Origin of the sequence: Kitasatospora sp. NPDC048296 (assembly GCF_043201815.1) — a bacterium.
Taxonomy (GTDB): domain Bacteria; phylum Actinomycetota; class Actinomycetes; order Streptomycetales; family Streptomycetaceae; genus Kitasatospora.
Genome location: NZ_JBICZB010000021.1, coordinates 1 through 55223, shown reverse-complemented (window position 1 = coordinate 55223; position 55223 = coordinate 1). Strand labels below are relative to the sequence as shown.

The following is a 55223-nucleotide window of genomic DNA, read 5'->3' as shown; positions in this document are numbered from 1 at the left end:
GTGGCTCGGGCGGCGCGGCCAGTACGCGATCACCATGCTGGACGACGAGTGGGGCGAGCGGGCCGCTCCGGTGCTGGCCGAGGCCGGGTACGAGTCGGGCGCCATCGTGCTCCTGACACGCGAGACGGAGGGCTGTGAACTGCCCGAACCGGCCGCGCTCCCGGCCGAGTTGGGCGAGCTGCGGGCGCCGGTCCTGCGTCAGCAGTCGGAGTGGTACGAGGACGCGGAACTCGCCCGTCAGCTCACCGAGCGCCGGGCCGCCCGGCTGCGCGGCGCCGAGCAGGTGCACTTCCTGGCCGCCCGGACACCGGACGGGCGGATCGCGGCCTGGAGCGACCTCTACCTCGACCGGGCTGCCGGGCTGGCCCAGCTGGAGGACCTGGTCACCGGTACCCGGCATCGCGGCGCGGGCCACGGCGACACCCTGCTCGCCACCGGCCTGGCGCTGGCCGCCGCCGCCGGCATCCCCCGGCTCTTCCTCGCCGCGGAGGCCGCCGACTGGCCGCGGGAGTGGTACGGACGGCGGGGCTTCACCGAGATCGGCCGCATCCACTCCTTCCACTCGCGCTGAGCGGTGGAAGGGGCGGCGGCCGGCGGTCGACCCCGCTCGGTCAGGACGGAGACTTGAACCCTCCCCCAGCTGAAGCAGGGGATTCCTGGCTCAGGAAGCCCCACAGGTCAGCGACCCGCAAGGTCTTACTCCCTCAGCACCAGCCGGGACGGAACCTGCCCGGTTTTGTACGGCAAAGCAGAGGTGGCCCGTGCTTGGTTCTCGCAACGTGCCGTCGTGCCAGCTTGGTTCTCGCTCAGCACATCGTGCAACCTACCCGATCACGTGGGGTATCTGCGGAGCCTGCTGGACGTCCTGCCGGAGGACTTCGCCGAGCTGCCGGGCGCCGTCCCGGGGGAGGAGGGCCTGCGGCGGGCCCTGGACGGTGGCGCACCGTCGGTCAGGGAGTGGCGACGGTCGGAGGGCTAGCGGGTGTCGCGTCCCGCCCGCAGTGGGCCGCGACGGTGTCGGCGAAGGCCCGGGCCAGCGGGCCCAGGGTGTCCCAGTCGCGCAGCGCCCAGCCGACGGTGAGGCCGGGCAGGTCGGGCAGGGGCAGCAGCCGCAGGCCCGGGTGGCCGGGGCCCTGCCACTCGGGGAGTGCGGGTACGACGGCCTGACCGAGGCCGAGTTCGGCCAGCAGGATGGCGGTGTCCCAGTCCGTGACGCTGGTGTCGAAGACCGGCCGGATGCCCGACTTGCCCAGCCAGTCGTCGAGTTGAGAGCGGGACACCGAGTTCTGCGGCAGCCCGATGAGCCGGGCGTCCTGGAGGTCGGCGGGTTCGACGCGGTCCCGGGCGGCGAGCGGGTCGTTGGCCGCGACGGCGAGGACCCAGGGCAGGTCCACCACGGGCCGCTGGTCGACGCCGCGGACGGGGGTGCCGAGGGTGATCCAGGCCAGGTCGACGTGCCCGGCGGTGAGCGCCTCCAGGCAGTTGCGGCTGGAGACCCCGGTCTGGAACTCCAGGCTGACCTGCGGGAAGCGCTTTCGGAAGTCCACCACGGCCGCGGACATGAAGTGCCGGATACTGGTGGCGCCGGTGGTGATCCGTACCGATCCGCCTTCCCCGCGCGCGAGTTCGGCGATGGTGCGCAGCGCGTGGTCGATCCCGCCCAGGCCGGTGGCCACGGCCGTCTGCAGATGGCGTCCGGCCTTGGTGGGGACGACGCCGCGCGGGTGGCGCTCGATCAGGGTGAGGCCGAGTTCGCGCTCCAGCCGCTTCACGTGCTGGCTGACGGCGGACTGGCTGCACGCCAGGTCGCGGGCCACGGCGCTGAGCGAGCCGGCCCGGCAGACGGCGGCGAAGACACGGAGGTCGTCAAGAGTCACGGTGATCCAAGGTAATGCTTGGAAGTGTCCCAGCAAACCGGTGGATTGACTTGGATGTCCGGCAGGATCGATCATCGATCGCAGGGCCCGCGAGAAGGGCGGCAACCCGCCCGCTGCCTTCGCGGCGTTCCGGACGCCGAGGCGGGGGTACGGCGGGTGTCGACCCGTAGGAGTTCGCTGGATCGGCTGCATCAGGTACGTGAGCGACATCAGGTACGGAGGGGGAGCGGCATGCGGTACGCCGACGGTCCGGGCACGCAGTGCGAGGTGATCGTCGGGGCTGAGGTGGAGCGGGTCTGGGGGTTGGTGACCGACATCGCCCTGCCCGCCCGGCTCAGCCCGGAGCTCCAGCAGGTCGCCTGGCTGGACGGCGCGGACGGCCCCGCGATGGGCGCGCGCTTCGAGGGGCACAACCGCCGGGTGAACATGCGCGACTGGCGGACGGTCTCCGAGGTGATCGAACTGACGGAGTGCCGCGCCTTCGCCTGGGCCGTCATGGACGTAGACGGCCGGTACGGCGACCCGGTGTCGGAGGTGCCCGGTGCGCTGGCCCGGTGGCGCTTCGACCTGACTCCCGAGGACGGTGGCACCCGGGTGCGCCAGTCGGTGGTCATCGGCCCCGGCCGCAGCGGCGTCACCCTGGCCATCGAGGCCAGGCCGGAGCTGGAGGAGAAGATCGTCGCCTTTCGGCTGGATGAGTTGCGCGGCGGCATGACGGCGACCCTGGAGGGCGTCAAGTCGCTGGCCGAGGCGGGGCGTTAGATCGACGTGGAGACGGAGTTCGCGGGCCTGCTGGAGGCGGTCCGGGCCTCGGCGGAGCGGCTCGGCGCGAGTGTCGGGACGCTGACCGACCGGGAGGCCCGGGAACCGTCGCCGCTGCCCGGTTGGAGTCGGGGGCACGTCCTCACCCACCTCGCCCGCAGCGCCGACGCGTACCGGTGGATGCTCGCCGTGGCCCGTACCGACACGCCGGCCGGGCCGCGCGCCGACTCCGCCGAGCTGGAACGGCGGTTGCGCGAGGGCGCGGAGCGGGGCGCCGGCGCGCTGGTCACGGACCTGCGGGGCAGTCTGGACGGGCTGCTCGCGGACGCGGCGGCGCTGCCCGCCGAGCGCAGGGCGGTGCTGGTCGCCGCGCTGGCGGGGTGGCGGCACCCGGCCTGGTACCTCCTGTGGCGGGCCTGGCGCGAGCTTGAGGTGCACCATGTGGACCTGAACCTCGGCTACTCGGCGCGGAGTTGGCCGGAGGCCTTCGTCCGGCGGGCGCTGGAGGAGAGCGTGGCGGCGCTGGCCGCGCGGCGGGTCGCGGTCGCCCGGATCGAGGCCGAGGACCTCGGCCGTACCTGGACCCTCGGCGAGCAGGGCCCGGTGGTGCGCGGCCCGGGGCACGCGCTGCTCGCCTGGTTCGCCGGGCGCGGTCCGGCGGCGGACCTGTGCTCGGACGGTCCGCCGCCGGTGCTGCCGCCGTGGCCGCTGCCGCCGGTGCCCGGCTGGGGGTGAGGGGTCAGACATCCCATGCCGTAGCGATGTCAAGCTGCGGCTGGAAGGGTTGCGTGGTGTGACCAGGCGGTGGCCTCGTCGTAGAGGGTTCTGGTTTTGAGGCATCCATGGAGGATGCCGACGAGACGGTTGCCGAGCTGGCGCAGGGCGGGGTTGTAGTCCAGGTCCCGGGCTCGCTGTTTGTCGTAGTAGCGGCGGGCGCCGGGTGACCTCTGCAGCGAGCAGAAGGCTTGGCGTTGCAGGGCGTCGGCGAGGCGGTTGTTGCGGACGTAGCGGGCCTGGACGGTGTGGCTCTTGCCGGAGGCGCGGGTGACGGGGCTGGTGCCGGCGTAGTTCTTGCGGGCCTTGGCGGACGTGTAGCGGGTGGGGTCGTCCCCGAACTCGGCGAGCACCCGGGCGCCGGTGATCTCGCCGATGCCGGGCATCGACAGGTAGATCTCAGCGTCCGGGTGCGCGAGAAAATGCGCGCTCACCTGCTGTTCCAGCGCCTGTATCTGCTCGTTCAGTGCAATCAGCAGCCTCGCGTGCGCGACCGCCGCCGCGCCGTAGGCGGCGGTGACCGGCGCGGGCAGGCCGAGCCGGGGCGCACGGAGTGCGGCCTGGATCGCGGCGGCCTTCTGGTCCCGGTCACGGCGCCGGTGTCTGGCCAGGACCGCGGTGATCTGCGGGTTCGTCAGCTTCGCCGCCTCCTGGGGTGTGGGGGCCTTGATCAGCAGTTCCATCGCGTCGGTACTGGTCAGTTCAAGGCCGGCGTAGGCAGCCAGCGCGCCGGGGAAGTACTCGCGCAGCGTGCTCCGCAGCCGCTGAAAGGTGCGGGTGCGCTCCCAGACCAGCGTCTGGTGGGCGCGAGCGACCACGCGGACGGCCTGGGCCTTGTCACTGTCCCCGGCGATCGGCCGCAACTGGTCGCGGTCGATGCGGACCATGTCCGCGAGTGCGTGGGCGTCGCCCTTGTCGCTCTTGGCCCCGGAGGTGCCGTACCGCTCCTTGAACCGGGCAGCCTGTCGGGGATTGACCGCGTAGACCCGGTATCCGGCTGCGACCAGGGCCTGCACCCAGGGCCCCCGGTCGGTCTCGATGCCGACCGACACCTGCCCCGGTTCCGGCTCGTCGCCACTGTGCCGGGCGATGAGGGCGTGCAGCTTCGCGATGCCCTCCACGCCTTCCGGCAGCCGGACGGTGGCGAGCTTGCGGCCCGTCTCGTCCTGCACTTCGACATCGTGGTGGTCTTCGGCCCAGTCGTCGCCGATGAACAGCACCAGCACCCCAGCCCTTCGCTCTCGTCGGATCCTTGCCTGCAGCCTGCGGAAGGCACGGCTCGCGCCCTAATGGATCCAGTGCTCACGCCCGACCTGCAGGCGGGCACGCCATCCCATCAGCGGTCATGGCCTCCCGGCCGACCAGCGAGGGCACGGTCTGACCCCAGAGCTCACACTGGCTCCGGGCTTGGTAGTGCTCACTCGCTGGCGGCTACGGACCGTAGTTTCCCCTACGGTCCGACGAGTCCCATTAGGGGTTGAGCGTCCGGCCCTCCGCGGCGAGCAGGGCGGCCGCGATCTCCGGGAAGCCCCGCCGCTCGGCGTGGGTGCGGGCCGTGGTGCCGTCGGCGTCCGGGAGGAGCGGGTCGGCGCCGTGGGCCAGGAGGATGTCGACGATCTCCCGATGGGCGGGGCCGCCGTCGCCGAGCTGGACCGCCTCCAGCAGGGCCGTCCAGCCGAGGTCGTTGACGTGGTCGACGTCGATGGCGGTCTCGGTGAGCACCGCGCGGACGTAGGCGACGTGGCCGCGTTCGGCGGCCGGGATGACCGAGACGCCGCCGTAGCGGTTGCGGCGGGTGAGGTCGGGGCCACCCGGGAGCAGCGCGTGCAGCATCGGGACGCTGCCGGTGATGCCGGTGACCAGCCAGGGGCTGTTCAGCTGAGGGTCCTGGGCGTTGACGTCGGCGCCGGCCTCGACCAGCAGCCGGGCGACGGCGACCCGGTCGGCGAAGGCGGCCCGCAGCAGCGGGGTGCGGCCCTCGTCGTCCCGCGCCTCGACGCTCGCGCCCGCGGCCAGGGCCGCGCGGACGGCGTCGAGTCCGCCGCGCTCGGCGGCGTCCAGCAGGGACCGGTCGGCGGGGGACAGCGGACGGTCGGTCATGGCGGGGCTCCTCCACGGGTTGGTGCGCGATTCCGGTCCGTCACCAGCTTGAGGGCTCCGGGCGGCCGGTGGTGTCGGCGGGGCGGGCGGGATCGTGGGGCTGAACGGTGGACGGCCGGGTCAACCGATCGGATGACCCGGCCGTCCACCGCTTCCAGGAGAGTGGTCGGCCGCGACCGGTCAGGAGAGCGCGTCGGCGCGGTGGGTGGGCCGCCCGTCCACGACGGTGAGCAGGACGGGGAGGCCGGCGAGTTCGGTGGCGCGGGTGGTGAGCGGGTCGGCGGCCAGGACGGTCAGGTCGGCGGGGCGGCGCGCTCGACCAGTTCGCAGGCAGCGTCCTCCAGTAGCAGGCCGGTGGGGCGGCCGGCGGCGTCGCAGACCACCTCGGCGGCCTGGTCGAAGGTGCGCGGGCCGTCGACGCCGGCCAGCTCCAGGGCGCGCGGGCTGGCGATCATGGAGTGGGCGTCGAAGAGCAGGAGCAGCGCCGGAACGAATCCCCCGGCAGCCCCTTCTGGTACCGCGCCGGCGTCAACCCCGCCGGTGTCCTGGCCCTGGCCGCGGGCTTCACCACCTCGGCGCTGTGCGTCGACACCCTGTACACCGGCCCGGTGGCGGCCCTGACGGGCGTGGACCTGGCACTGCCGGTGGGCATGCTCGTGGCCGCTGCGGTCTACGCCCCCCCTGATGCGTCGAGCCGTAGGGCGGCGCAGCGCCTGACGGCCGGGGCCGGTCGCTCGGGAAGTCGGCGGGTCCGACTTCCCGAGCGGGCGGTTGGGGCTGCTGACTAGGGTGACCGGGTGGACATAGCGGCAGTGGCGATCGCAGTGACCGGTGTGGCGGGGACCCTCGGGGCCGCGCTGCTCACCCAGCGGGGCGCCGAACGGGCCAAGCGGCGCGAGTTGGAGCTCGGCCAGGCCTTCCAGGACACCCGCGAGAACCTCGCCCTGCGGCGCGGCTGCTACACCCGGCTGTACCGTGACGCACGGCAGTTCGCGACCGCGCTCCACCGGCACCTGCGCGTCCTGCGCGACCGGACGCCCGAGGAGGGCGACATCCGGGCGCTGGAGGAGGCCAAGGACGCGCACCGCAACCACTGGTCCGAGACGCTGATGATCGCTCCCGATGCCGTGATCGCCCCGGGCGACACGGCGAACCAGGCGCTCACCCGCGTCTACGGGATGGTCAAGCGCCTGGAACAAGGCGATGCGAGGCCCGGTGAGAGCCTGCGATCCGCCGCCGAGGCGCAGGACGAGCTGTGGGCGCTGATCAAGATCATGCGGCATGCGATGCGGCAGGACCTGGGGGTGGCCGGGGAGTTCTAGCCACACGGGTTCGCCGGGGTGCTCGATCGGGCGGCGAGGGCGGCTCCGCAGTGCGCCTCGGTTCGGGTCGGCCCCGGAGGCGTCGGCCGGGGCGGAGCACCGCGGACAGTGGAGCACCGCGGACAGCCCTCCGTCGGGCGGCGACTGCGGCTGAACGGCGGCGCACCGCAGGTGAGTTCACCTGCCGCACCAACCTCTGCCCGCCTGTCGGTGCTGCATGTCGGTGGTGTCGGCTAGGGTGCGTCCGGCTGCGCCTGTCCATCGCGGGCCGGCGTGAAGGGGAGGGACGTCATGGGCGACGGTGCACGCGGGGGCGAGGGGCGGGGCGGTGGCGGCACCCTGCGGGACGGCACCCCGCCGAACGGCACCCGGCGGGACGACATCCAGTGGCTGGCGGACGTCGGTGCCGAGGTCGACGGGGTGGTGTTCGCCCGGGGCATCCCGCCCGAGGAACTCGCCCGCCGGATGGGGGCCGACCCGGCGGCCGTCACCGGGCCGATCAGCGGGACGGGGATCTGGGACCTGGACATCGAGGGCTACCGCCCCGGTGGCGACGGCGACGGCGTGATCCGGGTCGGCGAGGCGGGCGGCTGGTCCTTCGCGATCGAGTACGGCGACTCGACCGGTGGCGAGTTGCTCACCGAGATAGCCCGACACGGCGCCGAGGTGGTGCACTTCCGCCCGATGCCGGAGCAGCCGCCGGCCCTGCTCGACTACGCCCGGGACGGCGCCGTGCTGTGCGGCTTCGGCCTGGGCGAGGAGCGCTGGCGCTGGGGGCAGGAGCCCGATCTGCTGGTGCCCGAGCTGGTCGCCGCGCAGGTCCTGGAGGCCGACGGCATCACCCCCTGCGCTCCCGGGGGCGAGCGCGCCGGGGCCGTCCGGCGCCGGGCCCTCGGCGTGGTCGGGCGGCGGTTCGGGCTGCTCCTGCCCCGGGCGGTGCTGGGCGAGCTGCGGTTGCCCGCCTACGTGGTGCGCGGCACGCCGGGTCTGGGGCCGCGGTGAGGTTCCGGAGCGGGTCCTCACCGCGAACGGGAGAGGCCGCTCCGACGGCGGACGCCGCCCGGGCGGCGTGACTGCGGGTGCCGCTGTGATGCCGGTCGCGCACGGATCCGGCCAAGTTGCCGAGGACGTCGCCTTCGGACGGTAAGGTTCGCGATCATGGATGCCGCTGAATTCGACCGTCGAGCCCGCGGTACGCACGTGGACTGGATACCCTCCGACCTGGTCGCCCGGCTCATCGAGCACGGCCACCTCGACCGGGTGCGACAGGAGGCGTCGTCCGGCGACTGGCACTGCGCCCGGGCGTGGGTGGAGCAGTTGGCCGCCGAGGACCGGCAGGACGACGCCCTGGCCGTGCTCGCCCCGTACATCGAGGCGGGCTCCTGGGACGCGGCCCGTGCGCACGCCGAGTTGCTGGAACGGTGGGGCTACGAGGAGGAGGCGATCGCCTTCGCCCAGGTGCTCTCCGAGCTGGGCGTCGGCGAGGGCGCGGCGTTCGAGCACCTCGCCCGGCTGCTCGCGCGGCACGGGCGGGGGGAGGAGGCGTTCGAGCTGCTCCGGCCGCACATCGAGGAGGCGGAGTTCGCGGCGGCGCTGGTCGACGTGACCGAGGGGCTCGGCCGGGACGAGGAGGTCGCGGAGCTGCTCGCGGCCAGGATCGAGGCACCGGCCAAGCGCTGGCCGAACGCGGAGCTCGGCGTCCCCGAGCCCGACAACGCCGTCGACCTGCTGGCCGTCGTCCGCGAGCGGCAGGGCCGGGTGGACGAGGCGATCGCCCTGCTGCGCGCCCGGGAGACCACCTCCGGCAACGGCCGTGGCCGGCTGGCCGATCTGCTGGCGCGGCACGACCGCGTCGAGGAGCTGCGGGCCTACGCGGCGGAGGACTCGCTCGGGAACGCCTCGACCGCCCTGGCCGAACTGCTGGAGCTGCGCGGCGACATCGAGGGCGCGGTCGAGGTCCACCGGGCGCGCGCGGCGCAGTCGCCGAACCAGGCGGCGCGGCTCGCCCGACTCCTGGCCCGGCACGGGCGGGGGACAGGCGATCGAGGTGCTGCGCGCCCTGCCGTGGGAGAGGGGCGGCGATGAGGACTGGATCGTCTCCACCCTGTGCGAGCTGTACGTCGACCAGCGGCGTGCCGAGGAGGGGCTGGCGTACCTGGACGGTGTGCTCGCCCGGTTCGGTGCGCCGGAGTGGGAGTACGTCCGGCTCCGGCCCCGACTGCTCGCCGCCTGCGGCCGCCTGGACCAGGCGATCGAGGAGCTGCGGGCCGATCCCGATGCCCCGTACGCGGCCGAGGAGTTGGCGTCGCTGCTCGCTGACGCCGGCCGCCTGGAGGAGGCTGCCGCGGTTCCCGCTGTTGCGGCGGACCGCCTGTTGCTCGCGCCGCTGCTGCTGAAGCTCGGACGGATCGACGAGGCCATGGCCGCCCTCCGGCCGTCCGCCTGACGCGCGTAGCCCGCGTCGCCGCCCTCGGGCGGCGACGGCCGCCGTGCGCGGCCGCGCCGCCACCCGCTCCTCCCGCCGCGTCCACTGCCGGGACAGCGGTGTCGCCGCTCGATGCGCCTGCCCTCCGTGCCCGCGGCTGCGGCCCTGGCGCGGGTGGCCGGCGGTGAGGCTGCCACGCGGTGGGCCGGTTGCACCCTCACCCGGTCGGCCGGTGGCAGTCCGGACGGCGCACGCCCCCCGTCCGGGGCTTCCGGCGAGCATTGCCGCGCCGTGGCCCCTAGGGTCTGTGGTGCGTCGACGGTGCCGCGCGCCGGGGCGTACGCCGCCCGCCGCGCGCCGGTGCGCGGCGGGCCCGAGACCGCGCCGCGAGGCAGACCCCGAGAGGTGGACCGCTCCATGCACACCGTCGTCCGCGGCGCCGGCGCGCTCGGCCTGGCCGCACTGCTGCTGGCCCCCGCCGCCGGCTGCCGGAGCGAGAGCAGCTCCGCCGCCGAGCCCGCGCCGATCTCCCCGGCCACCGGCGCCACCGCCACCGGCCTGGCCGCCCAGCAACTGGTCTGGCGCCCCTGCCCGGCCCCGAGCGCCGCCCAGGGCGGCGGCGCCGCGCCAGGGAACGACTGGCAGTGCGCCACTCTCAAGGCCCCGCTGGACCACGCCAAGCCGGACGGCGGGACCGTCGACCTCGCGCTGATCCGCAGCAAGGCCAAGGACGAACAGCACCGGATCGGCTCGCTGTTCTTCAACTTCGGCGGCCCCGGCGCCTCCGGCGTGGCCACCCTGCCCGCCTTCGCCAGCGCCTACGCCTCCCTCAACACCCGCTACGACCTGGTCAGTTTCGACCCGCGCGGGGTCGGCGACAGCGCCGGGGTGAAGTGCCTGGGCGACCGGGCGATGGACGTCAACGTGGCCGTCGACAGCACCCCCGACACCCCGGCGGGGGTCAAGGCGCTGGATGACGCCAACGCGCAGTTCGCCGCCGCCTGCGAGCGCAACTCCGGCCCGGTGCTGCCCTACGTGGACACCGAGAGCGCCGCCCGCGACCTCGACCTGATGCGGCAGGTGCTCGGCGACCAGAAGCTCTTCTACTTCGGCATCAGCTACGGCACCCAGCTCGGCGGCGTCTACGCGCACCTGTTCCCGAAGGAGGTCGGCCGGCTCGTCCTGGACTCGGTGGTCGACCCGACCAAGGACCCGCAGCAGGACGCGCTCGGCCAGGCCCAGGGCTTTCAACTCGCCCTCGGCAACTTCATGAAGGCCTGCGCCACCCAGGCCGCGATCGCCTGCCCGACCGGCAACGGCGGCGCCGAGGGCACGGCGAAGATCACCGGCCTGCTGCAGAAGCTCGCGCAGTCGCCGCTGCCCACCGACAGCGGGCGCAAGCTCACCGAGAGCCTGGCCATCACCGGCATCGCGGCCGCGCTGTACAGCCAGCAGACCTGGCCCGTGCTGGCCTCCGGGCTCACCGAGGCGATGCAGCAGGGCACCGGCAACACGCTGCTCCAGCTGGCCGACTCGCTGCTCGGGCGCGACTCGCAGGGGCGCTACAACAACCTGAACGCGGCCAACCGGGCGATCTCCTGCGTGGACGCCCGGCAGCGCTACTCCGACCAGGACGTCGAGCAGCAGCTGCCGCAGTTCCGCACCGCCTCCCCGGTGTTCGGCCCCTTCACCGCCTGGGGCCTGACCGGCTGCACCGGCTGGCCCGTCCCCGGAAAGACCGACCACCCGGAGGTCTCGGCCGAGGGCGCCGCCCCGATCGTGGTGGTCGGCACCACCGGCGACCCGGCCACCCCGGTCGAGGGTGCCCGTACGATGGCGCAGCAGCTGGGAGCGGGCGTCGGCGTCACGGTGACACTGAAGGGCGAGGGCCACGGCGGGTACAACACCGGCAACCCCTGCCTGAAGCGGACCGTGGACGCCTACCTGCTGGACGGCACGGTGCCGGCGGACGGGACCACCTGCAGCTGAGAAGTGGCCCATGGTAGTGGGCGGTGATTGGCCCTGGGGAGTGGTCCAATCGGGCCCTAGGATCGTCGATGTGAACGAGAACGCCACCAAAGTCGACTTCTACTTCGATCCCGTCTGCCCCTTCGCCTGGATCACCTCCCGGTGGATCCTGGAGGTCGAGAAGCAGCGCGAGCTGGACCTCAGCTTCCGGGTGATGAGCCTGTCCGTCCTCAACGAGGGCCGCACCGACCTGCCCGAGCGCTACCAGCGTCTGATGACCACGGGCTGGGGCCCCGTCCGGGTCTGCATCGCCGCCGCCGAGAAGCACGGCGAGCACGTCCTGCGCGACCTCTACACCGAGCTCGGCACCCGTCTGCACGACCAGGACCGCGCCGCCGACGACACCCTCATCCGCGAGGCCCTGGTCGCGGCCGGCCTGCCCGAGGAGCTCGCCGAGGCGGCCGACAGCACCGCGTACGACATCGCGCTGCGCAAGAGCCACCACGAGGGCATGGACCCGGTCGGCGAGGAGGTCGGCACCCCGACCATCCACGTGGACGGCGTCGCCTTCTTCGGCCCGGTGCTGAGCGCGATCCCGCGCGGGGAGGACGCCGTACGGGTCTTCGACGGGGTCCGGCTGCTGGCCGGGTACCCGAAGTTCTTCGAGCTCAAGCGGACTCGGACGGGGTCGCTGGACTTCTCCTGACCGGCGGGCCGCCGAGGCAGGGGCGTCCCTTCAGCGGCGGCGCTGCTTGATCTTGATCAGCCCCGACCGGGGATGGCCGACGACGGTCACGGTCGGGGCTCCCGGCTCCGCCACCTCGGTGGCCTTGTTGACGATGTGGCCGGTGTTGGTGCTCGACCCGTCCACCCGCACGCCCCAGCCTGCCGGGACGACCAGTCGGATGTGGCCCGCACCGCACGCCGCCTCGACGGTGACCTCGCGGTGCGGGCAGACGGCCTCGGTGAAGTCGATCTCGATGTGCATCATCCGGCACTCGGCGACGATCCGCGAGGGCACCGTCCAGCGGCCGCTCTGCCGGATGTTGCCCAACGTGGGCTTGAGGACCAGCGCGTCGGCCCCGGATCCGGCGGCGGACGGGTGGCTGCCCAGATCCGCCACCAGGGCGTCGAGTTCGCGGTAGGTCCGGGCCGCGTAGGCGCGGTCGAGTCGCTCCGTCAGCTCCCCGAGGTCGATGCGGCCCTCGCCCGCCGCGATGCGCAGCCGCTCGGCCACCGCCTCCCGGTCGGCGTCCCCGGCGCGGGGATCCACCTGGGTCTCCGGGGTCGTTCGTATCGGCAGCTGCTCCGGGTTGCTCATGGGAGGACTGTGATCGCCGGCGCCGCGGCCGGTCGACGGCGGATCAGTTTCCGGTCTGGCGAAGATCCCTGAGGGCCGCGGCGAGCGGCCAGGCGAGCAGGACCAGCAGGATCCCGGCGGTCAGCGCGGTGGCCGGGTGGCCTGCCGTCGAGGTGGCCAGCAGGGTGGAGCCGGCCAGCACCCCGGTGGTGGCGAGGGCGCCGAGGCCAAGCCTCAGCCGGAACGGGGACGGCGTGGCCAGCGCGGCCCGGCCCGCCGGGCCCGCCACCGTGCGGCAGGTCTGCAGGGCGCCGACGGCCAGCACCGTCCACCAGCAGGCGACGGCGGCGAGGCGGTAGTCGCCGGCCGCGAGGGCCGAGCCGAGCGCGGAGTGCGCGAGCGCCACCAGGCCCGCGCCCGCCAGGGCCGGGACGGTGAGGCGGCGGGCGGCGGTGGCGAGCAGGGCGCGCAGTGCGGCGGGGTCGCGGTGGGGGAGCGGGGTGACCAGTGCCAGCCCGACCAGCAGCAGCGCCTGGCCGAGCGGCGCCGCCCAGGCTCCGCCGGGTGCGGCGGCCTGGCGGGCGCCCTGTTCGGCGGCCAGGGCGCCGACGAACCCGGTCGCCAGCGCGACGGCGAGGGCCAGGACGGCGGTTCGGTCGCGTCGTTGGGTGCGGTGGTCGGCGGGCCAGATCGCCGGGTGCAGCCACAGGTCCGCGATCGCGGCCAGCAGCCCGGGCCAGGTACGCCAGTCGGCCGACCGCACCTCCTCGGCCAGTTCCTCGCCCCAGCGCTCGCGCATCGGCGCCGGGTAGAGCCGGAACAGGTCGACGGGCCGCCGCGGACGCCCGCCGCTCACGCGGGATTCCCCCTGAGGCCGGCCAGCCCGGCGGCGGCCACCTTCGCCATCGACCGCAGCTCCTGCTCCAGCAGCTGCCGCCCCTGCGGGGTCAGTCGTACCGGACGCTGGCGCGGCTGCGACCCGGCGTCGTCGGCGGGTTCGATCAGCTGCTTGGCCTCCAGGCGGGTCAGCGCCCCGTAGAGGCTGCCGGGGCCGAGCTTCTGACCGACCAGCCGCTCGATGGCGGCGTTGACGGCGTAGCCGTGCAGCGGCCCCTCGGCCAGTGCGCAGAGCACCAGCGTCTGTGCGTCGTACGCCTGCATGGGCGCTCACTCCCTCGGATGCGACTCTCCGGGCCACGATACTACGTGACAAGTACTACGCGGCGTGTACTATTCCGGCGTGGTCGAGGCGCAGCCGCCGGCGACCGAACATGCCGTGGAGGTGGGGGAGTTGACGCGCAGATGGGGATCGGTGCGGGGATGGGGATGGCTGCCGGTCGCGGCGGCACTGGCCGTGGTCGCGCTGGTGGCCGTACGGATGCCGACCGGGGTGATGGGCACGCTCGGCCGGATCCTCCCGGCGGAGCACGAGCTCGCGCGGCACGTGGCGCCGGGGTTGCCCTGGCTGCCGGACCTGCTGGTGCGCGGCGGGAAGGGCGACGGGAAGGACGGTGGGCCGCGGTGAGCGGGACGCAGCGGCGCGCGCTGTGGGGCGCCCTCGCCCTGGCGTTGGCGTTCACCGGCTTCGCCTACTCGACGACCCAGGTGCGGCTGCTGCGGGCGGCGAGCCCCTGGCAGGCGGATCCGTACGACGCGGTGGTGTCCTTCACGCTCTTCCTGGTCCCCGCGCTCACCGCCCTGACGGCCGTACGGGCCTCGCTCTGCCGGGGCGGCGGGCCGCAGCCCGGCTACCGGGTGGACCAACTGCTGAGGGCGGCCCGGCTGGGTGTCGCGCTCGTCGCGGTGACCGTCGCCACCGATGCGACCGCCGCGGCCCTGCGGGCGGAGCGCGAGCTGTGGGACGGGCGGACGGCCTGGCTGATCGCCGCTCTGCTGCCGCTGGCGGCGGGCGCCGGCTGGTGCCTGGTCCTGCTGCGGCGGGCCGGGCGGGAGGTGCCGCCCGAGGAGCGGCGGCGCCCGGGCGGCGACTGGCTGGACGATCTCGCCCTGCTCGCCGCGCCACTGGCCGACCTCGGGGCCATCGCCCGTTTCCTGCGAGGCCACATCGTGGCTGCCGCGGCCGGGCTGAGCCTGCTGGCCGGCGCGCTGGTGGTCACCGGACAGGCGGGCGGCGAAGGCTGGCCCGGCCGGCAGCTGGCACTGGCCGAACTCACCGTCTTCTTCAGCGGGTTCTTCGCCTTCTGCCTGCTCTGCGACGCCCTCCTGCGGATCGCCGTGACGCCGCGCAAGCCCGGTGCGGGGCGGGCCGCCGCCTTCGCCGCCGCGCTGGCGGTGCCGGTGAGCGGCGGCTTGCGGGACGCGCTGTGGTCGCTGGTCGGGTTGCCGGGTGCGGCGGACTCGGCGGTCAGGCTGTTGGGGCTGATGGCCGGGTGTGCGGTGCTCGTGGGCGCGGCGACCCTGGCCGCGGTGCGGGTGCGGGTGGCGAGATCGCCCGGTACGGCCGGCTGACCCTGCCCGGGCCGGCGGAGGCCGTGGGGCGGTGGCCGAACGCGTCGGACGGGCGGCCCGCGTTCGGCCGGAACCGGAACCTGTTCGGCCTCCCGTCCGGGCCCGGAGCGTCCGACCATGGAGAGGAAGGCCCCCGAGAGGGACTCCGGGTAGCGGCACCGAGAGGCGGTGAGCGTGGATGATCGTACGAACGCGGCTGCGCGCTGCCCGCCACCCCGCGACCCCGCCCGGCACGGGACCCGGCTCCGGCCCCGGCGACCCCGGCAAGGGCCCGGGTCCATGGCAGCGGCCGGGCCCCGGCCCCGGTGGCACCCCGCCCAAGCCCCCCGCGCCCTCGTGGCGCCGCTGGCTGCTGCCCGTCGCCGTCCTCGCCACCCTGCTCCTGCTCGCCCTGTTCTCCAAGTCCGCCCCGACCGGCGCCCGCTACGGCTACACCGACTTCCTGAACCGGGTCGACGCCGGCCAGGTACAGACCGTGGACGTCAGCGACACCGGCGGGGTGAGCGGCACGCTCAAGGACGGCACCCGCTTCACCAGCCAGATCCCCACCGCCCTGGACACCTCCCAGCTCAGCCACGCGCTCTCCGACCAGCACGTGAACATCACCGCCAGCCACTCCGGCAACGGCAGCTCGCTCTGGTCCACCCTGCTGCTGTTCCTGCCGCTGCTGATCTTCGGCGGGCTGTTCCTCTGGTCGGGCCGGATGGCCGCACGAACGCTCGGCGGCGGGCTGAGCGCGATCGGCCGCTCCCGGGCGAAGATCATCGAGGCCGAGCGGCCCGCCACCGGCTTCGCCGATGTGGCCGGGTACGAGGGGGTGAAGCAGGAGGTCAGCGAGGTGGTCGACTTCCTGCGCAGCCCGGAGCGGTACGCCGCCGCCGGAGCCAAGGGGCCACGCGGGGTGATCATGGTCGGCCCGCCGGGCACCGGCAAGACGCTGCTCGCCCGGGCGGTCGCCGGGGAGGCCTCGGTGCCGTTCCTCTCGGTGACCGGCTCCGGTTTCGTGGAGATGTTCGTCGGTGTCGGCGCCTCCCGGGTCCGCGACCTGTTCGAGGAGGCCCGCAAGCGCGCGCCGTCCATCATCTTCATCGACGAGATCGACGCGGTCGGCGGCCGCCGTGCGGGCGGCTCGCGGATCGGCGGCAACGACGAGCGCGAGCAGACCCTCAACCAGCTCCTGTCCGAGATGGACGGCTTCGACCAGAGCACCGGGATCGTCGTCATCGCCGCCACCAACCGGCCGGACGCCCTCGACCCGGCCCTGCTGCGCCCCGGCCGGTTCGACCGGCAGGTCACCGTGCCGCTGCCCAACCAGGCCGAGCGGGCGGCCATCCTCGCCGTGCACACCCGGGGCAAGACCCTCGCCCCGGATACCGACCTGGACCGGATCGCCCGCGGCACCCCCGGCTTCTCCGGCGCCGACCTCGCCAACCTGGTCAACGAGGCCGCGATCAACGCGGTCCGCGCCGAACGCGCCACCATCACCGCGACCGACCTCGACGACGCCCGCGACCGGGTGCTGCTCGGGCGCCGGGAGTCCTCCAACGCGCTGCTGCCCGAGGAGCGGCAAGCCGTCGCCGTGCACGAGTCCGGGCACGCGCTGATGGCCGCGCTGTGCGAGCACGCCGACCCCGTCGCCAAGGTGACCATCCTCCCGGCGGGCGTCGCGCTCGGCGCCACCCAGCAACTCCCCGAGGCCGAGCGGCACCTGTACAGCGAGAGCTATCTGAACGATCTTCTCACCGTCCAACTCGGCGGGCGGGCAGCTGAGTTGGTGGTTTTCGGTGAGGGCTCGACGGGCGCCGCCAACGACCTCGCCAACGCCACCTCGGTGGCCACCCGGATGGTTCGCGAGTTCGGTCTCTCCCCGGACCTCGGCCCGGTCGGCTACTCCAGCGGTTCCCCGCAGTACCTCGGCGAGCACCCCGAGGACCTGCTGCGCCGCCCGTACTCCGAGCAGACCCAGCGCGCGGTGGACGAGGCGGTGGCCGCGCTGCTGCGCGGTGCCGAGCGCCGGGCCGTCGGTCTGCTGCACGAACACCGGCACCACCTGGACGAGTTGGCGGAGCTGCTGGTCGCCCAGGAGACCGTGGACGGCCGCGTGGTGCTGGACATCCTCCGGCACCCCGCGCCCGAGGCCGCGCCTGGGGCCGAGGCCGGGGCCGAGGCCGCGACCGAGGCCGAGGTCTAAGTGGTCGGCTCCGGAAATCCTTCGAGGGTTGACGTCGGAGTCCAAGCAGTGCTGGGGCGGCCGTCAGGGGATCAACCGGCATCGTCTCAACTGGCGGCTGACCCAGGTCTGACGTCTCGGTGAGGTTGGACTCGGTGCAGGGGGCACGCCTCAGAATGTTGCAGGTACGCTCCGCTGGTGTCGAAGAAGCAGAAGAAGAGGTTCCGCTCTGCGGCCCGCGCCGCTGGCGCGGGCATCGTGTTCGAGAAGGCGTCACGGGCGGCGGTTCCGGCCGAGACAGCCCGTCGTCGCCTGCACGTGGGTGCTGCAGTTCTCGGCGGGGCCGTAGGGGGCGCCATCGTTGTACCTGCGCTCCTGGAGCGATTCGGGGTAATGCGGTCCGGTGCGTGGGTGCCCGGCATGTTCGCGGGGTTGGCTTTGGCGCTGGGGTTTCCGCTCCTGTACACAACGTTTCGCTCGGAACGTCACGGTCCTGGTTGGCAGCTTCTCACTGCTCGGACTGTTACGGGCGACCGCACGGTCGATCTGAGCAAGCTGACGCAGATACGTCGAGTTCGTGTCCCCAGCAAGGCCGGCTGGTTGGACGAGTTCTGGATCAAGGACTGCCGAGGCGTCGTCCTCCTTGTGGACAAGGAGGTACTCATGGGTCCCCCAGGGCACGCAGTGGTTCACAGTTCGGAGATCTCAGGCTCGCTGGGAATCGTGAAGATCTCTCGGCATGCGGCCGTCGGACTTGGCCTCAACGAGCCCTCAACTGCATACCGGGCAACCCGCGCATGTGCAGATGCACTTCTCGGGATCCTGACCCCCGGGGCAGTTGCCGCTCTTGGAATCCTGGCCAGCTGGCTCACCAGAACAGCGTGAGACACGGCCAAAGAGATCGGAGAGGGTGTCGATCATCCCGAACGCCTCTCCCGAGATTGGCCGTTGCCTCCTATGCCCCTGGGCCGCGCCGTGTGCCTTACCCTGACCGCCGCCGAGCGCCACCGGCTGAAGAAGATGGCCTACGGCCACAAGACCGGACACCAGGCCCGGCAACGGGCAACCGTCGTTCTGCTGGCAGCACGCGGCCGGGGCAACGCCCGGATCGCCGCCGAAACCCGTCTGCACGTCGATACCGTGCGGACCTGGCGGAACCGGTTCGCCCAGGGCGGGCTGCCGGCCCTGGCCGACCGCAAGCGCAGCGGGCGACCGGCCCGCTTCACCCCCGTGCAGGTAGCCGAGGCCAAGGCCCTGGCCTGCCAGCCCCGACTGAGACCGGGGTGCCGTTGTCGCGCTGGTCGTGCCCGGAACTGGCCGCCGAGCTGACCGTGCGCGGGATCACCGACAGCATCTCGGCGTCCACGGTGCGCCGCTGGCTGCGCGAGGATGCGCTCAAGCCCTGGCAGTACCGGTCCTGGATCTTCATCCGGGACCTGGACTTCCGCGCCAAGGCCCAGCGCGTCCTTGACCTGTACGCCCGAACATACGAGGGCGAACCCCTCCGCCCTGACGAGTACGTGCTCTCCAGCGACGAGAAAACCTCGATCCAGGCCCGCTGCCGCTGCCACCCGACCCTGGCCCCGGGCCAGGCCAGGGCGATGCGCGTCAACCACGAGTACGGCCGCGGTGGCGCCGTGGCCTACCTGGCCGCCTACGACGTCCACCAAGCGAAAGTCTTCGGCCGCTGCGAGGCCACCACCGGCATCGTGCCGTTCATGGCTCTGGTCGAACAGGTCATGACGCAGGAGCCCTACGCCAGTGCGAAGCGCGTCTTCTGGATCGTCGACAACGGCTCCTCGCACCGCGGCAAGAAGGCCATCGACCGCCTTGCCGCCAGGTTCCCGAACGCCACCCTGGTCCACACCCCGGTCCACGCCTCCTGGGTGAACCAGATAGAGATCTTCTTCTCCATCGTGCAACGCAAGGTCGTCTCGCCCAACGACTTCACCGACCTCGACCAGGTCAGGGATCGTCTCCGAGGATTCGAAGACCGCTACAACGCCACGGCACAGCCGTTCCAGTGGAAGTTCACCACCTCCGACCTGGACGATCTGCTGGCCCGGCTCGACCGGCACACGCTCGCCGACCGACACCAAGAATCCTCCGTCGCACTGGCCGCCTGATCAACCCCCGAAGGACTTCCAGCGTCGACCACTAAGGCTTGGGCGGGCGCTCGAAGAAGGTCTCCAGCACCACTGTGGCCTGGGTGCCGTTCACGCCCTCGATCGCGTAGAGGCGGCGCAGCACGTCCTGGAGCTGCTCGGTGGTGGCCGTGCGCACCTTGACCAGCACCGAGGCGCTGCCCGCGATGATGTGCGCCTCCTCGATCTCCGGTACGGCGGCGAAGGCGGCGGCCGAATCGCCCATCCAGGCGGAGGAGTCCACCAGTACGAAGGAGAGCACGCCGAGCCCCAGGCTCCGCGGGTCCACCTCCACCGTGGTGCGGCGGAGCACCCCGCGCTCGCGCAGCTTGCGCACCCGCTCGTGCGCGGCCGCGGCGGAGAGGCCCACGGCCCGCCCGAGGGCCGCGTACGGCTGGCCGGCGTCCTGCTGGAGCAGGGCGAGCAGGGCGCGGTCGGTCTCGTCCAGGTTTTCGATCACCATGGTGGAACCATATCCCGTTCTGTCATACTCCCGAGTCTCAGAACTACATTCGGCAGATGGCATCGGGGAGTGGATTGTGTCTGGCCATATCAGCTTCGGACTGTACGAGATTCTGGACGACCGGTTCCGGCGGTGCGCCAACGGCGACACCAGGCTGGAGAAGCTCTACGGCGACTGCCGCTGGGCCGAGGGGCCGCTCTACCTGCCGGCCTGGCGGCAGGTGATCTGGAGCGACATCCCCAACGACCGTCTGCTGCGCTGGGACGAGGCCACCGGCACCGTCGGGGTCTTCCGCTCCCCGGCCGGCCACCCCAACGGCAACACCCTCGACCGCGAGGGCCGTCTGATCAGCTGCGAACAGGGCAACCGCCGGGTCACCCGCACCGAACACGACGGCAGGATCACCGTCCTCGCCGACCGTTACCGGGGCAAGCGGCTCAACTCGCCCAACGACGCCGTCGTCGGCTCCGACGGCGCGATCTGGTTCTCCGACCCGGACTTCGGCATCACCAGCGACTACGAGGGCCACCGCGCCGAGCCCGAGATCGGCGCCCGCAACGTCTACCGGATCGACCCGCACAGCGGTGAGGTCCGGCTCGCCGCCGACGGCTTCGAGGGGCCGAACGGACTGGTCCTCTCCCGCGACGAACGGCGGCTCTACGTCAACGACAGCCGGGCCGGGCACATCCGGGTCTTCGACGTCGGCGCGGACGGCACCCTCGGCGGCGACCGGATCTTCGTCGGCGGCGACGGCCGCCGGTTCGACAACATCCGCTTCGACCTCGACGGCCGGCTCTGGGCGGCCGCCTTCGAGGACGGCGTCCACTGCTACGCGCCCGACGGCACCCTCATCGGCCGTATCCTCGTCCCCGAGCCCGTCTCCAACATCACCTTCGGCGGCCCGAAGAACAACCGCCTGTTCATCACCGCCACCACCTCGCTGTACTCGCTGGTGACGACGATGACGGGCACCCACCGTGTGACCTTCCCCAAGGAGTCGGCATGACCGTGACCCCGCCCGCGGACCTCCAGCGGCAGATCGCCCTCGCCCTCGGAGTGGCGCCCGTCCCCGACCCCGCGAAGGAGGCCGAGCGGCGGGTGGCCTTCCTGGCCGAGCAGCTGCGGGCCTCGGGTGCGCGCACCCTGGTGCTGGGCATCAGCGGCGGCGTCGACTCCACCACCACCGGCCGGCTCTGCCAGCTCGCCGTCGAGCGGTTGCGGGCCGAGGGGCGCCGGGCCGGCTTCACCGCGATGCGGCTGCCCTACGGCGTCCAGGCGGACGAGGCGGACGCCCAGCGCGCGCTCGACTTCATCCGTGCCGACGAGGTGCTGACCGTCGACATCAAGCCCGCGACCGACGCCGCCCTGGACGCGCTGCTGGCGGCCGGGCTGGCTTTCACCGACCACGCCCACGAGGACTTCGTGCGCGGCAACGTCAAGGCCCGCCAGCGGATGGTGGTCCAGTACGCGGCCGCCGGCGCCTCCGGCGGCCTGGTCGTCGGCACCGACCACGCGGCCGAGGCCGCCGTCGGCTTCTTCACCAAGTACGGCGACGGCGCGGCCGACGTCATGCCGCTCTCCGGGCTCACCAAGCGCCAGGTGCGCTCGATCGCCGCGGTGCTGGGCGCGCCCGCCGAACTGGTCGGCAAGATCCCCACCGCGGACCTGGAGAACCTCGCCCCCGGCCGCCCCGACGAGGAGGCCCTCGGTGTCGAGTACGACGCCGTGGACGACTTCCTGGAGGGCCTGCCGGTCAGCGAGGAGGTGTTCGACACCGTCCTCGGTCACTACCGCCGCACCGAGCACAAGCGCGGCCTGCCGATCACCCCGGGCCAGGCCTGACCGGCCGGGCGGCCCGCGCGGCCGGGGCCGTCCCCGGAGCGGCGGCGGACGACGCCCCCGGCGCCCCCGCGGGTTCGGTCCGGCCGGGTGCCGCGGGTGCCCGAACCGCCGGACCCGGTGCGGCGGCCGGCGGGCCGGTGACCCCCTTGATCGTCGGGGCGTGAGCCCGGTTACGGTACCGGGTGAACGATCGTTAGCTCGAAGGGGGAGTCGGCGTGGAAGAAATGACGGTGCGTCCGGTGGGGTGGGTGGTCGGCGGACGGGAGGACGTCCGGGACGACGGCTGGGGGAGCGTCGGGGCGGTGATCCGGCTGGACGGCGGGCAGTTCGGGGAGGAGGCGCTGTACGGGCTGGCGGACTTCTCGCACCTGGAGGTGGTGTACCACTTCGACCGCGTCCCGGTGGGGAAGGTCGAGACCGGCGCCCGCCACCCGCGCGGCAACACCGACTGGCCGCTGGTCGGCATCTTCGCCCAGCGCGGCAAGAACCGCCCCAACCGGTTCGGGGTCTCGCGCTGCGCGCTGGTCCGGGTGGACGGACTGGAGCTGCACGTCACCGGCTTGGACGCGGTGGCCGGTACGCCGGTGCTCGACATCAAGCCGTACATGGGCGAGTTCGGCCCGCGCGGGGAGGTCCGCCAGCCCGCGTGGTCGACGGAACTGATGCGCGCCTACTACGACGGCGAGGCCTGACCGGTGGCCCAGGGGCGACTCGCGGTGGTGTCCGGCGGCGGGACCGGGATCGGGCGGGCGATCGCCGCCCGGCTGGCCGGGGACGGGAACCGGGTGGTGATCCTCGGCCGCCGGGCGGCCGTGCTGGAGCAGGCCCGGGAGGAGATCGAGCGGGGCGCCGGGGCGGGCACGGTCGTGCCGCTGGCGGGCGACCTGACCGACCCGGCGGCGGTCGGGGCGGTGGCCGCCCGGATCGCCGGACTCGGGCCGGTGGACGTGCTGGTGAACAACGCGGGCGCGATCATCACCCCGCCCGAGGACGACAGCCTGGCCGCCCTGGCCGCGTCCTGGCGGCGGGACCTGGACACCAACCTGCTCACCGCCGTGCTGCTGACCACCGCCCTCCAGGGCGCGCTGCGCCGCCCCGGCGGCCGGCTGGTGGTGATCAGCTCGGCGGCCGCCCAACGCGGCGGTGCGGGCCCGCACTCGGCCGGTTCGTACGCCGCCGCGAAGGCCGCCCTGCACGGCTGGGCCTTCGGCCTGGCGCGGCAGTTGGGGCCGGACGGGATCACGGTGAACGTGCTGGCGCCCGGCTACGTCGAGGACACCGAGATCTTCGGAGCCGACCGGGACGAGGAGTTCCACGCCCGGAAGATCGCCGACACCCTGGTCGGCCGGGCCGGCACCCCCGAGGACGTGGCCGAGGCGGTCGCCTACCTCGCCTCCCCGGCGGCCGGCTACCTCACCGGGCAGGTGATCGGCCTGAACGGCGGTGCGGTACTGGGCAGATGAGCCGTTCATCGGTCGTCTACCGCCCCTGCCTACGGTGAGTCGCAGAACGAGCAGAACGCACCGGGCCCGAACGCAGGAGTTTCCGATGTCCAGGATCATCACCACCGCCCTGCCCGCGCACGGGCACGTCAGCCCGTTGCTGGCGATCTCCGCCGACCTCGCCACGCGCGGCCACGAGGTGGTCTTCCTCGGCGGTTCGCGCTTCGCGGGCGCCGCCGAAAGGGCGGGGGTGCGCTTCGTCGCGCTGCCCGCCGAGGCGGACTGGGACGACCGCGACCTCGACGCGTCCTTCCCCGGCCGGGCGAGCCTGCCGCCCGGGCCGGAGCGGATCGCCTTCGACGTCCAGCACGTGTTCCTCGACCCGATCCCGCACCAGTACCGGGCGCTGCTCGCGCTGCTGGAGGAGTTCCCGGCCGATGCGGTGATCGCCGACGCCTTCATCCAGGGCGCCCTGCCGCTGGCCCTCAGCCGGCCGCGGGCGGAGCGCCCGGCCCTGATCGGCATCGGCCTCACCCCGTCGATGCTGCCGAGCGTGGACACCGCGCCGTTCGGGCTGGCGCTGCCGCCGCTGCCGGGGGAGGAGGGCCGGGCCCGCAACCGGCCCCTGCAGGAGGAGATGGACCGGCGCGGCGAGCCGCTGCGGCGCCACGCCGAGAAGGTGTTCGCGGGGGTGGGCGTCCGGCTGCCGGAGGGCCCGCGCGGGCAGGCGCAGGTGACGGTGCCGGACGAGTACCTGCAGCTCACCGTGCCGGGCTTCGAGTACCCGCGCAGCGACGCGCCCGCCACGTACCGGCTGATCGGCGCGCTGCCGGGCCTCGTCGGCGACGAGCGGCCGCTGCCCGGGTGGTGGGACGAGGTGACCGACGAGCGGCGGGTCGTGGTGGTCACCCAGGGCACGCTGGCCAACACCGACCTCGGCGAGCTGGTCGCCCCGACCGTCCGCGCCCTGGCGGACCGGGACGACCTGCTGGTGGTGGCCGCCACCGCCCGCCCGGACGGGCCGCAGCGGCTGGCCGAGCTGCTCGGCGGCAGCCTGCCGGGCAATGTCCGCGTCGCCGGGTACGTCCCGTTCGACCGGCTGCTGCCGCACACCGACGTGCTGGTGAGCAACGGCGGCTACGGCGGGGTGCAGACGGCGCTGCGGTACGGGGTGCCGCTGGTGGTGGCCGGGGCGAGCGAGGACAAGCCGGAGGTGGCGGCCCGGGTGGAGTGGGCGGGCGTGGGGCTGGACCTGCGGACCGACCGCCCGGCGCCGGAGGCGGTCGGCCGGGCGGTGGACCGGGTGCTCGGCGAGGGCCGGTTCCGCGAGCGGGCCCGCGCGCTGGGCGCGGAGTTCGCGGAGTACCGGCCGTTCGACACCATTGCCGAGCTGGTGGAGTCGCTGTAGCCCCGAGAGGCGCCGTGGCACTGAGAGGCGCCGTGGCCCCAGAAGCGGCGCCGTGACCCCGAATGCGCCGGGGAAACGATTCGTCAGTCGCCGTCCGCGTCCGGCTCCGGGGTGGGCGCGGCGGCGGGCTTGAGGCCGACCTTGGCCTCGGCCGTGGTCCAGTCGGTGGCGATCGCGCTCTGGGCCGCGGCCAGGGTGACCTGCCCCTTGCAGATCGCGGTGTGCAGATGGGTCTCCACCGAGTCCTTGGGGTTGTTCGGACCCTTGCCCGGGACGTGGCCGGGGGAGGGCGGCTGGACCCACAGGTTGCGCGGGTCGTTGGGGTCGCCGCCGAGCTGCAGGCTGATCAGGTGGTCGTACTCGGCGTCGCCCATCGGGCCGGTGTAGCCGTAGGACTTGGCGTTCTCGGCCTTCTCCTTGCCGGTGATGTTCGCCGGCGGGCGGATGGTCGAGGTGTAGCCGCCCGGCTTGCAGATGGTGTCGTTGATGTTGCCCTGGTTGACCGCCGGGCTGATCGCGCCGGGGGTGCAGTTCGGGTCGGGCAGCGGCTGCTTGTCCGCGGTGTAGCGGAAGTGGCAGCTGCCCGCCGCGGGCTGCGGCTGGACGTCGTACGAGGGCTTCGGGCCGGGCCCGGTCACGATCGCGGCCGGGGCGGGCTGGGCGGCGTCGCCGCCGGCCGCCGGGGCGGAGCTGTGGGCGCTCGCCTTGCCGTGGCCGGTGTCCTTGGCGGTGTGGCCGCCGCTGGACGAGCAGCCTGCGGCTGCTGCGAGCAGGACGGCCGCGGCTATGGCGAGGGCGCCTCGGGCGGGAGCCGGCACGGAGTTCCTCCAGGTCGTTGCGGGTGCGCGTGCGGCCGGTCGGCGATGTGCCGATGGCCGCGCCAGCGGACACTACCGTGTGGAGGGGGCCGAACGGGTGACGCCACGTCCGGGCGCGGGAGGAGTGTCGCGGGCGCGCGGAATCGTTTCCGCATTCCTGACGTGACGCCAGGGCCGCTCCCGCGACCCGACCTCGGCACGGGGCGCTCGACTCCGAACCGGGGGAGTTCAACGGCAGGCGATTATTCGGAGTCGGCGACGGTGCGGTCAATACACGGCGAAGGGAGAGGAGTTCCGTCCGCGCGTGGTGAACGCGCCGCCGCCGAAGCGGAATTCAGGATTCAGTCAGTGCCGCGGACGCTCAGCGGTAGGCCTCCGGCGCGGCCGGCCGGCCCGCGTCCTGCACCTCGACCAGGTAGCGCCAGCAGTCCGGGCGGCTGCCGTCCCGGTCGGTGAAGCCGTACTCCCGGGCCAGCTGTCCGCTGGAGAGGGACCGGCCGTTCCAGCGGGCGACCTCCGGGTCGGCGGCCAGCGCGGCGACCGCCCGGCCGACGTAGTACGGGGTCTCCGAGATGCCGAAGTGCGGCTCCCGGGCCACGGCCTCGCGCCAGTTCTCCTCGGTCACGCCGAAGTGCTCCAGCATGATCTCGGAGCGCATCCACCCCGGGGTCAGGGCCACGGCGGTGGCGCCGCGCGAGCCGAGCTCGTGGCCCAGGGAGAAGGCCATCCGCAGGACGGAGGCCTTGGCCAGGTCGTAGAAGAAGGAGTTGCGGTAGGTGGCGCGGTTGTACTCCTCCGTGCCGTCCGTCATCTCCACCAGCAGGCCGCCCGGGTCCTTCAGCAGCAGCGGCAGGGCGTGGTGGCTGGTGATCGCGTGGGTCTCCACCGCCAGGCGCAGCAGCCGCAGGCCGTCGTCCAGGCTGTGCTCCCAGACCGGGGTGTTCCAGCCGAACAGCTTCTCGCCGCCCCAGATGTCGTTCACCAGGACGTCCAGCCGGCCCTGCTCGGCCTCGATCCGCTCCACCAGGGCGGCCACCTCGGCCGGGACCAGGTGGTCCGTCGGCACCGCGATGCCCCGGCCGCCCGCCGCGGTGACCAGCTCGGCGGTGTCCTCGATCGTCTCGGGCCGGTCGTACTCCGAGCGCTGCTGCCGGGTGGTGCGCCCGGTCACGTACACCGTCGCGCCCGCCGCGCCGAGCTCCACCGCGATGCCCCGCCCGGCGCCCCGCGTCGCTCCCGCGACCAGGGCGATCCGACCGTTCAGTGTCGCCGCCATCTGCCTGCCCTCCCGAGTGGATGAACTCATGGCCGTGCCGGCGCCCGTCCGTGGACGAACGCCGGCACCATCCAAGCGCGGGGGTCTGACAAACGGCGCCGGGGCGCGCGTCAGCGGATCAGCGGGCCTGGGACTCCTTGGCGGCCTTCGCGGCGGCCTCGGCGGCCTCCTTCTCGTGCTTGGCCTTGATCCGGGCGTTCTCCTTGCGGACGTCCACCTGGTTGGCGCGCTCGTGCTGGAGCCAGAGCGGGTTCTCGGCCTTGACGGCCTCGATCTGCTCGGTGGTGAGCGCCTCGGTCACGCCGCCGCGGGCCAGGCCGGAGATCGAGATGCCGAGCTTGGCGGCGATCACCGGGCGGGGGTGCGGGCCGTTCTTGCGCAGCTCCTGGAGCCACTGCGGCGGCTCGGCCTGCAGCGCGTTCAGCTCCTCGCGGGAGACCACGCCCTCCTGGAAGTCGGTCGGCGCCGCGGCGAGGTAGATCCCCAGCTTCTTGGCCGCCGTCTCCGGCTTCATGGTCTGGCTGGTCTTCTGCTTGAGCGATGTCATGAAGACAAGGGTAAGGGAGTGCGCGGGCGCTTCCGGTCACGGTCGGTAGCCTTGCCCTGTGACAGACATGCAGGTGAACCCGTCCTTCCGGCTCGCGTACGTTCCGGGCGTGACCCCCGGCAAATGGGCCCGGGTCTGGGTCGAGCGGCTTCCGGACGTCCCGCTCGACCTCGTCGCGGTCCCCTCCGAGGAGGGCGAGCGGACCGTGCGGGAGGGCTCGGCGGACGCCGGGCTGATCCGCCTGCCGGTCGACAAGGACGTGCTCAGCGCGATCCCGCTGTACACCGAGACCACCGTCGTGGTCTTCCCCAAGGACCACTGGCTCGCCGCCGCCGAGGAGGTCACCCTCGACGACCTCGCCGAGGACGTGGTCTTCCACCCGCTCGACGACACCCTCGGCTGGGCCGCCGACGCCCTGCCCGGCCGCCCGGCCGTCGAGCGCCCGGCGACCACGGCGGACGCCATCGAGCTGGTGGCGGCCAACGTCGGCGTGCTGCTGGTGCCGCAGTCGCTGGCCCGGCTGCACCACCGGCGGGACCTCACCTACCGGCCGGTGGTGGAGGCGCCGCAGTCCCAGGTCGCGCTGTCCTGGCTGCAGGAGCGGACGACGGACCTGGTGGAGGAGTTCATCGGGATCGTCCGGGGGCGGACGGTCAACAGCTCGCGCGGGCGGGGCACCGGACAGGCCTCGGCCGCCCCGGCCGCTCAGCCGAAGAAGGCGGCGGCGCCGCGGAAGCCGCAGCAGCAGAAGGCGGGCGGGCAGCAGCGGGCCGGCGGGCAGAAGACGGGCGGCCAGAAGTCCGGGGCCCGGGGCGGTGCGGCGGCGGCCCGGCGCGGCAAGCCGAAGCGGCGCTCGTAAGGCCGAAGCGGCGCCCGGCGCGGGCGCGTGGCGTAGCGTCGGCCCCGTTCCGGACAGTGGCGGTGGGAGGAGCGGGGCCGTGTGGCATGACCTGGTGGTCGTCCGGATTTTGATCGTGGAGAAGGTCCTCCGGACGATCGCCGGCATGGCGGCCGGAGGCCGGCCGCCCCGCTGACGGCGGCGGGGTCGTTGCCCCGCTACTGCCCCGCGTTCCGCTCCCGCGTCTTGCGCTGCATCTCGTCCAGGATGGCCAAGGTCTCGGGGTGGACCGGGGCCTTGCTCTCTTCGACATCCTGCGGATTCTGCTGTGCTTGCGGGAGGAGTTCGTCGTAGCGGGGGTCCCCCGGCTCGAACTTGTGCCACCCGTCGTAGAAGTACCCCTCCGGGGCCCTTCCGCCGTACCGCTGCCAGATGGTGACGCCATTGGCGTCGAGCATCGGGTTCCCGGTGACGTGGTAGCTCTCAGAATGCTCGCTCAAAATTCTCCTCCAGGAGCTGCGCCGCCTCGCGGTCGCGGGTGACGGGGTTTCAGTACGACCCAGCGACATCGGTCACATTCGCGAGGGCTGATCACCCCTTCGGGCCCGCGGCGGCGGGTGCGTCCGTGCGGTGGCGGGTGGTGGCGGCCGTGGCGGCGGCGAGGGCGAAGCCGAGGGCGGCGGCGAGGAGGTGGCCGACGGTGGTGAACTCGGGGAGTGGGCCGGGCCATGCGTGGTCGCCGCCGAGCGGCCAGGCGAGGACGAAGGCGGCCCAGGGCAGCCGGGCCCAGCGGGGCAGGGCGAGGACCGCGAACGCGAGGGCGGCCTGGGCGCCGTAGCTGATGCCGTAGTCCGATGCCGCCCGGACGCTCTCCGGGTACCAGTCCTGCCGCAGCGCGAGCAGGATGACCAGGGCGGTGATCAGGGTGGCGCCGACGTGCCCGGCGAGGAACACCGCGGCGGCGCGCAGCGTCCCGTAGCGGCGTTCGGCCCAGGCCAGGCTGACGACGATGCCGAGGCCGAGGGTGATCAGGGTGCCGCCGAAGCCGGTCGAGGTGACGTCGGTGAGCGTGCCGTCGTACAGCAGCGCGCTGCCGAACAGGGCCCTGACCGGGTGGTCGTGCAGGTTGTCCAGGTTGGTGCTGATGTAGTCCCGCAGGTCGTCGGCCCCCGCGTCGGAGAGCCCGTACTCGACCCAGGCGTGGCCGAGCAGGAGCAGGCCGACGTAACCGAACGTCAGCGGTGAGCGGCGCGGGTACGTCCGGACGGCGCGCAGCAGCCCGGTCAGGAGCCCCAACGGGGATCGAGCGTTCATGGTGTGATGGTGTCCCGGTCGAACGGCAGGTCCGGCCGGCGCACCTGTGGCCGGCCCCGCCGGGACAGTACCGAACTCCGATCACCGTGTGACCCGCGCGCCCCTCATCGCGCCCGGCGGGTCAGCGTCGCCGTGAAGGGGCGGGGGGACATCGAGGAGCCGCGGGCGGGGCGGACCGGGCGGCCGGGGGTGGGGGTGACGGTCCAGCGGGCGGCGACGGTGGCGATGGCGAGGGCGGCCTCGGCGGTGGCGAAGGCCTCGCCGATGCAGCGGCGGGCGCCGAGGCCGAAGGGGACGTAGGTGCCGGGGGCGGGCCGGGCGGTGGTGAGCCAGCGGTCGGGGTCGAAGCGGTCGGGGCAGGGGAACAGGTCGGCCCGGCGGTGCAGCAGGTAGGGGCTGAACAGGATGGTGGCGCCGGCCGGGATGCGGTGGCCGCCGAGCTCGGCGTCGGCGGCGACGGTGCGGCTGAGCACCCAGGACACCGGGAAGAGCCGCAGCGTCTCGCTGACGATCCGGGCGGTGAGCGGCAGCGCGGGCAGGTCCTCGTAGCGGGCGGGGCGCCCGTCGAGGACGGTGTCGAGTTCGGCGTGCAGGCGGTCGCGGATGGCCGGGTTGGCGGCGAGCAGGGTCCAGGCCCAGGAGAGGGTGGCGGCGGTGGTCTCCGTGCCGGCCAGCAGGAGGGTGACCACCTGGTCGTGGACCTCGGTGTCGGACAGGCCGGTGCCGTTCTCGTCGAGGGCGCCGAGCAGCATGGAGAGCAGGTCGTCGCGGTCGGTGCCGGCGGCGCGGTAGTCGGAGATCAGCCGCTTGGTGATCTCGCGCAGGTTCCGCTCGGCGCGGCGGAAGCGACGGTTTCCGGGGGTGGGGATCCGGTCGGCGCCGGGGATCGGCAGCATGATCCGCCGGGCGACGCCCCGGGTGACCACGTACGTGCACTCGTGCACGGGCAGCGAGCCGGTCCGTTCGTGGGCGGCGAACAGGCAGCGGGCCGTGACGGCGGTGGTGAGGCGGTACATCGCGGCGGGTACGTCGATCACGTGGCCGTCACGCCAGTGGGCGGTGGTGCCGGCGATCTCCTCGGCCATCATGGCGGCGTAGCCGGGCAGCCGGTCGCGGTGGAACGCGGGTTGCAGCATGCGGCGTTGGCGCCGGTGGTCGGCGGCGGGGCAGGTGGCGAGGCCGTTGCCGAAGGCCTCGCGGGCCTTGTCGATGACGACCCCGCCCTTGTGGTACGTGTGGTCCTCGGTGAGCAGCCGGTGCACCAGGTCGGGGTGGCAGGCGACGTACGCGTCGAGCGGGCCGAGCCGGAGCCTGACCAGGTCGCCGTGGGCGGCCAGGCCGGCGATGAAGCCGTAGGGGCGGCGGACGAAGGCGGGGGCGTGGCCGAGCAGGGGGAGCGCGCCGGGGGCGGTGGCCGAGGTGTATCGGGCGGTCGGGTGGTACTGGGTGGTCAAGGGCGTCACCTCGGGTGGGGGATGGCCGGATCGATGGGCGATCTGGATCTTTCCCGGGGCCCGCTGGTGAAACGGTTCGTGACCGGCGGGTGGGGTGAACGCGGGGGCGCATGCCGAACGCCCGTGCGCCGTCCGGTGTTTGACGGATCGTGGTCCGGCTGCCGGAGGCGAGCCCCGGTGCCGGGGCTATCGGGCGGTGGTGTCGCGTGCCTACACTGCGAACTCCTGTGAGACTACCGGTCAGTACTACCGGGCAGTAGAAGGCCCGGCGGGGAATGGGGAGTTGAATGACCGACGAGCGGGCCCACGCGTTCACCGACGACGCCCTCGGCGCGCACGACGCGGTGGCGCTGGCCGCCCTGGTGCGGGCCGGCGAGGTCAACCCCCGCGAGCTGGTCGCCGCGGCCGTCGCCCGTGCCGGGCGGATCGACGGCGCGCTGCTGCCCGTCGCCCACGCCTCGTACGAACGGCCCCGGATCAGCCGGGAGGGCATCGGCGGTCCGCTCTGGGGCGTGCCGACCTACCTCAAGGACAACGTGGACCTGCGCGGCCTGCCGACCGCCATGGGCAGCGAAGCCTTCCGCGCCCGCCCGGCCCGCCGCAACGCGCGCTTCACCGACCAGTTCCTGGCCACCGGCCTGGCCGTGCTCGGCAAGACCCGGCTGCCCGAGTTCGGCCTCAACGCCTCCACCGAGTTCGCCGCCGCCCAGCCGGTGCGCAATCCCTGGAAGCCCTCGCACTCGGCGGGCGCCTCCTCGGGCGGCTCCGCCGCGCTGGTCGCCGCCGGCGTCGTGCCGATCGCGCACGCCAACGACGGTGGCGGGTCGATCCGGATCCCGGCGGCCTGCTGCGGCCTGATCGGCCTCAAGCCCACCCGGGGCCGGCTGGTGACCAACGCCCAGGGCGGCAAGCTGCCGATCGACCTGGTCACCGACGGGGTGGTGACCCGCTCGGTGCGCGACACCGCCGCGTTCTTCGCCGCCGCCGAACGCCACCACCACAACCCGAAGCTGCCCCCGCTCGGCCTGGTCGAGGGCCCGGGCCGGCGCCCGCTGCGGATCGGCCTGGTGGTGGACTCGCCGATCGCCAAGACCGACGAGCCGACCCGCCGGGCGGTCGAGGAGACCGCCGCCCGGCTGGAGGCGATGGGCCACCGGGTCGAGCCGACCACCCTGCCCTTCGGCGAGGAGTTCTCCCGCGACTTCCTCTCGTACTGGGGCTACATCGCCTGGGTGATCGCGGTCACCGGCCGGCTGGTGCTCGACCCGAGCTTCCGCAGCGGTCGGCTGGACGGCCTGACCACCGGCCTGCGCCGCCGCTTCCAGACCGAGTTCCCGCGCACCCCGGGCGTGCTGCGCCGGCTGCGCCGGGCCGAGGCGGTGTACGCGGGGATCTTCCGCGACCACGACGCGATCCTCTCCCCGGTGCTCGCCCACACCGCCCCGCCGATCGGCCACCTGAGCCCGAACGTGGCCTTCGACGAGCTGGTCGAGCGGCTGCTGCGCTACGTCGCCTTCACCCCGGTCAACAATGTGACCGGCGGCCCGGGCATCGCACTGCCCACCGGGGCGGCGCCCGGCGGCCTGCCGATCGGGGTGCACCTGTCGGCCGCGCACGGGCAGGAGCGGCTGCTGCTGGAGCTGGCCTTCGCGCTGGAGGCGGACCGGCCCTGGCGGCGCATCCAGGACTGACCCGCGAGACGCCGCGACCGACCTCGCCGCGACCGGGGGTCACGGCGCCGCGACCGACCTCGCCGCGTGCACCTCGTGGAGCAGCCGGGCCAGCGCGCAGTCCGGCGCCACCGCCTCCGGGTCGGCCGGGGGCAGCGGTGCGCCGGTGCGCAGCGCCTCGGCCAGGTCGGACAGCTCCTGGGTGGCGGCGCCGACCTCCGCCGGGGTGGGCACGGGCGCGCCGTGCTCGACCCGTACCCGGGTGGCGGTGGTGGTGTCCACGATCCGCTCCACCGCGATCACCAGCGGCCACCAGGCCTCCGCCCGGGCGCCGACCGGCGGCGGCTCGGTGAGCGCCCGCTGGAACTCGCTGCGTACGGTGGAAAGGTCCCGGTAGAGCCTCCGCCGGTAGCGGGCCCGGGCCGGTTCGTCGCGGCCGGGCGCGGTGGTGAAGGCCAGCGACACGTAGGAGGCGGTGTCCTGGACGGCGTCGGCCAGCCGGTCGCCGATCCGGGTGTGCCAGGACTCCGGCCACAGCAGGTAGCCGGCCAGCAGTGAGATGCCGCAGCCGATCAGCGAGTCGTAGAGCCGGGGCAGCACCAGGTGGAAGCCCTGGTGGTTGAGCAGGTCGGAGAGCAGCAGGATCACCGGGGTGATCGCCGCGGTCTGGAAGGCGTACCCCTTGACCGACAGCGCCGGGATCAGGGTGGCCAGCGCCGCCATCACCGGCACGTCCCACCAGCCGTGCGGCACCTCGGCCAGCACCGGAATGGCGATCAGCAGCCCGGCGGCCGTGCCGAGCGCGCGCAGCACCGCGCGGGAGAACACCGAGCCGAAGTCGGGCTTCATCACGAAGGTCACGGTCAGCGTCACCCAGTACGAGCGGGGCACCGCGATCACCGACACCAGCACCTGGGCCAGCCCGATGCACAGTGCCAGGCGCAGTCCGTACCGCCAGGACGCCCTGGACAGCAGCAGCGCCCGCGCGGCCCGCCGGGCCCGGACCTCCAGAGCGGCGGGCCGGCCGAGCCGGTCGTCGGAGGCGTACGGGTCCGGCTCGGCCTCGTGCACCACGGTGGCGGCGTGCCGGATCGCCTCGGCCAGCGCGCGGGTGGACGGGCCGCGCGGTTCGGGCAGGTCGGGCCGGGGCGCGGGGCCGGTGCGGCCCAGCTCGACGGCCGCGGCCAACTCGCGGACGGCGGCCGGGTAGCCGGGCGCCAGCGGGCCGAACTCGGGCGGGCGCAGGTGGACCGCCGAGGCGCCCTCGACCACCGGGACCACGGCGTTGAGCTGGGCGAGCAGCCGGACCAGGGTGGGGGAGCGGCCGTGCCGGCGGGCGCGGCGGGCCAGCAGCAGGTCGTAGGACTGGTTGAGCGCATGGGTGAGATCACGCCGCTTGGCGTCGTAGCCGGGCGAGCCGGCGGCCTCCAGCATTTCGGCGACCGCCCGGTAGGTGTCCGCGACGATCCCGCGCTCGGGCGTGCCGCCGCGCAGCGGCCAGGCCAGCAGGGTGAGGGCGAGCACCACCAGGCCGCCGAGCAGCAGCAGGGCGGGCGGCAGCCACCAGGGGGAGGGCATCGGCAGGCCGGCCCCGATCACGGTGTTGAGCAGCAGGAGCAGTCCGGAGGCGGAGGCGACCGCGCCGATCGAGGAGATCATGCCGGAGACCAGCGCGACGACGGTCAGCACCACGACGGTCGTCCAGCCGGAGCCGTGCACCTGGGTGCCGACCAGCACCCCGAGGGCGCCGATCAGCTGCGGCACGGCGATGTTGAACACCCGCATCCGGTAGGCGTCGGCGGTGTCCCCGATGACGCCGGACAGCGCGCCCAGCGACACCAGCGCGCCGTAGCCGGGCCGCCCGGTGGCGGTGCCCACCGCGAGCGGGGCGGCGAGCGCGACCGAGGAACGGGCCACCGCGGCCCAGGGGATCGGCGTGTCCCGGGGCCGCAGGCCCTCGGTCAGCCAGCCGGGCGGGGCCAGCCGGGTGGGTGCCAACCGGGTTCGTGCCACAGTCCCAAGCTACGGCGAGCGGGCGGGCGGCGCGGGCCCGGCGCAACGGTGCGCGGGGTGCCGGGGTGCCGGGGTGCCGGGGTGCCGGGGTGCACCGCTCCCGGTTATGTCAATTCCCGAAACATACCCGCCCTTATGTCGGTCTCCGAAACATAAAGCGAACCGCGAGAGGCGCTGTGAACTGCGCCGATTTCCCAATCGGCAACCCGAGGGAAAGGGTTGACACCATTAGTTGGTCTAGTCCAACGTATGGGGAGTGCGGTTCGGCAGGGGCTGATGCGGAGTGAGAGGCCCGGCCGGACGGGCGAGTTGGCCCTCCTGACGTGGCGCTGTCCCGTACTCGCGGACCGAGGCGGGAAGGAGCGCACGCGCACGGGCGTCCGGTCCGCGCACCGAATTCCCCTTCCGGCCGAACGACCGGCCGTCGGCTCGCCGTGCCCCTACTTCAGCGCCGACACCGAGAGCTACCTCACCCGCACCGCCCTGCGCGAACTGCGCAAGGAGCGCCCGCTGCGGGTGCTCTCCGTGCAGGACCACGCGCACTGGCAGACCTACGGCTACGTCGTGGTGGAGCAGGCGATCCCGGCCGAGGTCGCCGAGTGCCTGCTCGACTTCGCCTGGGACTTCCAGGGCCTGTCGCCCGACCGCCCCGAGGAGTGGTACCTCGAGCGCGACCACCGAGACGAACTCGACCGGCACCTGCACATCTACGGCTTCGTCGAGGCCTACCACCACCAACTCATCTGGGACAGCCGCCAGTCGCAGCGCGTCTACGACGCGTTCGTGGACGTGTGGGACTGCGAGGAGCTCTGGGTCACCCTCGACCGGCTCAACCTCAACCGTTCTTAGCGTTGTTGGCCAGTGTTGGCCGAACTGCCGCAAACCGGGCCGGTGATGGCCCGGTGACCTCGCGAACGGTCTTCGAGGTCGGGGAGCAGCGCGAGTTGGTCACCGTGGCGCGGTCGAGTCTTGTCGCCCCGGTGGGGCGTGCTCGCTGTCCTGGGTGGGCTCGCGGTCCCACGTGCTCTCGGGGTGGATGGGGCCTGGCCGGTAGCTCTCCCGGCACGATCCTCCGGTCGTGTGCGGGTCACACCTGGCCGACGCCGGATCCGGTGTCCGAGGGCGCGTCGTGCGATGGCCACCGCAGCACCGTGGTGCCGGGTGACCGTGAGAGTGGTCTGAGGTCGGAGCGGGGCCTTCCAGTACTTCTCGCCCCAGCGGGAGGTGTAGGCCGGGTCGACGGCGATCACGAGGAGACCGGCGTGGAAGGCCATGGCGCGCAGGCGTTCCCGGAAGCGGGCGGTGGGGATGCCCGCAACCGACTTGCGGAACTTCTTGCCGCGCCGGCCCCGGCCCATCGTCTCGCGGCCGGTGGCGCGGGCGTCGTCGAAGCCCAGGTTCTCGATCGCGATGGCGGCGCAGCCGTGAGTGTGGGCGAGGGCGATCAGGTCGGTGATGGCTGCGCGCAGCCGCCCGTCCCGTTGTGAGGTGGGTCCGGTGAGGTCGAGGGGGACGGTGATGGGTTCGTCGGTCGGGTTGCCGTGCGGGTCGAGGACGTAGGCGGCCAGGTGGTCGGCGTTCAGATCCACGCCGAGAAGACGTTTTCCGAATGCCCGGACCTCTTCCGGCGTCGGGAGGAGGTCGGCGGGTGTGGACCAGGAGGCGTCCAGGTACCACCTGTTGCGGTCGGGGTTGTGGACGATGTCGTAGCGCACGGCCCGGTTCGCGCTCACGCGGTCCAGCCACTCTCCCCGGCGGTGCGAGAACGCGACCGTGCACGAGAGCCGGTACCGTCCCCGGGGCGCGTTGGCGAGGTGGCGCAGCGGTTCGGGCAGCGCGAGGGTGACCCCGCCCGTAGCGGGATCGACGGTGATGGTGTAGTTCCCGTGCGGGGCGCCGGATTCGCCGTCGGCGGTCAGGAACAGCCGGGCCGCCTGCCACCGGGTGCGCCACTGCTCGGGTGTGAGCTGGGCCGCGTCCAGGTTGTGCCGGGCCTTGAGCAGCCGCTGGCCGCCGGCCGTGATCGAGGGCCGTCCGGCGTCGATGCACTCCTGAACCGCTGTGAGCCGGGCGGTGAGCTGGTGCAGCCGGCGCTGTTTCTGGAACCGTTCGCCCTGGTCGGCGTAGCCGCGGATCCCGCCCTCGCGCCTGCCGCACGGCACCGCCAGGCGGCTCTCGATCGCGCGAATGGCCCTGCGCAGGCCGGCCCGCTCGTCGTACAGGCAACGCAGGGCGAGCTGGTACTGGTCCTCACTGACGCGGGTCATCGCACCGGCCCACCGGGAGGAGGACACAGCAGTGAGCCGCTTCTTCCGGCCCGCCCGCCCATTGTCCTTCGCCGCGACCTGCCCGATCCCGACCCGCTGCGCCAGATCCGCCCGCTGGCAACGGCCGAGATGGCGGCCGACCAGCCACAGCACCTCGGCGTCCTCGACCGTGACACGCAACCGGTCCCGGATCCGCGCACCGGCGGGCGCAGCGACCGTGAAAGGCGCAGCGATCGCCCGCAGCTCCCCCTTCTTCACGCTGCGCATGCCCACGGTTGCGGCCCTCCCCTCACCAGCCCGTCAACCACCAACCCTCACACACCCCGCCGCCCCGCCGGACTCCGATCGCCCGCCTCATCACCCATACGGGGGACACGATGGCCTACCGTGACCAATAACCGGATCAACAGTTGCCTACCCGTCAAGTCCGACCGCAACATCGCCGAGGCCTACCGGCTGGGCGTGCGCGACTTCGCCACCGACAGCCTGGAGGACGTCGCCGCGATCGCCGAACACGCCCCCGGCTCACGGGTGTTCTGCCGCCTGGCCACCACCGGCGAGGGCGCGCTGTGGGGCCTCAGCCACAAGTTCGGCTGCTCGCCCGAGGACGCCCTGCGGGTGCTGGACGCCGCCCGCACCTGCGGGCTGGTGCCCTCCGGCCTGTCGGTCCACGTCGGCTCGCAGCAGATGACCGCCGAGGCCTGGGGCGCGGCCGTCGAGTCGCTGGCCGCCGTGCTGGAGGCGCTCAACCGGCGCGGCATCGTGCCGAACCGGATCAACCTCGGCGGCGGACTGCCCGCCCTCGGCGTGCTGGACCGGCACGGCCACCCGCTCGAACCGCCGCTGGACAAGATGTTCGCGGTGATCCGCGAGGGTATGGAGCGGCTGCGCGCCGTCAACGCCGCCCCGCTGGAGTTCCTGCTGGAACCCGGCCGCCACCTGGTCGCCGACCACGGCGCGATCCGCGCCCACGTCGCCCGGCTCTCCTCCCGCCGCCGGCTCGACGGCGCCCGCGAGGACTGGCTCTACCTGAGCTGCGGCAAGTTCAACGGCCTCTACGAGATGGACCAGTTGCAGTACCGGCTGGAGTTCCCCACCCACCCCGGCGGGCGGTTCGTCGACGCCGTGGTGGCCGGCCCGACCTGCGACAGCGACGACGCGTACGCCCAGGAGGACGGCCTGGTTCGGGTCCCGCGCGCGGTCGCCTCCGGCGACCCGGTGTGGATCCACTCCTGCGGCGCGTACTCCACCGCCTACGCCACCCGGGGGTTCAACGGCTTCGCGCCGCTGCCGTACACCTGCGTCGGCGGCCCGGCTCTGCACGGAGGACGCGCATGACCGACACCCGGATCCGGCTGCTTCGGGAGGAGGACTGGGACGACGTGGTCGCGCTGGAGGAACGCGCCTACGCCGCCAGCGGCCTGTCCGAGGGCGGCGAGGCGCTGCGCTCCCGGCACCGCGCCTCGCCCTCCACCTGCTTCGTCCTGGAGCACGCCGGCGGTTTCGGCGGCTACCTGCTCGCCCTGCCGTACCCGCTGTTCCGCTGTCCGGACCTCAGCCGGGCCGAGTCCGGCGGCGGCGTACCGGCGAGCAACCTGCACGCCCACGACCTGGTGATCGCCGAGCGGGCGCGCGGCCGGGGCCTGGCCCACCGGATGCTGCGGCACCTGGAGGAGACCGGACGGGCGGCCGGCCACCGGACGCTCTCGCTGGTCGCGGTGCGCGGCTCGCAGGTGCTGTGGACCCCGCTCGGCTACCGGGCCCGGCCCGAGATCGGGCTGCCCGCGAGCTACGGCGCCGAGGCGGTCTACATGGCCAAGCCGTTGGAAGCCGCCCCGGCCGATCCCGTCCCGTCCCCCTCCAGAGCCGAAGCAGGCTGATGCACATGTTCCCCGTACGCGACGAGTTCCGCCGCTCCCAACTGGCCACCGGCGCACTGTTCTTCGTCCTCGGATTCCAGTACGCGACCTGGGTCTCCCGGGTGCCCGCGCTCAAGGCCCGGCTCGACCTGGGCGAGGCCCGGATCGGTCTGCTGCTGATGACCTGCGGGATCGGCGCGGCGGTGTCCTTCCCGCTGGTCGCGGTGCTGATGCGGCGGCTCGGCTCCCGCCTGCTCTCGGTGCTGTCCGCGCTCGCCCTGGGCGTCGTCCTGCTCGCGCTGTCGGTGGTGCCGAACTACCCGGTCACCCTGCTGGTGCTGTTCTGCGACGGCGTCGCGGTCGGCTGCCTGAACGTCGCGATGAACGCCCAGGGCGCCGCGCTGGAGGCCCGCTTCGGGCGGACCACGATGTCCAGGCTGCACGCCACCTTCAGCGCCGGCTCGCTGCTGGCCGCCCTGCTGGCCTTCGGCGTCAACGCCTTCACCGGCACCCTCGCCGTCCACTTCGGCCTGGCCGCGCTGCTGCTGGCGGTGCTGGTCGCCGTGGCCCGGCCCGGGCTGCTGGCCGACGGCCCGCAGGAAGCCGCCTCGCCGACGGAGCCGACGGAGCGGAAGGAGCGGCGCGGCTTCACCCTGCCCGCCGTGGCGACGCTCTGGATGGGCCTGGCGATGGTCTTCGGCACCGTCACCGAGGGCGCCATGAACGACTGGTCCGCGCTCTACCTCAAGGACGTGGTGCACGCCGGCGCCGGACTCGCCCCGATGGGCATCGCCGTGGTCTCGGTGATGATGGTCTGCGCCCGGATCTTCGCCGACGGCTGGCGCACCCGCTTCGGCGACGGCCGTATCGTCCGCACCGGCAGCCTGCTGGCCGGCCTGGGCCTGGCCCTCGCCCTGCTGGTCGGCGGCGTCGTCCCCACGTTGCTCGGCTTCGCTTGCGTCGGCCTCGGCGTCGCCGCCGTCACCCCGTGCGTCTACGTCGCCGCCGCCCGCCAGGGCTCCGACGCCCTCTCGCTGGTCGCCGCCATGGGCACCACCGGCCTGCTCGCCGGCCCCGCCGCCATCGGCTTCGTCGCCGGCGCCACCAGCCTGGCGTGGGGCATGGCCGCCGTCGCCGCCTCGGCCGCCGTGGTCTCCCTCTGCGCCACCCGCATCCGCTGGCCGCAACCTGCCTCTGCTGCCCCTCAGCTCGCCCCTGACGCCGCCTGACCCCTCAGTTCTCGCCGCGTGGGGGAGGCGGGTCTTCTAGAGTCGCCTGGGGTACGACCGTATGACCATGAGCAGCACGAGCCGTATGAGCCGCGTGAGAGGTTTGGACAGCATGACCGAGCAGGCCCCCGAGCCCTACGAGCACGTCGACGAGGACTGGCAGACCGCGGTGGCGATCGTCGCCCACCCCGACGACATGGAGTACGGCGGCGCTTCGGCCGTCGCCCGCTGGACCTCGCAGGGCAAGAAGGTGATCTATGTGATGGTCACCAGCGGCGAGGCCGGGATCGACTCGATGCACCCCGAGGAGTGCGGGCCGCTGCGGGAGGCCGAGCAGATCGCCTCGGCGCGGGTGGTCGGGGTGGAGACCGTGGAGTTCCTCGGGTATCCGGACGGGGTGGTGGAGTACGGGCTGCCGGTGCGCCGGGACATCGCCCGGGTGGTGCGCCGGCACCGGCCGGAGATCGTGATCACCAGCAACTTCCGGGAGACCTACGGCGGGGCGTTCCTCAACCAGGCGGACCACATCGCGGTCGGCCGGGCCACCCTGGACGGCGTCCGGGACGCCGGGAACCGCTGGGTGTTCCGCGAGTTGGTGGACGAGGGGCACGAGCCGTGGAACGGGGTGCGGCAGATCTGGGCGGCGGCCTCGCCGGAGTCGAAGCACGCGGTGGACACCACCGACACCTTCGACGTCGGTGTCGCCTCGCTGGAGGAGCACAAGGCGTACCTGGCCGGGCTGGGCGGGGCGATGGCGGACGCCCGGGAGTTCCTGGAGGGCTTCGGCCGCGGCGCGGGCACCCGGCTGGGGACGCGCTTCGCGGTGCCGTTCGAGGTGTTCCCGTTGCGCTAGTCGGGGGGCTCGGCGGAGCCGGAGCCGGAGCCGGAGTCGGAGTCGGAACCGGAGTCGGAGTCGGAACCGGCGTCGGCGCCTTCGCGGCGCCGACGCCGGTAGCGCAGCACCTGCCGGAGCAGGAAGGCCGCGACCAGCAGCCCGAGGCCGATCGCGAACCAGAGCTGGTAGTGGATCGCCGTCCGGTAGACCGTGCCGATGTTGGCCCCGGCGACGTAGCCGAGGGTGCCCCACACCGCGGTCCACAGCACCGCGCCCAGCAGGTTGAAGACCGCGAAGCGGCGCCACGGCATCTCGGTGGTCCCGGCGATGATGCCGTTGTACTGGCGCAGCCCGTCCACGAAGCGGGCGACCGCGACGACCTTGCCGCCGTGCCGCGCGAAGAAGCCGTCCGCGCGTTCCATCCGGGCCGGGGTGAGCAGCACGTAGCGGCCCCAGCGGTGGACGAAGGCGCGCCCGCCGGTGTGGCCGATCAGGTAGCCGAGGCTGTTGCCGACCGTGGCGGCGGCCGCCGCGATCAGCAGGACGGCGGCGAAGTCCAGGTGCCCGGTGCCGGCGTACACCGAGGCGAGCACCAGGATGGTCTGCCCGGGCACCGGGATGCCGCAGTTGTCGAGCAGCACGAGCAGCGCCACCGCGAGGTACCCGTAGTGGTCCAGCAGTGGTGCGAGATCGGCGAGCGCCCCGGGCAGCGGGGGCGAGGGGGCGGACACCGCTCCTCACCACCTCGCGCGGGTCGGGCACGGGGTGGTGGGGGAGTCGGTCAGTGTCCCGCCTGGCGGGATCCGACGTGTTCGATGTTGCAGTCGGGGCCGGGGTAGATCAGGCCTTCGTGGCCGTCCTCGAAGCGGACCACGTACGGGGGCTCGCCGTCGGTGCCGCGCACCTCCGTGATGATGCCCTTCTGGTCCACCATGCCCACCGACCTGCTGTGGATATGGAGCTGGTCACCTACCGCTGCGTGCATGGTCGTGCTCCTCGGGTCGCGGTGGCCGCCTCCGCGGCCGTTCCGCTTTCCACTGTGCTGCGGGCGCGGCGGGCTCGCAACGGCTCGGGCGGACGGGATGCGCGGGGCCCGTGGGTCGTGCGTCAGCCGCCGGACGGCTGTTGCGCCAGGTAACCGCGCACCAGCCGCTTGCATTCGGCGATCAGCGCCGGATCGCCGTCCGGGTCCCCCCGGAAGGCGAGTTTGAGCACCGCGTCGGCCGCCTCCAGTGCGACCCGCAGGGTGAGCGTGGTGGCCGCCGGGTCGCCGGCGGCGAACAGTTCGCCGCCGAGCGCCTGCAGCCGCAGGGCGACGGCGGTGTTGTTGTCCACGCCCGCGTCCAGCAGGTGCTTCTCATCCCGGACCCCGGCCGGCACCGCGGTGCCGGCCAGCCCGAAGTCCACCTGGCCGAACCCGGGCACCGCGCGCTTCATCGCCACGAACTCCTCCACCGCGAGGTCGCTGAAGCCGGCCGGGCCGACCGGCGCGGAGGCGGCCAGCCGGGCGTCCAGCCGTTGGAGGTACCGGTCGAGGTTGCGGGCGGCGAGCGCGGCCAGCAGGTCCTCCTTGCCGGCGAAGAACTGGTACAGGGTGCCGATCGGCACCTGGGCGCGCTGGGCGACCTCCTTGGTGGTCAGCGCGGTCGCCCCGACCTCGTCCAGCAGCCCGGCGCAGGCGTCCAGGATGCGGCTGTACCGCTCCTGGCTGCGCTGCTGGACCGGCCGCCGCCGGGTCGGCCCGGCCGTGTGGTGACTCCGCGTGTCCGCGACGGCACCCACCTTGCTGCGCTCGGCGGGCGCTTCGCGCAACGCGCCCCTCTCGACGGTTCTCCCCCAGCCTTCGGCCGGGGGTACCCCCATGCTCCGCTCGCTCATGTGGCAACTCTGCCGCATCCGATGTTCCGACGGCGAATCACCGGGGCTCGGAAGGACCGGAGTTTCCGGTGAGGGAGGAATCGACTGGTGGCCGGAGCTGAACGGCACGGTGGCGGGAAGGTGGCCACGGGTTGGCTTTGGTCTTGTCGTGGACGCGAAGACCGGTTCATACTCCTGAGGCGGATCACCTTTCGTGATCGAGGCATGCCTCTTCGTGGTGATCGCGAAGTCGGTGGTGATCGCGAATTCAGGTGATCGCGCATCCCAGCAGTCCGTGGCGACGACGGGCGACACCGCCGCCACCCGAGGTCTGGATGAACCCGTGTGCCCCCTGGCTCATCACGCGTCCCGTACCTGTGCGTCCCGTCGAACGGAAGGAGGGGATCGGTTCGGTGACCTCGTTCTCCACCGGGCGTGAGGCCCTCGACACCGAGCACCGCCGTCAGTTCCTGGAGTCCGGGTACCTGGTCCTGCCCGCACTGCTGCCCGAGGCGCTGCGCGAACGCCTCGTCCCCGAGGTGGACCGGTGGGTGGACGAGGGACTGCGGGCCCGCTCGATCGAAGCCTGCACCGACCCCGACCGGCACGGGTCACCCCCGCTGCTGGAGCTGGAGCTCCCCGCCCACGGTCGGCTGCTCACCCACCCGCCGCTGATGCGGGCGCTGACCGGGCTGATCGGGCCCTCCTTCGTCTTCCACCACCTGCACAGCGACCGCCAGGCGCCGGGCATCCCCGGAAAGCCCTGGCACCACGACTGCGAGCCCAACGACGGCCCCGACCCGGCGCTGGTGATGGTCCACGCGCTGCACTACCTCGGCGGCCTGGACGAGAAGGTCGGCAGCCTGGCCGTGCTGCCCGGCTCGCACCACAGCACCGCCGGCAAGACCGCCTACGCCCACCACGGCACCGCGGAACTGCCCGGCGAGGTGGTCATCGACCGGCTGCCGCCCGGCTCCACCGTGCTGCTGAACTCGGCGCTGTTCCACACCCGCAGACCGGCACCCGACGGGCCGGGCAGGCCCCGGTACTTCATCGACGCCTCGTACTGCCAGGTGGGGGCGCGCTGGCGCCCGGTGAAGCCCTACTGGCGGCAGATGCTCGCCCGGGCCCGCGAACTGGACCTGGCCGACGGCCAGTGGCCCGAGCTGTTCGGGGAACACCACTTCACCGAATACACCGGAACCGTCTGAGGAGCACAGCCGTGGAGATCGTCACCGCCGTCGCCTACCCCGAGGTCCACGACGCCTACCTGCGGGACCACCCGGTGGAACGGGCCCACGCGGCGAACAGCAACCTGTACGGCGAGGAGAACGTCGAACGCGCCGACCGCATCCCCGGCGGCTGGTGGCGGGTCCGGCTGAGCCGGGCCGACCTCCTGGGCGTCGTCCTGCCCTGGCACCTCAGCGAGGGCGGCGAGCTCGAACTCGTCCCGCGCACCGGGCTGACCGTGGCCCAGGCGGCCGAACGCGTCCGCTCCGGCGGCGCCGCCTGGGCGGCGGCCAACCCGGTCTGCGCGGGCAAGCTGCGGGTGCTGCGCCGGGCGCCGTTCACGCCGCTGTTCCTCGGCACCGGTCCGGTCGACCACCCCGACTACGCGGACCTGCTGGTCCGGGAGGGACTGATCCACATCGACGGCCTGCACCGCATGCTGGCCTGGGAGTTGGCCGGGCGGCTGCCCGAACGGGCCGGGCTGGACGGGTACCTGGTGGGCGACCCCGGGGTGCTCGCCCGGCCGGTGGGAGCGGCACGGACGGGGGACGAGTCGGCGTGACCCCCGCGACGCAGCACCTCCGTTCCGCGTCCGCCGCCACCTCGCTGACCGCGCTCCTGTCGCAGCTCGCCCGGTCCCACCCGGACCGGCCCGCCCTCACCGACGGCGTCCGCGCCTACGACTACCGCACGCTCGACACCGCCGCCGGGCGGATCGCCGCCCGGCTGGCCGCCGGCGGCACCGGGCGGGGCGACCGGGTCGCCCTGCTCGGCCCCCGGGACGCCCGGATGCTGGTGCTGCTGCACGGGGTGCTGCGCTCCGGCGCGGCGGCCGTGCCGGCCGACCCGGACTGGTCGGCGGCCGACCTCGCCCGGCGGCTGGCGGCCGTCCGGGTCTCGCGGGTGCTCGCCACCGGGGGCGGCCTCGGCGGGGAGGTGGTGGACGTCGAGGCGGCCGGCCCGTCGTGGTCGGGCGGCGAGGCGGCGGGGGAGGACCTCGCCTACCTGTCCTTCACCTCCGGGTCCAGCGGCGAGCCCAAGGCGGTGGCGGTCACCCACGACAACGCCGCGCACTACGCCCTGTCGCTGGCCGCGCGGCTCGGCCTGACCCGGGCGGACGCCCCCCGCCTGGCGCACGTCACCACGCTGGCCGCCGACCTCGGGCACACCGCCTGGCTGCTCGCCCTGGCCACCGGGGGCTCGGTGCACGTCGTCCCCGACCGGGAGGTGCGCGACCCGGAGGCCTTCTGGGCCTCGTTGCGCCGGGCCGGGGTCGACACCCTGAAGACCACTCCCTCGCACCTGACCGCCCTGCTGGAGGGGCGCCCGGGCGACGCGGCGCCGCTGCGCATCCTGCTGCTGGGCGGCGAGGCGCTGCCGCGTCCGCTGGCGGCCGCGCTGCTGGACGGCAAGGTCACCGAGCGGCTGGTCAACCACTACGGGCCGACCGAGACCACCGTCGGGGCCACCTGCTTCCTCGCCGCCTCCGCCCGGGAACTGCCCGCAGGGGAGCCGACCGTGCCGATCGGCAGCGGGATCGGCGAGGTGCTGCTCACCCTGGTGGACGGGCGGGGGCGGGCGGCGGCCGAGGGGGAGCTGCTGGTCGGCGGGCGGGGCGTCAGCGCCGGGTACTTCGGACGGCCGGCCGAGACCGCCCGCGGCTTCGTCCGGCGGGACGGCCGACTGATGTACCGGACCGGCGACGTGTGCCGTCGGCGGGCCGACGGGGAGCTGGTCTTCCTCGGGCGGGTGGACCGCCAGGTGAAGGTCCGGGGCTACCGGGTCGACCTCGCCGAGGTGGAGCGGGCCATGGACGGGTACCCGGGTGCCGCCGGCTCGGCGGCACTGCTGCGGGAGACCGCCGTCGGGAATCAACTATTGGGTGCGGTAAGGCTGTTGGAGGGTGCCGACGTCGAGGGCCTTGATGCGTATCTGCGCGACCGGCTGCCCGGCTACTCGGTGCCGCAGCCGATCCTGGTGCTCGCGGAGTTCCCGGTCGGGCCGAACGGCAAGCTGGACCGGCCGCGGCTGGGCGAGCTGGTCGCCGAACTGGTCGAGGCCAGGGCGGAGCCGTCGGGGCCCGGCGGGGACGGCCTGGCGGGGGAGATCGCCCGGTTCTGGGCCGGCGCGCTCGGGCTGTCCGGCGTCGGGCCGCAGGCGGACGTGCTCGCCCTCGGCGGGGACTCCATCCTCGCCATGCGCACCATCGCCCTCCTGCGGCGCTCCGGGCTGCGGGTCGCCTACGAGGACTTCTACCGGCACCCGACGGCGGCCGGGCTGGCCGCGGTGGCGGTGCCGGTCGCCGCTGCCGTTCCGGCTCCGCGCCGACCCGGTGGCGGCAGCCGACTCGCGCCCGCCCAGCGCTGGCTCTACCGGCAGCGGTCCGTCGAGGACCCGCGGCACTGGAACCAGTCCGTCCTGCTGCGCTGCCGCACCGCCGTCGACCCGGCCGCGCTCTCGGCGGCGGTCGCGGCCGTACTGGAAGGCCACCCGGCGCTGCGCCGGCCCGTCGCGCCGGACGGGTACGGCGAACCCCGCGCGGTGACCGAGCTCGACCCGCTCTCCCACTCCCGGATCCCGCGCGCGGCGGGCGCGATCGCCGACACCGTCGCCGGAGTCTGCACCGAACTCCACCGCAGCCTCGACCCCCTGGCCGGACGGCTGCTGCGCGTCCACCTGTTCACCGGCCCGCCCGGCACCGACGACCGGCTGGCGCTGATCGTCCACCACCTGGTGGTGGACGGGCTGTCCTGGCGGATCCTGCTGGACGACCTCGCCCACGCCTACCGCGCGGTGCTCGACCAGGCCGGGTCCGATCGACAACCGGCCGACCTGCCGCCGACCCCCGACTTCTACCGGTGGGCGGCGGCCGCGCCGCCCCCGCCCGCGGCGCCGGAGGCTCCGGCGCCGCCCGTGCCGCCCGCCCGACCGGCCGCGCTCAGCTGGGCCCTGGACGAGGACGCCACCGCCCGGCTGGTCGCCCGGCACGGTGGCGGGGCCGGGCTGGAGGCCGTCCTGCTCACCGCCTTCGCCAGGGCCGTCGCGCACTGGCAGGGTGAGCCCCGGCTCGCGGTGGAGGTGGAGACCCACGGCCGGGACACCGTCGGCGACGACCCGGGCGAATTCCTGGACACCGTCGGCTGGTTCACCGCCGTCAAGCACGTCGAGCTGGACCCCTCGGCGGGCGCCGAGGCCACCGCACGGCGGCTGCGCGAGGCGCCCGTCCGCCCCATGGACGCACCGGGCGACCGCCCCGCCGTCGGGTTCAACTTCCTCGGCACCTTCCGGCTCCCCGAGGAGCCCGCGCTGGACTGGACCGTCGCCGACGAGCAGGCGGGTCTGGCCCGCTGCGCCGGGGGCGACCCGCTGTACCGACTGCGGCTCACCGCACGGGTGGTGGAGCAACGGCTGGTCGCCGACCTGGTGTACGGGTGGCCCGGCGTTCCCCACCCCGCCGCCGAGCGGATCGCCGCCCGCTTCGCCGAGGCGCTCGCCGGGCCGTCGGCGGAGCAGCCCGTCCGCGCGCCGCTCTCCACCTCCGGCCAACTGCTGCACGCCCGGGTGCCGCCCACCGCCCGGGTGGGCGTCCGCGAACCCGCCCGGGTGCTGCTCACCGGTGCCACCGGCTACCTCGGCCGGCACCTGCTGGACGCCTTCCTGCGGCGCGGCGCCGAGGTCACCTGCCTGGTCCGGGCCGCGGACGAGGCGGAGGCGGCACGCCGCCTGACCGTCGGCCGGGCCCGGGCCGTCGCCGGGGACATCGACCGGGAGGGCCTCGGCCTCTCCCCGGCCGCGCTGGAGCGCGCCCGCACCGCCCGGATCGTGGTGCACGCGGCGGCGGACGTCCGGCTGGTCGCCTCGCCCGACGAACTGGAGCGCACCAACCACACGGCGGTGCGCCGGCTGCTCGACTGGATCGAGGAGCACACCCCGACGGCCACGCTCCACCACGTCTCCACCCTCGCCGTCTCCGGCGGGGTGGACGGCCCGCCGCGCCGCTTCAGCGAGGCCGACCTGTGGATCGGCCAGCACTTCCGCACCCCGTACGAGCGCACCAAGTACCGGGCCGAGCAGGCCGTTCGGGCCTGGGCGGCCACCGGGCACGCCGCCTACCTGTACCGCAGCGGGCACATCGCCGCGCACAGCCGGACCGGCGCCTTCCAGGCCAACGCCGGCGACAACCGGATCTACCAGCTCATCCGCGGCTACCTGCTGGCGGGCGCCGCCCCCAGCCGGCCGGACACCTCCTTCGCGTTCTCGCACGTGGACACGGTGGCCGCCGGGATCGCCGCGATCGCCCTCGACCCGTACGCCGCACCCGGCGCCTACCACGTGGAGAACCCGTACGCCGTGCCGCACGACGAACTCGTGGGCCGGCTCGCCGAGTTCGGCTACCCCGTCCGGCTCACCGACGACGTGGACTTCGCGGCCGCCATCGGCCGGGCCGAGCGCCGGCACCCGGCGGCCGCCCGACTGGCCGCCGCCTGGGCACAGCAGGAGGAACGCAACGTCCGGGTGGACAGCGCCTACACCACCTCCGTACTCGACCGGCTGGGCGTCCGCTTCGCCGCGCCGACCCCGCAGTGGTGGTCGGCCGCGCTCACCTGGGCGTCCGAGGTCGGCTACCTCCCGCCCCGCTGACCCGATCCACCCGACTCACAGAAGGCAGACTCCGTTGCCCCAGCTCTCCCCGGTGCTCAAGCAGGCCACCCCGGTCGTCGCCGTGCGCGGCGAAGGCCTCCACCTCTACGACGCCGACGGCCGCCGCTACCTCGACTTCACCTCCGGCGTGGGGGTGACCAGCACCGGCCACTGCCACCCCCGGGTGGTCGAGGCCGTCCGCGAACAGGCCGGTCGGCTGGTCCACGGCCAGTACACCACCGTCCTGCACGACCAACTGCTCACCCTCACCGAACGGTTGGGTGAGGTCCTGCCAGCCGGCCTGGACTCGCTGTTCTACGCCACCGCCGGGACGGAGGCCGTGGAGGCCGCGCTGCGGCTGGCCCGGCACGCCACCGGGCGGCAGAACGTGATCGTCTTCGAGGGCTCCTTCCACGGCCGCACCATGGGCGCGGCCGCCCTCACCACCGCCGGGACCCGCTTCCGGGCGGGCATCGGCCCGCTGGTGCCCGGGGTCGCGGTGGCGCCCTTCCCGGCCGCGTTCCGGCTGCGACTCTCGCTGGGGCTCTCCGAGGAGGAGGCGGTGGCGTACGCCCTGCGCGGGCTGGACGAGGTGCTCGCCACCGTCTCCGCGCCCGCCGAGACGGCGGCCATGTTCGTCGAGCCGGTGCTCGGCGAGGGCGGCTACGTCCCCGCCCCGGCCGGGTTCCTGGCCGGACTGCGCGAGCGGGCCGACCGGCACGGCATCCTGCTGGTGGTGGACGAGGTGCAGACCGGCTTCGGCCGCACCGGCCGGTTCTGGGCCCACCAGTACGAGGACGGCGTGCTGCCCGACGTGCTGATCACCGCCAAGGGCCTGGCCAGCGGCTTCCCGCTGTCCGCGATCGCCGCGCCGACCGAACTGATGCGACGCGCCTGGCCCGGCTCGCAGGGCGGCACCTACGGCGGCAACCCGGTGGCCTGTGCCGCCGCCCTGGCCACCCTGGACGTGCTGCGCGAGGAGCGGCTGGTCGAGAACGCCGCCGAGCAGGGCGTACGGCTGCTGGACGGGCTGCGGGCGGTCGCCGCCGAGGCGCCCGGCATCGCCGACGTCCGGGGCCTCGGGCTGATGGCGGCCAGCGAGTTCTGCCGCCCGGACGACTCGCCGGACCCGGACACCGCCCGGCGGGTCCAGCAGGCGGCGGCCGACCTCGGCCTGCTGCTCCTGCTCTGCGGGACCCACCTCAACGTGGTCCGGATGATCCCCGCCCTGGTCGTCACGGCGGGGCAGATCGACGAGGCGCTGGCGCTCTGGTCCAAGGCCGTCGCGGCCGGGGCCCGGTAGGGGAGGCCTGATGAGCGAGCACACGGTGGCCGAAATCGGCTGGAGCAGTCTGGAGTTGGAGGCTCGGCGGGAGCTGTGGTCGCTGCCGCTGGGCGAGCAGGAGCGGCGGCTGCTCCGGGCCGATGCGCGGGTCGGGCGCTGGGGCGCGGCCGGCCCGGTGCGCGAGCGGCTGCGGACCTTCGTCCGGGACAGCATCGCCTCCGTCGGCCTCGCCCACATCGGCCGACTGGTCGACCCGGCGCAGCCGGAGCAGGAGATCACCGAGGCGGTCTCCTTCCTGCTGCGGGACTACGGCCGGATCGTGCCGCAGAACGGGCGCGGCGATCTCACCTCGGTGCTGCGCGACCAGGACGGCGACGGCAACACCGAACTCGGCTTCCACTGCGACACCTGCGACCTGCTCGTCCTGCTCTGCATCCAACCCGCCTACCACGGCGGCGGGTTGACCAAGCTGGCGAGCGCCCGGCACGTCCACGACCTGATCGGGCAGGAGCGGCCGGACGCGCTGGCCACCCTCGGCGAGAACTGGACCTTCGACCGGAGCGGCCGGGCCGGCCCGCAGGTCGTGGTCACCCCGATCCTCTACCCGCAGAAGGACGGGACCATCGGCTGCTACTACCAGACCCGCACCGTCCGCTCCTCCCCCGACCGAGGTGGGCCGGAACTGACGGACCGTCAGTGGGAGGCGCTGGGCGTGCTCGACGAAGTGCTCTACCGGCCGGAGATCGCCTTCGGGCTGCCGATGGCCGCCGGGGACCTGCTGATCATCCGCAACAGCCGGGTGCTGCACGGGCGTTCACCGTACGTGGACGAACCCGGGCCGCACGCCCGGCGGATGCTGCGGATCTGGCTGAACGAGGGGGAGGCGTGGACACTGTGACCCAGTCGCACGGAAAGGTCGCCCTGGTCACGGGGGGCGGCAGCGGGCTCGGCCGGGCCTCCTCGCTGGCCCTGCTGGCGGCGGGCTGGACGGTGGTACTGGCCGGGCGGCGCAAGGACGCGCTGGAGGAGACCGCCGTACTCGCGGAGGTCGACCCGGCGCGGATCCTCGCCGTGCCGACCGACATCCGCAGCCCCGAGGAGGTCGCCCGGCTCTTCGACGCCGTCCGCGACCGCTACGGCCGGCTCGACCTGCTGTTCAACAACGCGGGTGCGGCCGCCCCGCGCCGGCCGATCGTCGAGACCCCGTTCGCGGACTGGAACCGGGTCCTGGACACCATCGTCACCGGCAGCTTCCTGTGCGCCCGGGAGGCCTTCCGGCTGATGAGCACCCAGTCCCCGCAGGGCGGCCGGATCATCAACAACGGCGCGCCCTCGGCCCACGTGCCCCGCCCCAACTCCCTGGCCTACACGGCCGCCAAGCACGCCGTCCTCGGTCTCACCAAGGTGCTCGCCCTGGACGGCCGCCCGTACGGCATCTCCTGCGGGCAGATCGACGTCGGCAACGTCGCCCCGCCGGACGGCGGTCCGCAGCCCGCCGCGATGCAGGCCGACGGCACGATGGCGGTCGAGGCGACCATCCCGGTGGAGCGCTTCACCGAGGCCCTGGTGCTGATGGCCTCGCAGCCGCCCGACACCACCATCCAGTCCCTGGTGGTGCTGCCGAGCACCATGCCGTTCGTGGGGAGGGGATGAGCCGTGCTGGTCAGCGCCCGCTCCTTCGCGGAGTACCGCGCGATGTTCGCGCTCACCGACCGGGACTTGGGGCAGCGCATCCTGGACTGCCCGGGCGGCGCGGCGGGTTTCGTCGCCGAGGCGGGCCGGCGCGGCATCGACGCGGTCGCCGTCGACCGTGAATACGCCGTGCACCGGGAGGAGTTGGGGCTGCTCGTCGAGCGGGAGACGCTGTTCAAGCGCGGGCAGCTGGTGCGGGAGGCCCCGGACTTCGTCTGGTCCTGGTACGGCGATCCGGCCGGTCTGATCCGGGACCGGATCGCCGGCGCCCGGCTGTTCCGGGCCGACATCGCGGCCCGGCCGGAGCGCTACCTGGCCGGGGAGCTGCCCGAACTGCCCTTCGCGGAGGGGTCCTTCGACCTGGTGCTCAGCTCGCACCTGCTGTTCTCGTACGGCAACCGACTGGGGGAGGACTTCCACCGGGCGGCGCTGCTGGAACTCGCCAGGGTGGCGCGGCGAGAGGTCAGGCTCTTCCCGGTGCTGGTGTACGACACCGGCGAGCGGTACGAAGGGCTGGACCGGTTGCGGGAGGAACTGGCGGGGGTCGGGATCGGGAGCCGGGTGGAGCGGGTGGCGTACGAATTCCAGCCCGGGGGCGACGAGATGCTGGTGCTCTCCTGCGCCGGGTACCGGGCGCCGGCCTCGGCGGCGCCCCGGGCCGTCGCCTCCGATCCGGTGCGGTGGCGACACCGGGAGGGGGTATCCGGCAGAACCGGTTGATCAACTGTGTCGACTCGGTCATGGCTGACGATATGACTGCACATCAGCACTACGACGGTGGCGAGGGGTCCAGGCGGCCGAGTTCACCGCGGTGGCGGCCGGCTGGGGCCGTCGCCTCGTGCCCGGCCACGACCTGCGGAAGGCAGCCGTCCGAGTCCTGGACGGCCGGGGTCGAGCCGCGCGGGTCTGTGGGAGCATGGCGCGATGGATCAAGGTCGACAGTTGGTCAGTTCAGCCTCACCCATGGAGCCCCGGATCGGCATGTCCCGGGCGGTCCGCAAGGGGTCGTACATCGCGGTGGCCGGCACCGCGCCGATCGGGGCGGACGGCAGGAACGTCGGGAAGGACGACGTCTACGCCCAGACGGTCCGGTGCCTGGACATCGCCGAGGCCGCGCTCAAGGCCGCGGGCTCGTCGCTCCAGGACGTCGTGCGGACCCGGATGATGCTCACGGACATCACGCGCTGGGAGGAGGCCGCCCGGGCGCACGGCGAGCGGTTCGCCGAGATCCGACCGGCCTGCACCTTCGTCGAGGTCTCCCGGTTCATCGACCCGGAGTGGCTGGTCGAGGTGGAGATCGACGCCGTTCTCGACTGACCCGGGGTGCGCCACCGTCGTGTCCGGGGCGTGGAAATTCCCTCGGCGGGCGCGGAGCCGGCCCGCTACGGTGACGATCACGGTGAACTTCGTACTGGTCGCGGGTGCGCGGCTCGGGGCCTGGGCCTGGGACGACGTGGTGGCGCACCTGCGGGCGGCCGGGCACGGCGTCCACCCGCTGACCCTCTCCGGCCTCGCCGACCGGCAGGGCGTCCCGGCCGGGCAGCAGACCCACGTCCAGGACATCGTGGCCGAGGTCGAGCGCCTCGACCTGCGCGAGGTCGTGCTGGTCGGTCACAGTTACGCGGGCGTTCCGGCGGGGCAGGCCGCGGCGCGGATCGGTGACCGGCTGGCGCACCTGGTGCTCGTCGACGCCGCTCTCCCGGTCGAGGGCCGGTCGTTCGCCGCGGGCTGGCCGGACGGCGGGGTGGCACTGAGGGCAGCGATCGCCGGGAACGGCGGGTTCTGGCCGAGCGCCACCGCCACCCACTTCGAGGGCCACGGCCTGACCGACGGGCAGATCGCCCGCATCGTCGCCGGTTCGACCCCGCACCCGGGCGCCACCCTGACCGAACCCGCCGTGCTGACCAGCCCGTTGGCCGAGCTGCCCGCGACCTACCTGCTGTGCTTGCTCGCCGCGGCGGAACCCGACGAGGAGGTGGCCGAGCTGGTGGCCGACGGGCACTGGCGGCTGGTCGGGCTGGACACCGGGCACTGGCCGATGTTCTCCCGGCCGGCCGAGCTGGCCCGGATCCTGCTGGACACCGCCGGGCGGTGAGGCCCGCGGCCCCGTCGGACACGGGGCCGCAGTCCGTCGATGAGGACGGTCAGTACCTGGTCGGCGTCCTCCGGGGCGTGTTCGCGGGACCAGGCGGGCGAGGCGGCGAGGGTGGACAGGCCGTCGGCGGTAACGCCCGGGCTCAAGCCGGTGTCGGGGGCGACTGAACCGGATGGGGCACGACATCCGTGTGTCGGGACGAGAGCCCCGTTGCCCCGCCTCCGCTCGTCGCCGCCACGACCCGCGGAGGCGGCCCGGGCTCGAAGCCTCGCGCGCTTCCCCGCCATCCCCCCGGGATGCGCGCGAGGCTTTCCCACGCCATGAACTCCCGAGGAGAAAAGCACTGATGAAGCACGTACGGCGGGCGGCTGTGGCGACCGGGAGCGCGGTCGCCGCCCTCGCCCTGGCGAACACCGGGACCGCCTTCGCCTGGAACCCGAGCGACGCCTCCGTGGAGATCGGTTGCCGGGCGGACGCCGGGCACGTCGAACTCGTCCTCGGGAACCACTACAAGGCCGCGGGTGACTACACCCTCAGCCTGGTCGGCGGGACCGAGGAGTACCACGGCAGGATCGAGGCGCGGAGCACCGTCAAGCTGACCGTCGGCTACTCGGGCAAGGGCGACACCTGGCGCTACACCCTGGCGGACACCCACGTGGACAAGACGGTGGCGGACGTTCCGCTCTGCCCGTCCGCCACCCCGACGCCGACCACCACCCCCTCCGTTCCGGCGACTCCGACGCCGACCACGTCGGTCCCGGCCTCGCCGGTCGTCACGCCCTCGGCGACCACCCCGGCTCCGACCGCTCCCGGGACCACCCCGCGGGCCACGCCGAGCGCGTCGACCACGCCGGCCGCGCCCGCCGCGACGCCCGGCGCCGGGGCGAGCACCGCGCCGGCCCTGGCGCAGACCGGTGGCGGGAGCAGCACCCCGCTCGCCCTGGCCGGTGGCGCCGTGCTGGCCGCCGGTGCGGGCCTGGTCCTCGCCGCCCGCAAGACCGCGGCCAAGCGTCGCGCCTGACCGGTCGTCACGCGGAGCGGCCCGGGGCGCCGGCGTCCTGGGGAACACCGGGCGCCGGTGCCCCGCGGCCTTGGGCGGTGGCGGCCACGGGCCGGGTGCCCGCGGAAGGGGGCGAGATGTTCGTCGACGGATCCTGGCGGATCACGGTGTCCGGCAAGGACGCCGACTTCGACCAGCGGGCGGTGGTGGTCACCCCGTACGGCACCCTGGTGCTGCCCGGCCGGGTGGGGGAGTCGCTCGTGGTCGACGCCGACACCTGGGAGCTGCGGCTCGAACACCGCCGCCCGGGTGGCGGCTGGCAGCCGGACGCCCAGGTGGTGTCCGGCCCGGTGATCACCATCGGTGGCAGGCGCAGCCGGGAGGTCCGGGCCCGGGACTGCCACTGGCCGGGCATCCCGGGCGACGACCTGCCGTGCAACCTCGTGCTGCGCCTCGACGGGTTGGACGCACTGGACGCGTTCGGTGCGTTCGGTGCGTTCGAGGCCGAGGGGTCGGCCGCGCGGCGGGAGACGGCCGAGGCGATCGCCCCGGCCTCGGCACCGCTCGTCCGGACCAGCTCGGACCGGGGGTCCGGTGTCCGGAGGGCGGTGGAGCGGCGGGAGGCGCCGACTGGGCGGACGGCGCCGGAAGAGGCGCCGGCCCCGACCGGTCGGCGGGCGTCCACCGGCTGGTGAGGGTGCGTGGGGACGTGACGACCGAGGGGGGGGGGGCGGCACGCCCCCCCCCCCCCCCGCGGTTACGGGCCCCCCACCGGGTTGGAAATTGAAAAACACGCCGTAACAAAAAACCCCCCCCGGGGGGGTGGGGGGCGGGTGC

At 73.9% G+C, this 55223-nt stretch carries 56 protein-coding genes and 3 pseudogenes (1 of these 59 running past the window's edge); 40 read left to right on the top strand and 19 right to left on the bottom strand.

What is annotated here, in order from left to right; genetic code table 11:
• Positions 1-571: the 3' portion of a GNAT family N-acetyltransferase gene (locus ACGF12_RS15355; protein ID WP_393029021.1), read on the top strand. 200 nt of this gene lie to the left of the window's left edge; the window shows 571 of its 771 coding nt (coding positions 201-771); the start codon falls outside the window, past its left edge; it ends in the stop codon at positions 569-571.
• Between the two features lie 264 nt (positions 572-835).
• Positions 836-979 (top strand): hypothetical protein, encoded by a 144-nt coding sequence (locus tag ACGF12_RS15350; protein ID WP_393029018.1) that lies wholly within the window; start codon positions 836-838, stop codon positions 977-979.
• On the opposite strand, the gene ACGF12_RS15345 is transcribed toward ACGF12_RS15350, so the two are convergent.
• Positions 951-1877 (bottom strand): LysR family transcriptional regulator, encoded by a 927-nt coding sequence (locus ACGF12_RS15345; RefSeq protein ID WP_393029015.1) that lies wholly within the window; start codon positions 1875-1877, stop codon positions 951-953. The genes ACGF12_RS15350 and ACGF12_RS15345 overlap by 29 nt on opposite strands.
• 231 nt (positions 1878-2108) lie before the next feature.
• On the opposite strand from ACGF12_RS15345, the gene ACGF12_RS15340 reads away from it, so the two are divergent.
• The gene (locus ACGF12_RS15340; protein WP_393029012.1) at positions 2109-2639 is read left to right on the top strand and encodes an SRPBCC family protein; all 531 of its coding nucleotides are present in this window, start codon (positions 2109-2111) and stop codon (positions 2637-2639) included.
• A gap of 6 nt (positions 2640-2645) precedes the next feature.
• Positions 2646-3374, top strand: coding sequence for a maleylpyruvate isomerase family mycothiol-dependent enzyme (locus tag ACGF12_RS15335; RefSeq protein ID WP_393029010.1), 729 nt, complete (start codon positions 2646-2648; stop codon positions 3372-3374).
• A 29-nt stretch (positions 3375-3403) separates the two neighbouring features.
• Here ACGF12_RS15335 and ACGF12_RS15330 read toward each other — a convergent pair whose 3' ends face one another.
• The 3 genes and pseudogenes from ACGF12_RS15330 to ACGF12_RS15320 all read right to left on the bottom strand — a co-directional run.
• Entirely contained in the window at positions 3404-4633 is a 1230-nt protein-coding gene (locus ACGF12_RS15330; protein WP_393029152.1) for an IS110 family transposase, read from the bottom strand.
• A gap of 250 nt (positions 4634-4883) precedes the next feature.
• Positions 4884-5513, bottom strand: a complete 630-nt coding sequence (locus tag ACGF12_RS15325) for an ankyrin repeat domain-containing protein (protein WP_393029007.1) — start codon at positions 5511-5513, stop codon at positions 4884-4886.
• Between the two features lie 302 nt (positions 5514-5815).
• Positions 5816-6004: pseudogene (locus tag ACGF12_RS15320) on the bottom strand (amidohydrolase); the annotation flags it as partial.
• On the opposite strand from ACGF12_RS15320, the gene ACGF12_RS15315 reads away from it, so the two are divergent.
• From ACGF12_RS15315 to ACGF12_RS15285, 7 genes are all read left to right on the top strand, one after another.
• Positions 5972-6301, top strand: coding sequence for a hypothetical protein (locus tag ACGF12_RS15315; protein ID WP_393029004.1), 330 nt, complete (start codon positions 5972-5974; stop codon positions 6299-6301). The pseudogene ACGF12_RS15320 and the gene ACGF12_RS15315 sit on opposite strands and share 33 nt — an antisense overlap.
• A gap of 9 nt (positions 6302-6310) precedes the next feature.
• Positions 6311-6835 carry a hypothetical protein gene (locus ACGF12_RS15310; protein WP_393029001.1) on the top strand — a complete coding sequence of 175 codons (525 nt, stop codon included), beginning with the start codon at positions 6311-6313 and terminating at the stop codon, positions 6833-6835.
• A 291-nt stretch (positions 6836-7126) separates the two neighbouring features.
• Positions 7127-7837, top strand: coding sequence for a DUF6461 domain-containing protein (locus ACGF12_RS15305; protein WP_393028998.1), 711 nt, complete (start codon positions 7127-7129; stop codon positions 7835-7837).
• A 156-nt stretch (positions 7838-7993) separates the two neighbouring features.
• Positions 7994-8920 (top strand): hypothetical protein, encoded by a 927-nt coding sequence (locus ACGF12_RS15300; protein ID WP_393028996.1) that lies wholly within the window; start codon positions 7994-7996, stop codon positions 8918-8920.
• On the top strand, positions 8883-9281 hold the full coding sequence (locus tag ACGF12_RS15295; protein WP_393028993.1) for a hypothetical protein: 399 nt from the start codon (positions 8883-8885) through the stop codon (positions 9279-9281). The genes ACGF12_RS15300 and ACGF12_RS15295 overlap by 38 nt, the downstream gene beginning before the upstream one ends.
• Positions 9282-9677: 396 nt before the next feature.
• Positions 9678-11249 (top strand): alpha/beta hydrolase, encoded by a 1572-nt coding sequence (locus ACGF12_RS15290; protein WP_393028990.1) that lies wholly within the window; start codon positions 9678-9680, stop codon positions 11247-11249.
• A gap of 70 nt (positions 11250-11319) precedes the next feature.
• The gene (locus ACGF12_RS15285; protein WP_393028987.1) at positions 11320-11934 is read left to right on the top strand and encodes a disulfide bond formation protein DsbA; all 615 of its coding nucleotides are present in this window, start codon (positions 11320-11322) and stop codon (positions 11932-11934) included.
• A 30-nt stretch (positions 11935-11964) separates the two neighbouring features.
• On the opposite strand, the gene ACGF12_RS15280 is transcribed toward ACGF12_RS15285, so the two are convergent.
• The 3 genes from ACGF12_RS15280 to ACGF12_RS15270 are packed head-to-tail and all read right to left on the bottom strand — an operon-like array spanning position 11965 to position 13689.
• Positions 11965-12549, bottom strand: coding sequence for a DUF1707 domain-containing protein (locus ACGF12_RS15280; RefSeq protein WP_393028984.1), 585 nt, complete (start codon positions 12547-12549; stop codon positions 11965-11967).
• A gap of 43 nt (positions 12550-12592) precedes the next feature.
• Positions 12593-13384: a hypothetical protein gene (locus ACGF12_RS15275; RefSeq protein ID WP_393028981.1), complete on the bottom strand. Its 792-nt coding sequence runs from the start codon at positions 13382-13384 to the stop codon at positions 12593-12595.
• The gene (locus tag ACGF12_RS15270) at positions 13381-13689 is read right to left on the bottom strand and encodes a PadR family transcriptional regulator (protein WP_393028978.1); all 309 of its coding nucleotides are present in this window, start codon (positions 13687-13689) and stop codon (positions 13381-13383) included. The genes ACGF12_RS15275 and ACGF12_RS15270 overlap by 4 nt, the downstream gene beginning before the upstream one ends.
• A 151-nt stretch (positions 13690-13840) precedes the next feature.
• Here ACGF12_RS15270 and ACGF12_RS15265 point away from each other — a divergent pair, with 151 nt between their 5' ends.
• From ACGF12_RS15265 to ACGF12_RS15240, 6 genes are all read left to right on the top strand, one after another.
• The gene (locus ACGF12_RS15265; protein WP_393028976.1) at positions 13841-14053 is read left to right on the top strand and encodes a hypothetical protein; all 213 of its coding nucleotides are present in this window, start codon (positions 13841-13843) and stop codon (positions 14051-14053) included.
• Entirely contained in the window at positions 14050-14997 is a 948-nt protein-coding gene (locus ACGF12_RS15260) for a hypothetical protein (RefSeq protein WP_393028973.1), read from the top strand. Before ACGF12_RS15265 ends, ACGF12_RS15260 begins: the two co-directional genes overlap by 4 nt.
• Before the next feature lie 178 nt (positions 14998-15175).
• Positions 15176-17188, top strand: coding sequence for an ATP-dependent zinc metalloprotease FtsH (gene ftsH / locus ACGF12_RS15255; RefSeq protein ID WP_393028970.1), 2013 nt, complete (start codon positions 15176-15178; stop codon positions 17186-17188).
• A 177-nt stretch (positions 17189-17365) separates the two neighbouring features.
• The gene (locus tag ACGF12_RS15250) at positions 17366-18052 is read left to right on the top strand and encodes a hypothetical protein (protein ID WP_393028967.1); all 687 of its coding nucleotides are present in this window, start codon (positions 17366-17368) and stop codon (positions 18050-18052) included.
• 90 nt (positions 18053-18142) lie between these two features.
• On the top strand, positions 18143-18496 hold the full coding sequence (locus ACGF12_RS15245) for a helix-turn-helix domain-containing protein (protein ID WP_393028964.1): 354 nt from the start codon (positions 18143-18145) through the stop codon (positions 18494-18496).
• Entirely contained in the window at positions 18451-19293 is an 843-nt protein-coding gene (locus ACGF12_RS15240; protein ID WP_393028961.1) for an IS630 family transposase, read from the top strand. Before ACGF12_RS15245 ends, ACGF12_RS15240 begins: the two co-directional genes overlap by 46 nt.
• 31 nt (positions 19294-19324) lie before the next feature.
• Here the strand turns inward: ACGF12_RS15240 and ACGF12_RS15235 are convergent, their stop codons facing one another.
• Complete coding sequence (locus tag ACGF12_RS15235) at positions 19325-19759, bottom strand: Lrp/AsnC family transcriptional regulator (protein WP_387614832.1); 435 nt, start codon at positions 19757-19759, stop codon at positions 19325-19327.
• A 91-nt stretch (positions 19760-19850) separates the two neighbouring features.
• Here ACGF12_RS15235 and ACGF12_RS15230 point away from each other — a divergent pair, with 91 nt between their 5' ends.
• From ACGF12_RS15230 to ACGF12_RS15210, 5 genes are all read left to right on the top strand, one after another.
• On the top strand, positions 19851-20780 hold the full coding sequence (locus ACGF12_RS15230) for an SMP-30/gluconolactonase/LRE family protein (protein ID WP_393028958.1): 930 nt from the start codon (positions 19851-19853) through the stop codon (positions 20778-20780).
• 2 nt (positions 20781-20782) lie between these two features.
• Complete coding sequence (gene nadE / locus ACGF12_RS15225) at positions 20783-21616, top strand: ammonia-dependent NAD(+) synthetase (RefSeq protein ID WP_393029148.1); 834 nt, start codon at positions 20783-20785, stop codon at positions 21614-21616.
• A 224-nt stretch (positions 21617-21840) separates the two neighbouring features.
• The gene (locus tag ACGF12_RS15220; protein WP_393029145.1) at positions 21841-22308 is read left to right on the top strand and encodes an SAM-dependent methyltransferase; all 468 of its coding nucleotides are present in this window, start codon (positions 21841-21843) and stop codon (positions 22306-22308) included.
• Between the two features lie 3 nt (positions 22309-22311).
• Positions 22312-23079, top strand: coding sequence for an SDR family NAD(P)-dependent oxidoreductase (locus ACGF12_RS15215; RefSeq protein WP_393028955.1), 768 nt, complete (start codon positions 22312-22314; stop codon positions 23077-23079).
• A gap of 85 nt (positions 23080-23164) precedes the next feature.
• A complete protein-coding gene (locus tag ACGF12_RS15210; RefSeq protein ID WP_393028952.1) occupies positions 23165-24466 on the top strand; it encodes a glycosyltransferase in 1302 nt (433 codons plus the stop codon).
• A gap of 83 nt (positions 24467-24549) precedes the next feature.
• On the opposite strand, the gene ACGF12_RS15205 is transcribed toward ACGF12_RS15210, so the two are convergent.
• From ACGF12_RS15205 to ACGF12_RS15195, 3 genes are all read right to left on the bottom strand, one after another.
• A complete protein-coding gene (locus ACGF12_RS15205) occupies positions 24550-25284 on the bottom strand; it encodes a hypothetical protein (RefSeq protein WP_393028949.1) in 735 nt (244 codons plus the stop codon).
• A gap of 361 nt (positions 25285-25645) precedes the next feature.
• A complete protein-coding gene (locus ACGF12_RS15200; protein WP_393028946.1) occupies positions 25646-26560 on the bottom strand; it encodes an SDR family oxidoreductase in 915 nt (304 codons plus the stop codon).
• 118 nt (positions 26561-26678) lie between these two features.
• A complete protein-coding gene (locus ACGF12_RS15195; protein ID WP_393028943.1) occupies positions 26679-27107 on the bottom strand; it encodes a DUF5997 family protein in 429 nt (142 codons plus the stop codon).
• Positions 27108-27165: 58 nt separating this feature from the next.
• Between ACGF12_RS15195 and ACGF12_RS15190 the strand changes: the two genes are divergently transcribed.
• On the top strand, positions 27166-27966 hold the full coding sequence (locus tag ACGF12_RS15190; RefSeq protein ID WP_393028940.1) for a LysR family substrate-binding domain-containing protein: 801 nt from the start codon (positions 27166-27168) through the stop codon (positions 27964-27966).
• Positions 27967-28163: 197 nt separating this feature from the next.
• Here ACGF12_RS15190 and ACGF12_RS15185 read toward each other — a convergent pair whose 3' ends face one another.
• The 3 genes from ACGF12_RS15185 to ACGF12_RS15175 all read right to left on the bottom strand — a co-directional run bounded on the left by ACGF12_RS15185 (position 28164) and on the right by ACGF12_RS15175 (position 30713).
• Complete coding sequence (locus ACGF12_RS15185) at positions 28164-28445, bottom strand: hypothetical protein (RefSeq protein WP_393028937.1); 282 nt, start codon at positions 28443-28445, stop codon at positions 28164-28166.
• Between the two features lie 91 nt (positions 28446-28536).
• On the bottom strand, positions 28537-29259 hold the full coding sequence (locus tag ACGF12_RS15180) for a rhomboid-like protein (RefSeq protein WP_393028935.1): 723 nt from the start codon (positions 29257-29259) through the stop codon (positions 28537-28539).
• A 104-nt stretch (positions 29260-29363) separates the two neighbouring features.
• Positions 29364-30713, bottom strand: coding sequence for a cytochrome P450 (locus ACGF12_RS15175; protein WP_393028932.1), 1350 nt, complete (start codon positions 30711-30713; stop codon positions 29364-29366).
• 287 nt (positions 30714-31000) lie between these two features.
• Here ACGF12_RS15175 and ACGF12_RS15170 point away from each other — a divergent pair, with 287 nt between their 5' ends.
• Positions 31001-32404 carry an amidase gene (locus ACGF12_RS15170; protein WP_393028929.1) on the top strand — a complete coding sequence of 468 codons (1404 nt, stop codon included), beginning with the start codon at positions 31001-31003 and terminating at the stop codon, positions 32402-32404.
• 39 nt (positions 32405-32443) lie between these two features.
• On the opposite strand, the gene ACGF12_RS15165 is transcribed toward ACGF12_RS15170, so the two are convergent.
• A complete protein-coding gene (locus tag ACGF12_RS15165) occupies positions 32444-34396 on the bottom strand; it encodes an FUSC family protein (protein ID WP_393028926.1) in 1953 nt (650 codons plus the stop codon).
• Between the two features lie 396 nt (positions 34397-34792).
• Here ACGF12_RS15165 and ACGF12_RS15160 point away from each other — a divergent pair.
• Positions 34793-35236: pseudogene (locus ACGF12_RS15160) on the top strand (phytanoyl-CoA dioxygenase); the annotation flags it as partial.
• Positions 35237-35241: 5 nt separating this feature from the next.
• Here ACGF12_RS15160 and ACGF12_RS15155 read toward each other — a convergent pair.
• Positions 35242-36930, bottom strand: a complete 1689-nt coding sequence (locus ACGF12_RS15155; RefSeq protein WP_393028923.1) for a hypothetical protein — start codon at positions 36928-36930, stop codon at positions 35242-35244.
• Between the two features lie 60 nt (positions 36931-36990).
• Here ACGF12_RS15155 and ACGF12_RS15150 point away from each other — a divergent pair.
• The 4 genes and pseudogenes from ACGF12_RS15150 to ACGF12_RS15135 form a co-directional block, all read left to right on the top strand.
• Positions 36991-38001: pseudogene (locus tag ACGF12_RS15150) on the top strand (type III PLP-dependent enzyme); the annotation flags it as partial.
• Positions 37998-38543, top strand: coding sequence for a GNAT family N-acetyltransferase (locus ACGF12_RS15145; RefSeq protein WP_393028920.1), 546 nt, complete (start codon positions 37998-38000; stop codon positions 38541-38543). The pseudogene ACGF12_RS15150 and the gene ACGF12_RS15145, both read left to right, overlap by 4 nt.
• A gap of 5 nt (positions 38544-38548) precedes the next feature.
• Complete coding sequence (locus tag ACGF12_RS15140; protein ID WP_393028918.1) at positions 38549-39751, top strand: MFS transporter; 1203 nt, start codon at positions 38549-38551, stop codon at positions 39749-39751.
• Between the two features lie 112 nt (positions 39752-39863).
• Positions 39864-40604, top strand: a complete 741-nt coding sequence (locus tag ACGF12_RS15135; RefSeq protein ID WP_393028916.1) for a PIG-L deacetylase family protein — start codon at positions 39864-39866, stop codon at positions 40602-40604.
• Here the strand turns inward: ACGF12_RS15135 and ACGF12_RS15130 are convergent.
• From ACGF12_RS15130 to ACGF12_RS15120, 3 genes are all read right to left on the bottom strand, one after another.
• The gene (locus ACGF12_RS15130; RefSeq protein ID WP_393028914.1) at positions 40601-41317 is read right to left on the bottom strand and encodes a DedA family protein; all 717 of its coding nucleotides are present in this window, start codon (positions 41315-41317) and stop codon (positions 40601-40603) included. The genes ACGF12_RS15135 and ACGF12_RS15130 overlap by 4 nt on opposite strands.
• Before the next feature lie 50 nt (positions 41318-41367).
• On the bottom strand, positions 41368-41571 hold the full coding sequence (locus ACGF12_RS15125; RefSeq protein ID WP_393028912.1) for a DUF1918 domain-containing protein: 204 nt from the start codon (positions 41569-41571) through the stop codon (positions 41368-41370).
• A gap of 122 nt (positions 41572-41693) precedes the next feature.
• A complete protein-coding gene (locus ACGF12_RS15120) occupies positions 41694-42464 on the bottom strand; it encodes a TetR/AcrR family transcriptional regulator (RefSeq protein WP_393028910.1) in 771 nt (256 codons plus the stop codon).
• Positions 42465-42856: 392 nt separating this feature from the next.
• On the opposite strand from ACGF12_RS15120, the gene ACGF12_RS15115 reads away from it, so the two are divergent.
• From ACGF12_RS15115 to ACGF12_RS15065, 11 genes are all read left to right on the top strand, one after another.
• Positions 42857-43654, top strand: coding sequence for a phytanoyl-CoA dioxygenase family protein (locus tag ACGF12_RS15115; protein ID WP_393028908.1), 798 nt, complete (start codon positions 42857-42859; stop codon positions 43652-43654).
• An 11-nt stretch (positions 43655-43665) separates the two neighbouring features.
• Positions 43666-44235, top strand: a complete 570-nt coding sequence (locus ACGF12_RS15110) for a DUF6309 family protein (RefSeq protein WP_393028906.1) — start codon at positions 43666-43668, stop codon at positions 44233-44235.
• Positions 44232-48314, top strand: coding sequence for an AMP-binding protein (locus ACGF12_RS15105; protein WP_393028904.1), 4083 nt, complete (start codon positions 44232-44234; stop codon positions 48312-48314). The genes ACGF12_RS15110 and ACGF12_RS15105 overlap by 4 nt, the downstream gene beginning before the upstream one ends.
• Before the next feature lie 34 nt (positions 48315-48348).
• Positions 48349-49617 (top strand): aspartate aminotransferase family protein, encoded by a 1269-nt coding sequence (locus ACGF12_RS15100; protein WP_393028902.1) that lies wholly within the window; start codon positions 48349-48351, stop codon positions 49615-49617.
• Between the two features lie 10 nt (positions 49618-49627).
• Positions 49628-50497 carry a TauD/TfdA family dioxygenase gene (locus ACGF12_RS15095; RefSeq protein WP_393028900.1) on the top strand — a complete coding sequence of 290 codons (870 nt, stop codon included), beginning with the start codon at positions 49628-49630 and terminating at the stop codon, positions 50495-50497.
• The gene (locus tag ACGF12_RS15090) at positions 50485-51252 is read left to right on the top strand and encodes an SDR family oxidoreductase (RefSeq protein ID WP_393028898.1); all 768 of its coding nucleotides are present in this window, start codon (positions 50485-50487) and stop codon (positions 51250-51252) included. The genes ACGF12_RS15095 and ACGF12_RS15090 overlap by 13 nt, the downstream gene beginning before the upstream one ends.
• A 3-nt stretch (positions 51253-51255) precedes the next feature.
• Positions 51256-52011, top strand: coding sequence for a methyltransferase domain-containing protein (locus tag ACGF12_RS15085; RefSeq protein WP_393028896.1), 756 nt, complete (start codon positions 51256-51258; stop codon positions 52009-52011).
• 243 nt (positions 52012-52254) lie between these two features.
• Entirely contained in the window at positions 52255-52608 is a 354-nt protein-coding gene (locus tag ACGF12_RS15080; RefSeq protein ID WP_393028894.1) for a RidA family protein, read from the top strand.
• 70 nt (positions 52609-52678) lie between these two features.
• The gene (locus tag ACGF12_RS15075; protein ID WP_393028892.1) at positions 52679-53386 is read left to right on the top strand and encodes an alpha/beta fold hydrolase; all 708 of its coding nucleotides are present in this window, start codon (positions 52679-52681) and stop codon (positions 53384-53386) included.
• Between the two features lie 346 nt (positions 53387-53732).
• Positions 53733-54407 carry an LPXTG cell wall anchor domain-containing protein gene (locus tag ACGF12_RS15070; protein ID WP_393028890.1) on the top strand — a complete coding sequence of 225 codons (675 nt, stop codon included), beginning with the start codon at positions 53733-53735 and terminating at the stop codon, positions 54405-54407.
• A gap of 116 nt (positions 54408-54523) precedes the next feature.
• A complete protein-coding gene (locus ACGF12_RS15065) occupies positions 54524-55081 on the top strand; it encodes a hypothetical protein (protein WP_393028888.1) in 558 nt (185 codons plus the stop codon).
• Positions 55082-55223 lie beyond the last annotated feature (142 nt).

Bases quoted from the DNA above. Each gene is read 5' to 3' on its own strand.
- ACGF12_RS15340 (WP_393029012.1), top strand. From the start codon at position 2,109: ATGCGGTACGCCGACGGTCCGGGCACGCAGTGCGAGGTGATCGTCGGG.
- ACGF12_RS15325 (WP_393029007.1), bottom strand. From the start codon at position 5,513: ATGACCGACCGTCCGCTGTCCCCCGCCGACCGGTCCCTGCTGGACGCC.
- ACGF12_RS15305 (WP_393028998.1), top strand. From the start codon at position 7,127: ATGGGCGACGGTGCACGCGGGGGCGAGGGGCGGGGCGGTGGCGGCACC.
- ACGF12_RS15300 (WP_393028996.1), top strand. From the start codon at position 7,994: ATGGATGCCGCTGAATTCGACCGTCGAGCCCGCGGTACGCACGTGGAC.
- ACGF12_RS15290 (WP_393028990.1), top strand. From the start codon at position 9,678: ATGCACACCGTCGTCCGCGGCGCCGGCGCGCTCGGCCTGGCCGCACTG.
- ACGF12_RS15280 (WP_393028984.1), bottom strand. From the start codon at position 12,549: ATGAGCAACCCGGAGCAGCTGCCGATACGAACGACCCCGGAGACCCAG.
- ACGF12_RS15270 (WP_393028978.1), bottom strand. From the start codon at position 13,689: ATGCAGGCGTACGACGCACAGACGCTGGTGCTCTGCGCACTGGCCGAG.
- ftsH (WP_393028970.1), top strand. From the start codon at position 15,176: ATGATCGTACGAACGCGGCTGCGCGCTGCCCGCCACCCCGCGACCCCG.
- ACGF12_RS15220 (WP_393029145.1), top strand. From the start codon at position 21,841: ATGACGGTGCGTCCGGTGGGGTGGGTGGTCGGCGGACGGGAGGACGTC.
- ACGF12_RS15210 (WP_393028952.1), top strand. From the start codon at position 23,165: ATGTCCAGGATCATCACCACCGCCCTGCCCGCGCACGGGCACGTCAGC.
- ACGF12_RS15200 (WP_393028946.1), bottom strand. From the start codon at position 26,560: ATGGCGGCGACACTGAACGGTCGGATCGCCCTGGTCGCGGGAGCGACG.
- ACGF12_RS15195 (WP_393028943.1), bottom strand. From the start codon at position 27,107: ATGACATCGCTCAAGCAGAAGACCAGCCAGACCATGAAGCCGGAGACG.
- ACGF12_RS15180 (WP_393028935.1), bottom strand. From the start codon at position 29,259: ATGAACGCTCGATCCCCGTTGGGGCTCCTGACCGGGCTGCTGCGCGCC.
- ACGF12_RS15170 (WP_393028929.1), top strand. From the start codon at position 31,001: ATGACCGACGAGCGGGCCCACGCGTTCACCGACGACGCCCTCGGCGCG.
- ACGF12_RS15155 (WP_393028923.1), bottom strand. From the start codon at position 36,930: ATGCGCAGCGTGAAGAAGGGGGAGCTGCGGGCGATCGCTGCGCCTTTC.
- ACGF12_RS15145 (WP_393028920.1), top strand. From the start codon at position 37,998: ATGACCGACACCCGGATCCGGCTGCTTCGGGAGGAGGACTGGGACGAC.
- ACGF12_RS15140 (WP_393028918.1), top strand. From the start codon at position 38,549: ATGTTCCCCGTACGCGACGAGTTCCGCCGCTCCCAACTGGCCACCGGC.
- ACGF12_RS15135 (WP_393028916.1), top strand. From the start codon at position 39,864: ATGACCGAGCAGGCCCCCGAGCCCTACGAGCACGTCGACGAGGACTGG.
- ACGF12_RS15125 (WP_393028912.1), bottom strand. From the start codon at position 41,571: ATGCACGCAGCGGTAGGTGACCAGCTCCATATCCACAGCAGGTCGGTG.
- ACGF12_RS15120 (WP_393028910.1), bottom strand. From the start codon at position 42,464: ATGAGCGAGCGGAGCATGGGGGTACCCCCGGCCGAAGGCTGGGGGAGA.
- ACGF12_RS15095 (WP_393028900.1), top strand. From the start codon at position 49,628: ATGAGCGAGCACACGGTGGCCGAAATCGGCTGGAGCAGTCTGGAGTTG.
- ACGF12_RS15080 (WP_393028894.1), top strand. From the start codon at position 52,255: ATGGAGCCCCGGATCGGCATGTCCCGGGCGGTCCGCAAGGGGTCGTAC.
- ACGF12_RS15070 (WP_393028890.1), top strand. From the start codon at position 53,733: ATGAAGCACGTACGGCGGGCGGCTGTGGCGACCGGGAGCGCGGTCGCC.
- ACGF12_RS15065 (WP_393028888.1), top strand. From the start codon at position 54,524: ATGTTCGTCGACGGATCCTGGCGGATCACGGTGTCCGGCAAGGACGCC.